The sequence below is a fragment of the Pseudomonas sp. YuFO8 genome (assembly GCF_035065025.1).
Classification (GTDB): Bacteria; Pseudomonadota; Gammaproteobacteria; order Pseudomonadales; family Pseudomonadaceae; genus Aquipseudomonas; species Aquipseudomonas putida_AE.
Window position 1 is genome coordinate 1 of record NZ_JAXDEQ010000033.1, and the last position, 57,671, is coordinate 57,671.

51 protein-coding genes and 1 pseudogene (1 of these 52 running past the window's edge) are annotated in these 57,671 nt (G+C 59.9%); 28 read left to right on the top strand and 24 right to left on the bottom strand.

Annotated elements, in window-relative coordinates; all coding sequences use genetic code 11:
- Nucleotides 1-216: pseudogene (locus SOP95_RS23640) on the top strand (hypothetical protein); the annotation flags it as partial.
- Between the two features lie 121 nt (nt 217-337).
- Here SOP95_RS23640 and tyrS read toward each other — a convergent pair.
- The gene (gene tyrS / locus SOP95_RS23645) at nt 338-1,537 is read right to left on the bottom strand and encodes a tyrosine--tRNA ligase (RefSeq protein ID WP_323608520.1); all 1,200 of its coding nucleotides are present in this window, start codon (nt 1,535-1,537) and stop codon (nt 338-340) included.
- 213 nt (nt 1,538-1,750) lie between these two features.
- Here tyrS and SOP95_RS23650 point away from each other — a divergent pair, with 213 nt between their 5' ends.
- Nucleotides 1,751-3,196, top strand: coding sequence for a peptidoglycan DD-metalloendopeptidase family protein (locus SOP95_RS23650; protein WP_323608521.1), 1,446 nt, complete (start codon nt 1,751-1,753; stop codon nt 3,194-3,196).
- Between the two features lie 3 nt (nt 3,197-3,199).
- Nucleotides 3,200-4,291: an anhydro-N-acetylmuramic acid kinase gene (locus tag SOP95_RS23655; protein WP_323608522.1), complete on the top strand. Its 1,092-nt coding sequence runs from the start codon at nt 3,200-3,202 to the stop codon at nt 4,289-4,291.
- A gap of 67 nt (nt 4,292-4,358) precedes the next feature.
- Here SOP95_RS23655 and erpA read toward each other — a convergent pair whose 3' ends face one another.
- Both erpA and argC read right to left on the bottom strand, forming a co-directional pair.
- On the bottom strand, nt 4,359-4,709 hold the full coding sequence (erpA, locus tag SOP95_RS23660; RefSeq protein WP_007906865.1) for an iron-sulfur cluster insertion protein ErpA: 351 nt from the start codon (nt 4,707-4,709) through the stop codon (nt 4,359-4,361).
- Nucleotides 4,710-4,876: 167 nt separating this feature from the next.
- Entirely contained in the window at nt 4,877-5,911 is a 1,035-nt protein-coding gene (gene argC, locus SOP95_RS23665; protein ID WP_323608523.1) for an N-acetyl-gamma-glutamyl-phosphate reductase, read from the bottom strand.
- A gap of 134 nt (nt 5,912-6,045) precedes the next feature.
- Here argC and hemJ point away from each other — a divergent pair, with 134 nt between their 5' ends.
- The 6 genes from hemJ (at nt 6,046) to coq7 (ending at nt 10,556) form a co-directional block, all read left to right on the top strand.
- Complete coding sequence (gene hemJ / locus SOP95_RS23670) at nt 6,046-6,474, top strand: protoporphyrinogen oxidase HemJ (RefSeq protein ID WP_323608524.1); 429 nt, start codon at nt 6,046-6,048, stop codon at nt 6,472-6,474.
- Nucleotides 6,475-6,506: 32 nt separating this feature from the next.
- A complete protein-coding gene (locus SOP95_RS23675; RefSeq protein ID WP_274078000.1) occupies nt 6,507-7,475 on the top strand; it encodes an NAD(P)H-dependent flavin oxidoreductase in 969 nt (322 codons plus the stop codon).
- Between the two features lie 62 nt (nt 7,476-7,537).
- Nucleotides 7,538-8,485, top strand: coding sequence for a DUF805 domain-containing protein (locus SOP95_RS23680; RefSeq protein WP_323608525.1), 948 nt, complete (start codon nt 7,538-7,540; stop codon nt 8,483-8,485).
- Nucleotides 8,486-8,546: 61 nt separating this feature from the next.
- Nucleotides 8,547-9,335, top strand: a complete 789-nt coding sequence (locus SOP95_RS23685) for an SDR family NAD(P)-dependent oxidoreductase (RefSeq protein ID WP_323608526.1) — start codon at nt 8,547-8,549, stop codon at nt 9,333-9,335.
- Nucleotides 9,336-9,415: 80 nt separating this feature from the next.
- A complete protein-coding gene (locus SOP95_RS23690; protein WP_274077997.1) occupies nt 9,416-9,754 on the top strand; it encodes a histidine triad nucleotide-binding protein in 339 nt (112 codons plus the stop codon).
- A gap of 154 nt (nt 9,755-9,908) precedes the next feature.
- Nucleotides 9,909-10,556 (top strand): 2-polyprenyl-3-methyl-6-methoxy-1,4-benzoquinone monooxygenase, encoded by a 648-nt coding sequence (coq7, locus tag SOP95_RS23695; protein ID WP_274077996.1) that lies wholly within the window; start codon nt 9,909-9,911, stop codon nt 10,554-10,556.
- A 64-nt stretch (nt 10,557-10,620) separates the two neighbouring features.
- Here coq7 and SOP95_RS23700 read toward each other — a convergent pair whose 3' ends face one another.
- The gene (locus SOP95_RS23700; RefSeq protein WP_274077995.1) at nt 10,621-11,043 is read right to left on the bottom strand and encodes an OsmC family protein; all 423 of its coding nucleotides are present in this window, start codon (nt 11,041-11,043) and stop codon (nt 10,621-10,623) included.
- 230 nt (nt 11,044-11,273) lie between these two features.
- Between SOP95_RS23700 and crp the strand changes: the two genes are divergently transcribed.
- Nucleotides 11,274-11,918, top strand: coding sequence for a cAMP-activated global transcriptional regulator CRP (crp, locus tag SOP95_RS23705; RefSeq protein ID WP_274077994.1), 645 nt, complete (start codon nt 11,274-11,276; stop codon nt 11,916-11,918).
- A gap of 10 nt (nt 11,919-11,928) precedes the next feature.
- On the opposite strand, the gene SOP95_RS23710 is transcribed toward crp, so the two are convergent.
- The 4 genes from SOP95_RS23710 to SOP95_RS23725 all read right to left on the bottom strand — a co-directional run bounded on the left by SOP95_RS23710 (nt 11,929) and on the right by SOP95_RS23725 (nt 15,212).
- Complete coding sequence (locus SOP95_RS23710; RefSeq protein ID WP_323608527.1) at nt 11,929-12,630, bottom strand: lipoate--protein ligase family protein; 702 nt, start codon at nt 12,628-12,630, stop codon at nt 11,929-11,931.
- A 96-nt stretch (nt 12,631-12,726) separates the two neighbouring features.
- Nucleotides 12,727-13,563, bottom strand: coding sequence for an indole-3-glycerol phosphate synthase TrpC (trpC, locus tag SOP95_RS23715; protein WP_274077992.1), 837 nt, complete (start codon nt 13,561-13,563; stop codon nt 12,727-12,729).
- Nucleotides 13,560-14,609 carry an anthranilate phosphoribosyltransferase gene (trpD, locus tag SOP95_RS23720; RefSeq protein WP_274077991.1) on the bottom strand — a complete coding sequence of 350 codons (1,050 nt, stop codon included), beginning with the start codon at nt 14,607-14,609 and terminating at the stop codon, nt 13,560-13,562. Before trpD ends, trpC begins: the two co-directional genes overlap by 4 nt.
- 9 nt (nt 14,610-14,618) lie before the next feature.
- Nucleotides 14,619-15,212: an aminodeoxychorismate/anthranilate synthase component II gene (locus tag SOP95_RS23725; protein ID WP_274077990.1), complete on the bottom strand. Its 594-nt coding sequence runs from the start codon at nt 15,210-15,212 to the stop codon at nt 14,619-14,621.
- Nucleotides 15,213-15,616: 404 nt separating this feature from the next.
- Between SOP95_RS23725 and estP the strand changes: the two genes are divergently transcribed.
- A complete protein-coding gene (gene estP, locus SOP95_RS23730) occupies nt 15,617-17,524 on the top strand; it encodes an esterase EstP (RefSeq protein WP_323608528.1) in 1,908 nt (635 codons plus the stop codon).
- A gap of 177 nt (nt 17,525-17,701) precedes the next feature.
- On the opposite strand, the gene trpE is transcribed toward estP, so the two are convergent.
- From trpE to SOP95_RS23780, 10 genes are all read right to left on the bottom strand, one after another.
- Nucleotides 17,702-19,183 (bottom strand): anthranilate synthase component I, encoded by a 1,482-nt coding sequence (trpE, locus tag SOP95_RS23735; RefSeq protein ID WP_323608529.1) that lies wholly within the window; start codon nt 19,181-19,183, stop codon nt 17,702-17,704.
- A 70-nt stretch (nt 19,184-19,253) separates the two neighbouring features.
- Nucleotides 19,254-20,072, bottom strand: a complete 819-nt coding sequence (locus tag SOP95_RS23740; RefSeq protein WP_274077987.1) for a phosphoglycolate phosphatase — start codon at nt 20,070-20,072, stop codon at nt 19,254-19,256.
- Complete coding sequence (gene rpe, locus SOP95_RS23745; RefSeq protein WP_033044299.1) at nt 20,069-20,743, bottom strand: ribulose-phosphate 3-epimerase; 675 nt, start codon at nt 20,741-20,743, stop codon at nt 20,069-20,071. The genes SOP95_RS23740 and rpe overlap by 4 nt, the downstream gene beginning before the upstream one ends.
- An 80-nt stretch (nt 20,744-20,823) precedes the next feature.
- The gene (locus SOP95_RS23750) at nt 20,824-21,972 is read right to left on the bottom strand and encodes an iron-containing alcohol dehydrogenase (RefSeq protein WP_274077986.1); all 1,149 of its coding nucleotides are present in this window, start codon (nt 21,970-21,972) and stop codon (nt 20,824-20,826) included.
- Nucleotides 21,973-22,156: 184 nt separating this feature from the next.
- Nucleotides 22,157-22,981, bottom strand: a complete 825-nt coding sequence (locus SOP95_RS23755; protein WP_008061581.1) for an ABC transporter permease — start codon at nt 22,979-22,981, stop codon at nt 22,157-22,159.
- 12 nt (nt 22,982-22,993) lie between these two features.
- Entirely contained in the window at nt 22,994-24,241 is a 1,248-nt protein-coding gene (locus SOP95_RS23760; protein WP_274077985.1) for an ABC transporter permease, read from the bottom strand.
- A 189-nt stretch (nt 24,242-24,430) separates the two neighbouring features.
- Nucleotides 24,431-25,474, bottom strand: coding sequence for a polyamine ABC transporter substrate-binding protein (locus SOP95_RS23765; protein WP_046818176.1), 1,044 nt, complete (start codon nt 25,472-25,474; stop codon nt 24,431-24,433).
- A 48-nt stretch (nt 25,475-25,522) separates the two neighbouring features.
- Complete coding sequence (locus SOP95_RS23770) at nt 25,523-26,647, bottom strand: ABC transporter ATP-binding protein (RefSeq protein WP_274077983.1); 1,125 nt, start codon at nt 26,645-26,647, stop codon at nt 25,523-25,525.
- A 315-nt stretch (nt 26,648-26,962) separates the two neighbouring features.
- Nucleotides 26,963-27,592 carry a response regulator gene (locus SOP95_RS23775; RefSeq protein WP_274077714.1) on the bottom strand — a complete coding sequence of 210 codons (630 nt, stop codon included), beginning with the start codon at nt 27,590-27,592 and terminating at the stop codon, nt 26,963-26,965.
- Nucleotides 27,593-29,992: a PAS domain-containing sensor histidine kinase gene (locus SOP95_RS23780; RefSeq protein WP_323608530.1), complete on the bottom strand. Its 2,400-nt coding sequence runs from the start codon at nt 29,990-29,992 to the stop codon at nt 27,593-27,595.
- A 73-nt stretch (nt 29,993-30,065) separates the two neighbouring features.
- Here SOP95_RS23780 and SOP95_RS23785 point away from each other — a divergent pair, with 73 nt between their 5' ends.
- The gene (locus SOP95_RS23785; protein ID WP_323608531.1) at nt 30,066-31,043 is read left to right on the top strand and encodes an alpha/beta hydrolase family protein; all 978 of its coding nucleotides are present in this window, start codon (nt 30,066-30,068) and stop codon (nt 31,041-31,043) included.
- Nucleotides 31,044-31,058: 15 nt separating this feature from the next.
- On the opposite strand, the gene SOP95_RS23790 is transcribed toward SOP95_RS23785, so the two are convergent.
- From SOP95_RS23790 to SOP95_RS23800, 3 genes are read right to left on the bottom strand one after another with little or no spacing between them, the layout of a single operon-like run.
- Complete coding sequence (locus SOP95_RS23790; protein WP_274077717.1) at nt 31,059-31,829, bottom strand: DnaJ domain-containing protein; 771 nt, start codon at nt 31,827-31,829, stop codon at nt 31,059-31,061.
- Between the two features lies 1 nt (nt 31,830).
- A complete protein-coding gene (murU, locus tag SOP95_RS23795; RefSeq protein ID WP_323608532.1) occupies nt 31,831-32,502 on the bottom strand; it encodes an N-acetylmuramate alpha-1-phosphate uridylyltransferase MurU in 672 nt (223 codons plus the stop codon).
- Nucleotides 32,499-33,518, bottom strand: coding sequence for an aminoglycoside phosphotransferase family protein (locus SOP95_RS23800; RefSeq protein WP_323608533.1), 1,020 nt, complete (start codon nt 33,516-33,518; stop codon nt 32,499-32,501). Before SOP95_RS23800 ends, murU begins: the two co-directional genes overlap by 4 nt.
- A 130-nt stretch (nt 33,519-33,648) precedes the next feature.
- Here SOP95_RS23800 and SOP95_RS23805 point away from each other — a divergent pair, with 130 nt between their 5' ends.
- The 11 genes from SOP95_RS23805 (at nt 33,649) to SOP95_RS23855 (ending at nt 47,771) form a co-directional block, all read left to right on the top strand.
- Entirely contained in the window at nt 33,649-36,447 is a 2,799-nt protein-coding gene (locus tag SOP95_RS23805; RefSeq protein WP_323608534.1) for an LPS-assembly protein LptD, read from the top strand.
- A complete protein-coding gene (gene surA / locus SOP95_RS23810) occupies nt 36,422-37,744 on the top strand; it encodes a peptidylprolyl isomerase SurA (protein WP_274077721.1) in 1,323 nt (440 codons plus the stop codon). Before SOP95_RS23805 ends, surA begins: the two co-directional genes overlap by 26 nt.
- Nucleotides 37,741-38,730 (top strand): 4-hydroxythreonine-4-phosphate dehydrogenase PdxA, encoded by a 990-nt coding sequence (gene pdxA / locus SOP95_RS23815; protein ID WP_323608535.1) that lies wholly within the window; start codon nt 37,741-37,743, stop codon nt 38,728-38,730. Before surA ends, pdxA begins: the two co-directional genes overlap by 4 nt.
- Nucleotides 38,727-39,545 carry a 16S rRNA (adenine(1518)-N(6)/adenine(1519)-N(6))-dimethyltransferase RsmA gene (rsmA, locus tag SOP95_RS23820; RefSeq protein ID WP_274077723.1) on the top strand — a complete coding sequence of 273 codons (819 nt, stop codon included), beginning with the start codon at nt 38,727-38,729 and terminating at the stop codon, nt 39,543-39,545. Before pdxA ends, rsmA begins: the two co-directional genes overlap by 4 nt.
- A gap of 120 nt (nt 39,546-39,665) precedes the next feature.
- A complete protein-coding gene (gene apaG / locus SOP95_RS23825; RefSeq protein WP_274077724.1) occupies nt 39,666-40,046 on the top strand; it encodes a Co2+/Mg2+ efflux protein ApaG in 381 nt (126 codons plus the stop codon).
- The gene (locus tag SOP95_RS23830; protein WP_274077725.1) at nt 40,046-40,930 is read left to right on the top strand and encodes a symmetrical bis(5'-nucleosyl)-tetraphosphatase; all 885 of its coding nucleotides are present in this window, start codon (nt 40,046-40,048) and stop codon (nt 40,928-40,930) included. The genes apaG and SOP95_RS23830 overlap by 1 nt, the downstream gene beginning before the upstream one ends.
- 33 nt (nt 40,931-40,963) lie before the next feature.
- A complete protein-coding gene (glpE, locus tag SOP95_RS23835; RefSeq protein WP_274077726.1) occupies nt 40,964-41,293 on the top strand; it encodes a thiosulfate sulfurtransferase GlpE in 330 nt (109 codons plus the stop codon).
- A gap of 296 nt (nt 41,294-41,589) precedes the next feature.
- Nucleotides 41,590-43,512, top strand: a complete 1,923-nt coding sequence (locus SOP95_RS23840) for a PrkA family serine protein kinase (protein ID WP_008061555.1) — start codon at nt 41,590-41,592, stop codon at nt 43,510-43,512.
- 141 nt (nt 43,513-43,653) lie between these two features.
- Nucleotides 43,654-44,925 carry a YeaH/YhbH family protein gene (locus SOP95_RS23845; protein ID WP_008061553.1) on the top strand — a complete coding sequence of 424 codons (1,272 nt, stop codon included), beginning with the start codon at nt 43,654-43,656 and terminating at the stop codon, nt 44,923-44,925.
- Nucleotides 44,922-46,484: a SpoVR family protein gene (locus SOP95_RS23850; RefSeq protein ID WP_274077727.1), complete on the top strand. Its 1,563-nt coding sequence runs from the start codon at nt 44,922-44,924 to the stop codon at nt 46,482-46,484. The genes SOP95_RS23845 and SOP95_RS23850 overlap by 4 nt, the downstream gene beginning before the upstream one ends.
- A gap of 63 nt (nt 46,485-46,547) precedes the next feature.
- Nucleotides 46,548-47,771, top strand: a complete 1,224-nt coding sequence (locus SOP95_RS23855) for a multifunctional CCA addition/repair protein (RefSeq protein ID WP_323608536.1) — start codon at nt 46,548-46,550, stop codon at nt 47,769-47,771.
- 89 nt (nt 47,772-47,860) lie between these two features.
- Here SOP95_RS23855 and folK read toward each other — a convergent pair whose 3' ends face one another.
- Together folK and folB are read right to left on the bottom strand one after the other, a co-directional pair.
- Nucleotides 47,861-48,379 carry a 2-amino-4-hydroxy-6-hydroxymethyldihydropteridine diphosphokinase gene (gene folK / locus SOP95_RS23860; protein ID WP_323608538.1) on the bottom strand — a complete coding sequence of 173 codons (519 nt, stop codon included), beginning with the start codon at nt 48,377-48,379 and terminating at the stop codon, nt 47,861-47,863.
- Complete coding sequence (folB, locus tag SOP95_RS23865) at nt 48,370-48,726, bottom strand: dihydroneopterin aldolase (RefSeq protein WP_008051601.1); 357 nt, start codon at nt 48,724-48,726, stop codon at nt 48,370-48,372. The genes folK and folB overlap by 10 nt, the downstream gene beginning before the upstream one ends.
- Before the next feature lie 74 nt (nt 48,727-48,800).
- Here folB and plsY point away from each other — a divergent pair, with 74 nt between their 5' ends.
- The gene (gene plsY / locus SOP95_RS23870; protein WP_323608539.1) at nt 48,801-49,370 is read left to right on the top strand and encodes a glycerol-3-phosphate 1-O-acyltransferase PlsY; all 570 of its coding nucleotides are present in this window, start codon (nt 48,801-48,803) and stop codon (nt 49,368-49,370) included.
- A gap of 23 nt (nt 49,371-49,393) precedes the next feature.
- Here plsY and tsaD read toward each other — a convergent pair whose 3' ends face one another.
- A complete protein-coding gene (gene tsaD, locus SOP95_RS23875) occupies nt 49,394-50,419 on the bottom strand; it encodes a tRNA (adenosine(37)-N6)-threonylcarbamoyltransferase complex transferase subunit TsaD (protein WP_274077731.1) in 1,026 nt (341 codons plus the stop codon).
- Between the two features lie 199 nt (nt 50,420-50,618).
- On the opposite strand from tsaD, the gene rpsU reads away from it, so the two are divergent.
- The 4 genes from rpsU to SOP95_RS23895 form a co-directional block, all read left to right on the top strand.
- A complete protein-coding gene (gene rpsU / locus SOP95_RS23880) occupies nt 50,619-50,834 on the top strand; it encodes a 30S ribosomal protein S21 (protein WP_002551877.1) in 216 nt (71 codons plus the stop codon).
- Nucleotides 50,835-51,314: 480 nt separating this feature from the next.
- Nucleotides 51,315-53,282 carry a DNA primase gene (dnaG, locus tag SOP95_RS23885; protein WP_323608540.1) on the top strand — a complete coding sequence of 656 codons (1,968 nt, stop codon included), beginning with the start codon at nt 51,315-51,317 and terminating at the stop codon, nt 53,280-53,282.
- Between the two features lie 67 nt (nt 53,283-53,349).
- The gene (rpoD, locus tag SOP95_RS23890; protein ID WP_274077733.1) at nt 53,350-55,197 is read left to right on the top strand and encodes an RNA polymerase sigma factor RpoD; all 1,848 of its coding nucleotides are present in this window, start codon (nt 53,350-53,352) and stop codon (nt 55,195-55,197) included.
- Nucleotides 55,198-55,319: 122 nt separating this feature from the next.
- Nucleotides 55,320-57,671 carry the 5' portion of a bifunctional diguanylate cyclase/phosphodiesterase gene (locus SOP95_RS23895; protein ID WP_323608541.1) on the top strand. The gene runs 1,395 nt beyond the window's last position, so the window shows 2,352 of its 3,747 coding nt (coding positions 1-2,352); the start codon lies at nt 55,320-55,322; its stop codon lies off the right edge, out of view.

The window sequence follows — 57,671 nt, forward strand, 5'->3', positions numbered from 1 at the left end:
GAGCGGTTGGTTAAGATCTTTCGTCTCAACCGAGGCGCGCATTCTACAGCAGCCTCATTTGCTGTCAAGTGGTATTTTTCAGAAGTTTTCAAGGAATCCTTAACAACTTCAACCACTTGCGCTTCAGATCTCTCGTCAGCGGGAGGCGAATTCTACAGCGTTACGCGCTGCTGTCAACACCTCTTTTTCAACTTCCTGCTGGCTTCGATGAACTGAAGCAACCTGCTGTCAAAACTGCGTAACTCATTGTTTATCAAGGAGTTTTCCGTTTCGACTGCGCCGGAAGTGGGGCGAATTATAGGCTTCTGGAATTCGCCGTCAACCTTTTGTTTCAGGTTTATTCGGACTTGAGCGTAATACGCGCAAATGCCTTCTTGCCGGCCTGGCAAACGTGGGTCGCACCCAGTACGTATATAAAGGAGCGATCAACCACCTCGCCATCGATACGCACACCACCAGAACCGAGCAGATCACGGGCCACAGCCGAGTTCTTCACCAAGCCTGCCTTATTAAGGACAGCCGCGATCGGCATGTCTTCGGCAGCCGTCAATTCGATCTCAGGCAGATCGTCCGGCAGCTCGCCATCCTTCATGCGGTTGCCTGCCGCGCGATGAGCATTGGCCGCAGCCTCCTCACCATGGAAACGGGCAACGATCTCTTCAGCCAGCTTGATCTTGATGTCACGCGGATTGGCACCCGCCTCGACATCGGCACGGAAAGCATTGATCTCATCCATGGAGCGGAAGCTGAGCAGTTCGAAGTAACGCCACATCAGTGCATCCGGGATGGAGACCAGCTTGCTGTACATCACACCTGGTGCTTCCTGGATACCAACGTAGTTGCCCAGGGACTTGGACATCTTCTTCACGCCGTCCAGGCCTTCGAGCAATGGCATGGTCAGAATGCACTGGGCTTCCTGGCCGTAACCACGCTGCAGCTCACGCCCCATCAACAGGTTGAACTTCTGGTCGGTACCGCCGAGCTCGACGTCCGCACGCAAGGCCACCGAGTCGTAGCCTTGTACCAACGGATACAGGAACTCGTGAATGGCGATCGGCTGGTTGGTCGTGTAGCGCTTATCGAAGTCATCGCGCTCGAGCATGCGAGCCACGGTGTATTGCGAAGTCAGGCGAATGAAGTCGGCCGGGCCCATCTGATCCATCCAGGTGGAGTTGAACGCCACCTCGGTCTTGGCCGGGTCGAGAATCTTGAAAACCTGGGTCTTGTAGGTCTCGGCATTTTCGAGCACCTGCTCGCGGGTCAGCGGAGGACGCGTTGCGCTCTTGCCGCTTGGATCACCGATCATCCCGGTGAAGTCGCCAATCAGGAAGATCACTTGGTGACCAAGCTCCTGGAACTGGCGCAGCTTGTTGATCAGCACGGTATGCCCCAGGTGCAAATCAGGGGCAGTCGGGTCGAAGCCTGCCTTGATCCGCAGCGGCTGGCCACGCTTGAGCTTTTCGATCAGCTCGGACTCGACCAACAGTTCTTCCGCACCACGTTTAATCAGCGCTAGCTGCTCTTCAACCGACTTCATAACAGACCCGCAAGGCTCGAATTCAAAGGGGATCAACCATACAAGATCGCGCGGCAAATACAAAGTTTGGCCGGCGCAATGACGCCAATCCGCTGACAGAGCGTCTGCGGACTTGCTTAAGGGATGATTTGGTTATATTTTATACAGTTATTTCATCTTTATCATGTCATTCATCTTTTCCAATTCATCTTTTTCAAAGTCAAAACACTACTTATGACCAAAGAATCGTCTAAAGCGCCACCGCTTTACCCGAAGACCCACCTGCTCGCAGCGAGTGGCATTGCCGCCCTTCTGAGCCTGGCGCTTCTGGTATTTCCTTCCAGTGATGTCGAAGCCAAAAAGACAACCCTGAGTCTTGAACTGGAAAGCCCTGCTGAACAACTGACACAGGAACAAGACGCTGCAGAAGCCGTCCAGGCCACAAATGAGGCGGTCGAGTTTCCATTTGCGCAGATCGAAGACAGTGTGCAGGAACCCCAGGAAACCGCTCAAGCCGCACCTGCACCAGTAGTCCCTGCACCCACCCCCGCACCGGTTGCCGAAGAAAAGAAGGCGCCCACTCACAGGGAAGTGATCGTCACCAAAGGCGATACGCTCTCCACGCTGTTCGAGAAAGTCGGCCTTCCAGCCCCTTCGGTACATGACCTGCTGGCCAGCAGCAAACAGGCCAAGCAATTCAGCCAGCTCAAGCATGGGCAGAAACTCGAATTCGAACTGGGTCCTGATGGGCAACTGGCCAGCCTGCACAGCCAGGTCAGCGACCTCGAGACCATCACCCTGACCAAGAACGACAAGGGCTACAGCTTCAACCGCGTGACCGCCAAGCCCACCGTGCGCTCAGCGTACGTGCATGGCGTGATCAACAGCTCGCTGTCCCAGTCCGCTGCCCGTGCTGGCCTGTCGCACAGCCTGACCATGGACATGGCCAGCGTGTTTGGCTATGACGTCGACTTTGCCCAGGATATTCGCCAGGGTGACCAGTTCGATGTGATCTATGAACAGAAAGTGGTCAACGGCAAAGCGGTCGGTAACGGCCCGATCCTGTCCGCCCGCTTCACCAACCGCGGCAAGACCTACACCGCCGTGCGCTACACCAACAAGCAAGGCAACACCAGCTATTACACGGCTGACGGCAACAGCATGCGCAAGGCATTCATCCGTACCCCGGTGGACTTCGCCCGCATCAGCTCGAAATTTTCCATGGGCCGCAAGCACCCGATCCTGAACAAGATCCGCGCCCACAAAGGCGTCGACTACGCAGCACCGCGCGGCACGCCAATCAAGGCGGCCGGTGACGGCAAAGTATTGCTGGCGGGCCGCCGCGGCGGTTACGGCAACACCGTGATCATCCAACACGGCAATACCTACCGCACGCTGTACGGCCACATGCAAGGCTTCGCCAAGGGCGTCAAGACTGGCGGCACCGTCAAACAAGGCCAGGTCATCGGCTACATCGGCACTACCGGCCTGTCCACCGGCCCGCATTTGCACTACGAGTTCCAGGTGAATGGCGTACACGTCGATCCGCTGGGCCAGAAAGTAGCGATGGCCGACCCTATTTCCAAAGCCGAACGTGCACGTTTCCTGGCGCAGAGCCAGCCATTGATGGCGCGCATGGACCAGGAAAAATCCACCCAGCTGGCTTCGGCCAAGCGCTAGGCCATGGCGCTCTATATAGGTGTGATGTCCGGGACCAGCCTTGATGGCCTGGACATAGCGCTGATCGAGCAGGCCCCGGCGATCAGGCTGATTGCAACACATTACATCCCGATGCCCGACTCCCTGCGCGCCGAGCTGCTTGGCTTGTGCGCCAGCGGTCCGGATGAGATAGCCCGCTCCGCCATTGCCCAACAGAACTGGGTGAAACTGGCGGCGCAGGGCGTTCATGCCCTCCTTGCCCAACAGCAGATCAAGCCTGAAGACATTCGCGCGATTGGCAGTCACGGCCAGACCATTCGCCATGAGCCCGCTCGCGGCTTCACGGTGCAAATCGGCAACCCTGCCCTACTGACCGAGCTGACCGGCATCACCGTGGTCAGTGACTTCCGCAGCCGCGACGTCGCCGCCGGCGGGCAAGGCGCACCACTGGTTCCAGCCTTTCACGAAGCGCTTTTTGAAGAACGCACCGGCAACCGCGCGGTGCTCAACGTGGGCGGTTTCAGCAACCTCAGCCTGATTGAACCCGGCAAACCCGTTGCAGGTTTCGACTGCGGCCCGGGCAATGTGTTGCTGGACGCCTGGATTCACCAACAGCGCGGAGACAACTTTGACCGTGATGGCCAATGGGCAGCCAGCGGCAAGATTGAACCAGCACTGTTGAAGGCACTGCTCAGCGACCCCTTCTTCGTGACAAAGGGCCCAAAGAGCACTGGCCGTGAAGTCTTCAACCTGCCATGGCTGACCCGCCATCTGGCAGCGCTGCCGACCTTCGCTGCCGAGGATGTCCAGGCAACGCTGCTGGAACTGACGGCATTGACCATCATCGAATCGCTGCACAGCGCCCAGGCAGATACTCAAGAGCTGCTGGTCTGCGGCGGTGGTGCGCACAACGCCACACTGATGAAGCGCCTGGCCAACCTGCTACCGAATGCGACTGTCAGCAGCACCGCCACTCACGGTGTAGACCCGGACTGGGTCGAAGCCATGGCCTTCGCCTGGCTGGCCCACTGCTGCCTGGAAGGCATCGCGGCCAATCGCCCAAGCGTCACTGGCGCTCGCGGGCTGCGTGTACTCGGCGCCATCTACCCCGCATAAGTGACGCACAGCAAAACGCCGCAGGGCCTCAGGGCCATGCGGCGTTTTGATGATACCGACGCGCTGATCAGATCGAGAACGAAGAGCCACAGCCACAGGTGGTGGTCGCGTTCGGGTTCTTGATGACGAAGCGCGAGCCTTCCAGACCTTCCTGATAATCCACCTCGGCTCCTGCCAGGTACTGGAAGCTCATCGGATCGACAACCAGACTCACACCTTCGCGCTCAACGATGGTGTCGTCATCGGCCACTTCTTCATCGAAAGTGAAGCCGTACTGAAAACCTGAACAACCGCCGCCCGTAACGAATACGCGCAGCTTCAAGCGATCATTCCCCTCTTCATCGACCAGGCTCTTCACCTTGTGCGCGGCACCGTGGGTGAATTGCAAAGCCGTGGGGGTGAAGGATTCGACGCTCATGCTGACTATCTCCCGGCGTTACGCCGTCATATTGCGTGATGACGCGCATTATCCGCTTCTCCTAGAAAAGCGGTCAACTATTGTTATGGTATATCAACCAACCCAGTCGCCCGCCCTGAATGCAAAAAGGCCCGTTCAACGGGCCTTTTGCTGGGTGCGATACAGCGTTACGGCAACATGCCCGCGTGGGACAGGCCCAGACGCTCATCCAGGCCAAACAGGATGTTCATGTTCTGCACCGCCTGACCCGACGCACCTTTGACCAGGTTGTCGATCACCGACAACACGACCACCAGGTCACCGTCCTGTGGACGGTGCACGGCAATACGGCAGACGTTGGCGCCGCGCACACTGCGGGTTTCCGGGTGGCTGCCGGCAGGCATGACGTCGACGAACGGTTCGTCGGCATAACGTTTTTCAAACAGCGCCTGCAGATCCACCGAGCGATCCACGACGGTTGCGTAGAGCGTGGAGTGAATGCCACGGATCATTGGCGTCAGGTGCGGAACGAAGGTCAGGCCAACGTCCTTGCCGGCGGCACGACGCAGACCCTGGCGAATTTCCGGCAGGTGGCGATGCCCTTTGACGGCGTAAGCCTTCATGCTTTCCGACGTCTCGGAGTACAGCGAGCCTACGGCAGCGCCACGACCGGCACCGCTGACGCCGGACTTGCAGTCGGCGATCAGGCGCGAAGCATCGGCCAGGCCCGCTTCAAGCAATGGCAGGAAACCCAATTGAGTGGCGGTTGGATAGCAACCGGGCACGGCGATCAGGCGTGCTTTCCTGATCTGTTCACGATTGACTTCCGGCAAACCGTAGACCGCCTCGTCCAGCAACTCCGGTGCACCGTGCGGCTGGCCGTACCATTTTGCCCACTCATCAGCGTCTTGCAGACGGAAGTCCGCGGACAGGTCGATGACCTTGGTCCCGGCCGCCAGCAGCTCGCCCGCCAGGGCATGCGCAACACCGTGCGGCGTGGCGAAGAACACCACATCGCAGGCGCCCAAGGTCTTGATGTCCGGAACGCTGAACGCCAGGCCGTCGTAATGGCCTCGCAGGTTCGGATACATGTCGGCCACGGCCAGGCCAGCCTCGGATCGGGAAGTGATCACCACCACTTCAGCTTGCGGATGCTGTGCCAACAGACGCAACAGTTCGACACCGGTGTAACCCGTGCCGCCGACGATACCGACCTTGACCATAAACCTGCCCTCAACGAACCCACTGGAAAGCCGTCGATAATAGGGCCCGTATCGTCCTGCGACAACCGGCAAGGTGACGTGTGGAGCCTCAACCCTCTACTATCCGGGCTACCGTGAACCTGGGAATAACCAAAATGCTTTATCTGTGGCTCAAAGCTTTCCACATCATCAGCGTCGTCTGCTGGTTTGCCGGCCTGTTCTACCTGCCGCGTCTGTTCGTCTACCATGCTCAAAGCGAAGACGCGGTCAGCAAGGAGCGCTTCAGCATCATGGAACGCAAGCTGTACCGGGGCATCATGGGACCTTCGATGATCGCCACGCTGATCTTCGGTGGCTGGCTCATCTACCTTAATCCAGACATCTTCAGCCAGGGTGGCTGGATACACGCCAAACTGACCCTGGTCGTATTGTTGATCGGCTACCACCACATGTGCGGCGCGCAGGTGAAGCGCTTTGCCCGTGGCGAGAACACCCGTAGCCATGTCTTTTATCGCTGGTTCAACGAAGTGCCAGTCCTGATATTGCTGGCTATCGTAATTCTGGTCGTCGTCCGGCCGTTTTAAATCAACAGGCACCCATTACCGGGGTATTTCCAATGTCGCTGCCCGCTCTGCTCGAACAACGTTTGCGTCTGCCCGTGGTGGCGGCGCCAATGTTCCTGATTTCCAACCCGCAACTGGTGCTCGCCTGCTGCCGCAATGGCGTGGTCGGCAGCTTCCCGGCGCTGAACCAGCGCGAGAGCAGCGGTTTCAAGGCCTGGCTGGAAGAAATCGAAGCCGGGCTGGCGAAACTGGAGAATCCCGCGCCCTACGCGGTGAACCTGATCGTTCACAACAGCAACCCGCGATTACAGGCGGATCTGCAAATCTGTATCGAACACAAAGTGCCGATCGTGATCACCAGTCTCGGCGCCGTGAAGGAAGTGGTCGATGCGGTCCACAGCTACGGCGGCCTGGTATTCCATGATGTGACGACTCGCCGCCATGCGGAGAAAGCCGCTGAGGCGGGGGTGGACGGGCTGATCGCCGTCGCTGCGGGTGCCGGCGGACATGCCGGGACCTGGAGCCCGTTCTCGCTGATCGCCGAAATCCGCCAGTTTTTCGACAAGACCCTACTGCTGGCCGGGTGCCTGAATCACGGCCACGAAATTCTCGCCGCGCAATTGCTCGGCGCCGACCTGGCCTACTTCGGCACGCGATTTATCGGCACCACCGAAAGTCATGCACCGGATGCCTACAAAGAGATGCTGCTGACATCCAGAGCGGCAGACATCATCCATACTCCAGCGGTGTCGGGTGTACCGGCAAGTTTCATGCGCCAGAGCCTGGAGGCCGCCGGTTTCGACATGGCAGCCCTGCAAAACAAGGGCGAGGTCAATTTCGGCTCCAAGCTCAAACCCATCAGCGATGAAGCCAAAGCCTGGAAAACCGTGTGGTCCGCGGGCCAGGGCGTGGGTGAAATCGATGACTTGCCGAGCGTCGAGCAACTGGTCGCGCGCCTCGACGCCGAGTACCGCACGGCGCAGGAACAAGCAGCGCAGCTGCGCCAACACTGGCCGCGCTGAACATTCGGGCCAGCCGAGGCTGGCTATTCGTACCAATGACTGGCGACAAGGATGCCTGGGCAATGAGCGAAAACCGTTACAAGATCGTGTTCGACGGAGCACTGTTGCCGGGTGTTGATCTCAACAGCGCCAAACTCAATCTCGCTACGCTGTTCAAGAGCGACGTCAGCGCCATCGAGCGCCTGTTCAATGGTCGACCGGTAGCACTCAAGCGCGACCTGTCCCAGGCGGATGCGCAGACCTACCTCCAGGCCCTGAAAAACACTGGCATCGATGCCCGGATCGAGACGGAACCTTCGATCGAGCTTGACCTGGCCGATGTTCACGACCATCCCGCTGCGGCTGAGCCCCACTCCCCTTATGCGCCTCCACAGGCCCGCGTCGGCGAAAAACTGCCGGAGTTCGCCGCACTCAAGCCCTTCAGCATTGAAGGTCGAATCGGACGCCTGCGGTTTCTGGCATGGACCTTGGTGCTGAGCCTGGTCACCCTGCCCGTTGTCGGCGTGTTTGCGCTCATCGGCCTGGGCCTGGTCAGTGGCAATTCCACCACCGGACTGATCCTCGGCGGCATCCTGGCCTTCTTCCTGTTCCTGGCGTTCATAGTTGTCGGCGTTCTGTTCAGCGTTCAGCGTTTGCATGATATCGGCTGGTCGGGCTGGCTCTGGCTCCTTCACCTGGTTCCGTTCATAGGCAGTTTTTTCCCGCTGGTGATCATGCTCGTGCCAGGCAATACCGGCGCCAATCGTTATGGCCCACCCCCGCCGCCTAACAGCACGGCGGTCAAGGTTCTGTGCGCATTGTGGATTGTGTTTATCGGCTTGTTTGGCGTCGCCGCTATGCTGGGTGGTATCTCGGCAATCCAGCAAGAGTATGAAGACAGCCTCGAAAGCAGCTACCAAAGCGGCTCGGTGAGCACCGAGGAAATCGATATCGACGTCGAACCTGAAGCAAATTCCCCAGCCGAGGCAGCCGAAGAAGCCCTGCCCCCTGTAGACTCTGCGAAAGAATGAACAGCGCTCCCCGCCCGTGACACCTGCGTCGCGGCGCGGAGCTGTTGCGATGGAGAATGGCATGACCCGTTACGCTCTGATCACTGGCGCTTCCAGCGGCATCGGCCTGGCGATGGCCGAAGCGCTGGCCCGGCGCGGCCGCAGCCTGATACTGGTGGCCCGACAGCGTGATCAGCTGGAAAGCATTGCGATTGAACTGACCCAACGTTTTGGCGTGGAGGTGTTGTTCCGTGCCTGTGACCTGGGCGAGCCGCTACGCCTGTCCGGCTTTTTGCTGGAGCTGGAAGAAGGTGACCGGCAGATCGACCTGCTGGTCAACTGCGCCGGCATCGGCACCTGCGGCCCGTTCCTGGCGCAGGACTGGATGACCGAGCAGGACCTGATCGAAGTGAACATTCTGGCGCTCACCCGCCTGTGCCATGCCGTCGGCAACAGCATGGCGCTGCAGGGTGGCGGACAGATCCTCAACGTCGCGTCGGTCGCGGCGTTCCAGCCCGGCCCGTGGATGAGCACTTACTACGCCAGCAAGGCCTATGTGCTGCACTTTTCCGAAGGCCTGCGCGTCGAGTTGAAAAAATGCGCGGTCAAGGTCTCGGTGCTATGCCCCGGCCCGACTCGCACGGCGTTCTTCCGCACAGCGCAACTGAACAACGACAAACTGGCCAACAGTAAAATGCTGATGAGCCCGGAGGAAGTCGCGCTCTATACCGTGCGGGCCCTGGAGAAAAATCGCGCAATCATTATTCCCGGGCGGCGCAACCGCTGGTTCGCCACCCTGCCCCGGTTCGGCTCGCGCTGGCTGATCCGCACAATCTCCGGCATGGTCATCAAGGCCCACTGCCCGCGCTGAATGGCCCTGCGGTAAAACACTGGGCTGGCGCATCCGCCATGGGTACACTCAGGCCAGCTCAAACAACGGAGAAAACAGCTGTGGATACTCTGTTCACCAAGATCATCAACCGGGAAATCCCGGCGAATATCATTTACGAGGACGACCAGGTACTGGCCTTCCACGACATCGCGCCACAGGCACCGGTGCACTTCCTGGTGATCCCGAAAAAGCCGGTACGCACCTTGAACGACCTGACCGAGGACGACAAGGCGCTGGCTGGACACATCCTGTTTACCGCCCAACGCCTGGCCAAGGAACTGGGTTGCGAAAAAGGTTTCCGCGTTGTCATGAACTGCAATGAAGAAGGTGGGCAGACTGTCTACCACATTCATATGCATGTGCTGGGTCAGCGGCAGATGCACTGGCCGCCGGGCTGATTTGTATTTTCCCTTGCCGGCGATGGCGTGATTGAGATCGCCTTCGCCGGCAAGCCGGGTTCCTACAGATATTGCCTGCGTCGCAATGTCCCAGCGCAAACCTTCCCCGGCCGATTGGGTTAAACTGGCCACCGAGATTCCTCCGGAGGTCAGCATGACTACCCAACGTCACTACTCGCCGATTGATCGCCTTCTGCTGCAAGCCGATGCCGCGATGCGCACCCTGCTGCCCTTCAGCGGCCAGCCTTACCGTCCGTCGCCCGCCATCGTGCAACCTGATGCGAAAATGAGTGACGAAGACACCCGCCACGTGGCCGGGCTGATGCGCATCAATCACACCGGAGAGGTCTGCGCCCAAGCGCTGTATCAAGGCCAGGCCCTGACTGCCAGGCTGCCACAAGTGCGCGTCGCCATGGAGCACGCCGCCGAAGAAGAAGTCGACCATCTGGCGTGGTGCGAGCAACGCATTCATCAGTTGGGTAGCCACACCAGTATTCTCAATCCACTGTTCTATGGCATGTCATTCGGGATTGGTGCTGTTGCAGGCCTGATCAGCGACAAAGTCAGCCTGGGTTTTGTCGCCGCGACGGAAGATCAGGTGTGCAAGCACTTGAACGAACACCTTGAGCAACTGCCGGCCGAGGATGAAAAATCCCGGGCGATCCTGGAGCAGATGCGCATCGATGAAGAGCAACATGCCGAAAGCGCACTGGAGGCTGGCGGTTTCCGCTTTCCGGCGCCGGTGAAGTTCGGGATGAGTTTGATGGCCAAGGTCATGACCAAGAGTACTTATCGGATCTGACCGGCTGCGTCAGAGACAAAAAAGGCGACTGCCGTGAGGTAGTCGCCTTTTTTATGATCTCGATTCAACCCAGCTCGATGATCTCGTAATCGTGGGTAATCTCGACACCTGCTGCCCCGAGCATGATCGACGCCGAGCAATACTTCTCCGCGGACAGTTCGATGGCGCGCTTGACCTGCGCTTCCTTCAGGCCACGGCCCTTGACCACAAAATGCATGTGGATCCTGGTGAAAACCTTTGGATCTTCGGTCGCACGCTCGGCTTCGAGGAAGGCTTCACAACTCTCGACGGCCTGGCGTGATTTCTTGAGGATGCTGACCACATCGAAATTGCTGCATCCGCCTACACCCAGCAGGAGCATTTCCATCGGCCGGACACCCAGGTTACGACCGCCGGCCTCGGGCGGGCCGTCCATAACCACGACATGACCGCTGCCGGATTCGCCGAGGAACATGGCTTCGCCAGCCCATTGGATGCGTGCCTTCATCGCCAAGACTCCACTGTCTAAAAAAAGGGTCGCCAGCTTAGCACAGGCCCCTTGATTGACAGTGATCGCCGTCCTAGGACATAACCTGCGACGCTGTAGGTAAAATCTCGAATATTGCAGGAAGTGTCTGGTAAGCTGGCGCCAATTCACTGGCGCATGGCCAGCTATGCCCCAACGTGCGCAATTCACAAAAAACCCAACACACCGTGCAGTCTTTTCGGGATACAACCATGGTTGCTATTGCCCCCAACCCCAAGATGAAAAACCTCGACAAGCTGTTGATGCATTGCCAGCGCCGTCGCTATCAGGCCAAGAGCAACATCATTTGCGCCGGCGACCGCTCGGAAACGCTGTTCTTCATCATCAAGGGTTCGGTCACCATCCTGATCGAAGACGACGACGGTCGGGAAATGATCATCGCCTACCTGAACGCCGGGGATTTTTTCGGTGAATTGGGTCTGTTCGAGCAGGCAGGTCTGGAACAGGAGCGCAGCGCCTGGGTGCGGGCCAAGGTCGAATGCGAAGTGGCGGAAATCAGCTACGCGAAATTCCGCGAATTGTCCCAGCAGGACCCGGACATTCTTTACGTATTAAGCGGACAAATCGCACAACGCCTGCGCAACACCACGCGCAAGGTGGGTGACCTGGCGTTTTTCGACGTCACCGGTCGCGTCGCCCGTTGCCTGCTTGAACTGTGCAAGCAGCCAGACGCCATGACCCACCCCGACGGCATGCAGATCAAGGTGACCCGTCAGGAAATCGGACGGATCGTCGGTTGTTCGCGGGAGATGGTCGGACGCGTGCTCAAGGATCTGGAAGAGCGCAACCTGGTGGACGTCAAAGGCAAGACCATGGTGGTCTTCGGTACGCGCTAGGCTCGTAGACTTAGCCGCTGAAGATCTGCGCCAGCATTCGCCGGTAGAGTTCATCGAGGCGTTCCAGCGCATCCTTTGCTGCGAACTTCTCATGCAAGGCGATGTGGCTTTCGGCGCGCACCCGTTGCTCAAGGCCGCAGGCCTCATTGAAGCGGTTGACCGCCGCGACCATCGATTCGCGCTCGTTATCCAGCAACATCGCACCATGAACCAGCCCGACTGGACGCTGACCACCCTGACTCTGGCGCCAGCGCTGGGCGGTGCCGACCATCTTGCGCCCATCCAGGTTGACGTTGAACCGGCCATCACAGAACGCACCGTCAATTTCGCCCAGCGACGAAGTGCCGCCCAGCTCATCCAGTAACTGGCAGATCGGATCGCACAGACGCCGGTAGCCGGTCTCGATGCGGTTCAGATCCCCTTCGCTGCGCGGCGGCGCGTAAACCAGGGCAATGTTGATCGTTGTGGCCGATTGCGGAACAGGTTCGCCACCGGTATCGCGCAATAGCACCGGCCAGCCAGCAGCGGCGGAGACTTCGCAGGCATGTTCGAAACCTGGTAAGCGATTCAAGCGGCGCGGCATCACTAATGCCTGATCGCTTGGCTGCCAGAACAGCAGGCCAAACTCCGCATCGCCGGCACAGACAGAGGCCAGCAAATCCTGTTCGGCTTGCAGGCCGGATGCGATGGTCAGAGAAACAGGTGAGGTCACAAGGTACTCCGTAAGACAAAAAGTCTGTGGTGTTTCTTATGCCGCTATCGCGAGCAGGCTCGCTCTTGTAGGAGCAAGCTTGCTCGCGGTGCTTTTTCAGTCGAGGGTAGAACCGCTGACAGGAATACCGCGCTCCGGGAAGAACAGACGCTGCAGTTCAGTGCCCGGATTCTCGGCACGCATGAACGCCTCGCCAACCAGGAACGCGTAGACGTCGCTGATTTCCATCAGCTCGACATCGGCGCGATTGAGGATGCCGCTTTCGGTGATCACCAGACGATCGCGCGGGATACGCGGCAACAGATCGAGGGTGGTTTCCAGGTTGACCTCGAAGGTGTGCAGGTTGCGGTTGTTGATGCCCACCAGCGGAGTGTCGAGGGTTTTCAAGGCCCGCTCCAGCTCATCGCCATCGTGGACTTCCACCAGCACATCAAGGCCGACACCTTTGGCCACGGCGGCCAGTTCGGCCATTTTCACGTCGTCCAGGGCGGCGACGATCAACAGCACGCAGTCGGCCCCCAGCGCACGGGCTTCGACGATCTGGTACGGATCGATCATGAAGTCCTTGCGGATCACCGGCAGTTTGCACGCCGCGCGGGCTTGTTGCAGGTACAGATCGGCGCCCTGGAAGTAATCGATATCGGTGAGCACCGACAGGCAGGTCGCGCCGCCCTTCTCGTAGCTCCTGGCAATGTCGGCGGGAACGAAGTTCTCGCGGATCACGCCCTTGCTCGGCGAAGCTTTCTTGATTTCAGCAATCACTGCCGGCTCTTTGAGCTTGGCCTGAGCCAGCAAAGCCTTGGCAAAACCACGGGGTGCATCGGCCGCCTTGGCCAGACTTTCCAGCTCGGCGAGGCTGACACGAGCGCTACGCTCGGCGACTTCCTCGACTTTGCGCGCCAGAATGTTTTCCAGAACCGTCGGTACACTCATCCCTCATTCTCCACTTTGAATACCGCGGTAAATGCACCCAGCTCCTCGAGTTTCTCCCGAGCAAGGCCGGTGTGCAGCGCATCGTGCGCCAGGGCAACACCCTCTTTCAAACTGCTCGCATGGTCGGCGGCGTATAACGCGGCACCGGCATTGAGCATGATCATTTCAGCCGCTTTTTGACCGTTTTCGGTCTTGCGCTTGCCCAGGGCATCGCGGATCAGCTCCAGGGACGCCGCCGGACTATCCACCGCCAGACCATGCAGACTCTGGCTTTTCATGCCCAGGTCTTCCGGCTCGACCCAATACTCGGTGATCTGGTCGTTTTTCAGTTCCGCGACAAAGGTTGGTGCCGCCAGGCTGAATTCGTCCAGGCCGTCCTTCGAATGGACCACCAGCACATGCTTGCTGCCCAGACGCTGCAGGACTTCGGCCAATGGCCGGCACAGCGCTTGAGTGAATACACCCACCACCTGATGTTTCACACCGGCCGGATTCGTAAGCGGGCCGAGCATGTTGAACAAGGTGCGCAACCCGAGTTCCTTGCGCGGGCCGGCGGCGTGCTTCATGGCACTGTGATGGGTCTGGGCAAACATGAAGCCGATGCCGACATTATCGATGCAGCGCGCCACCTGGACCGGGGTCAGGTTCAGGTAGATACCGGCCGCCTCCAGCAAATCGGCACTGCCGCTTTTACCCGAGACCGCGCGGTTGCCGTGCTTGGCCACCGTGCAACCGGCCGCCGCGACCACGAAGGACGAAGCGGTCGACACGTTGAAGATGTTGGCACCGTCACCACCAGTACCCACCACATCGACTACACCGTCGAGGGTCTTGAGTTCGACCTGGTCCGCCAGCTCACGCATGACCGACACGGCACCGACGATTTCGTCGATGCTTTCGCTCTTCATGCGCATGGCCATCATGAACGCGCCGATCTGCGCGTCCGTGCATTGGCCGGTCATGATTTCGCGCATCACGTCGCGCATCTCATCGGTGCTGAGGTCGAGGTGATCGACGATACGGCCCAGGGCTGTCTTGATATTCATGAATAGTCCTTAGCGCGTGCCGCCGGTTTGTTTGAGGAAGTTGGCGAACAACTCGTGGCCCTGTTCGGTGAGGATCGACTCAGGGTGGAACTGCACGCCTTCGATGTTCAGGGTCTTGTGACGCAGGCCCATGATCTCGTCGACCGAGCCGTCTTCCAGTTGGGTCCAGGCGGTCAGCTCGAGGCAATCGGGCAGGGTTTCGCGCTTGACGATCAATGAATGATAGCGGGTGACCGTCAGCGGCCTGTTCAGGCCGGCAAAGACACCTTTGTCTTCATGGAACACCGGGCTGGTCTTGCCGTGCATGACCTGGCGCGCGCGAACCACATCGCCACCAAAAGCCTGGCCGATGGACTGATGCCCCAGGCAGACACCGAGAATCGGCAGTTTGCCGGCGAAGTGCTTGATGACGTCAATCGAGACGCCGGCTTCGGTCGGGGTGCAAGGACCGGGAGAGACGACGATGCGCTCAGGATTGAGGGCTTCGATCTGTGCAACCGTGAGTTCATCGTTGCGCACGACTTTGACCTGGGAGCCCAGCTCACCAAGGTACTGCACAACGTTGTAGGTAAAAGAGTCGTAGTTATCGATCATCAGCAACATGGCGTTAAGAACCTCAAAAATTCACTGACTTAATACAGCCTTCGAATGATTTACCCGCAGCGTCCTGCACTTTGGCGGTCGCTGGAATCGCGAAGCAAAGCGCAATGGCACGAATAAAGAAGGCAAAGCGGTAAAGATCCGGCCGGGCCGGCAGAAGGATTCAGGCGCGCCAACGCCAGCGGGCGTGTGCCTTGATGACTTGATCCAGAAGTTTGCTGACGATCAACACGGGGAAGGTCTCATTTATACGTCTTGGCACAGTAACTTAGCTGGGCAGAGCGTGCAATATGGGGCGGTCGAAGCAAGTGAAACATTCGCCAGGTTCGCGCCGAATGGCATCAGGCTCTATAGTTTTTTGGCACTGTCGTTTCACTCACTAAAACAATAAACAAACGGACTTGCTCATGATCAGACAGACGCTGTTTGCACCGCTTGCCGGTTGCCTGCTCGCCATGGCCTGCGCCCAGGCGATCGCGGCGCCCAATCCTTATTCGAACTTCATCGTCTTCGGCGACAGCCTCAACGATGCGGGGCAGTTTACCGACACGGGCGGCCCTCCCGGTTCGACCCTGCGCTTCACCAACCGGACCGGGCCGACTTATCAGGACGGCAGCGGCGAAGCCTACTCCGCCAACTCGACCCAATTGCTTGGAGGCAGGCTTGGATTCTCAGCGGACCAGACCGCCGCTTCGACGTCAGCCGCCCGCGCCGCCCAGGGCCTTGCGGATGGTAACAATTGGGCTGTCGGTGGTTACCGCACCGATCAGATCCTCGATTCCATCACCACCGTATCCGCCACGGGTGAACGTGCGCGACTGGGTTACTTACCGACGAATAATTTGCGTGCAGATCCGAACGCACTCTATTACCTCTCCGGCGGCGGTAACGACTTCCTGCAAGGGCGCGTGCAAAGCGGCGCCCAGGCGAATGCCGCTGCGGACCGCCTGGCAAACAGCGTTCAGGTACTGCAAACGGCCGGTGCCCGGTACATCATGGTCTGGCTGTTGCCCGACCTGGGATTGACCCCTGCCATCAATGGCAGCCCTCTGCAGGGGCCTACTTCGCAACTGAGCGCGGCCTTCAACCGACAACTGGTCACTCGACTGGCGGGGATCGATGCCGAAATCATTCCGCTGAACATTCCCCTGTTGCTGCAGGAAACCGTTGCCGATCCGGCGCGATTCGGTTTTGCTACCGGGCAGAATTTGACGGCGACTTGCTTCAGCGGTGACGGCTGCACCGAAAACGCTACCTTTGGCATCAACAGCGCCAACCCGGACCCCAGCCAACTGATTTACAACGATGGGGTGCATCCGACCGAGGCCGGGCAAAAGCTGGTGTCCGATTACGCCTATTCCTTGCTCGCTGCGCCTTGGGAACTGACGCTGCTGCCGGAAATGGCCCACGCCACGTTACGTGCGCATCAGGATGAACTGCGCAGCCAATGGCAATCCGACTGGGAGGACTGGCAGGCCGTTGGCCAATGGCGCGCTATTGTCGCCGGCGGCGGTCAGCATCTGGACGTCGACAGTCAGGACAGCGGCGCCAGTGCCGATGGCAGCGGCTACAACCTGAACATCGGCGGCAGCTATCGCCTCAATGAAGCCTGGCGCGTGGGTGTGGCGGCGGGCTTCTATCATCAGGATCTGGAGGCAGGCGATAACGACTCGGACTACAAACTCAACAGCTACCTGGCCACGGTATTCGCCCAGTTCCAGCAGAACCGTTGGTGGGCCGATGCAGCGTTGACCGGTGGCAAGCTGGATTATGACAACCTCAAACGCAAGTTCGATCTGGGCGGTGGCGAAGGTGCGGAGAAAGGCGACACCGACGGCTACCTTTGGGCCTTTAGCACACGCCTGGGTTATGACATTGCTCAGCCGGGCAGTGACTGGCACCTGTCGCCGTTCATCAGCGCCGATTACGCGAAAGTGGACGTCGACGGTTACTCGGAAAACTCCACTCGTTCCACGGCCCTGACCTTTGATGACCAGAAACGCGATTCAAAACGACTCGGCGCCGGGCTGCAGGGTAAATACCGGATCACCCCGCAGACCCAAGTGTTTGGCGAATATGCCTACGAGCGCGAATATGACGATGACGTGCAGAAGGTGAACATTGCCCTCAATAGCCTGCCTTCCCTCGACTTCAGGCTTGAGGGTTATACGCCGCAGAGCCATTTGAATCGCCTGAGCCTTGGCGTCAGCCACAAGTTGACGGCCGATCTGGCGCTACGTGGCGGGTATACGTTGCGCAAGGATGATGACTTTACCCAGCAAGGCATAAACATAGGCGTTGCGCTGGACTTCTGATGCACCAAACAGCAGGCATAAAAAACGCGGCACCTTCACAGGCGCCGCGTTTTTTTTATGCTGATGAGATCCCTGTGGGAGCGGGCTTGCCCGCGATGGCGACCTGTCAGTCAACATGAATATTGAATGTTCCGCCCTCTTCGCGGGCAAGCCCGCTCCCACAGGTTTTGCGTGAAGTCAGTTTTCTGGGGTTTGTTCGGCCAGGGCCACCGCACGGAACATCGCGCGGCGTTTGTTCAGGGTTTCTTCCCATTCCAGCGCCGGCACCGAGTCGGCGACGATGCCGCCACCGGCCTGCACGTGCAGCTCGCCGTTCTTGATCACCGCCGTACGGATCGCAATGGCGGTGTCCATGTTGCCGTTCCAGGCGAAGTAGCCGACGGCGCCGCCGTAGACACCACGCTTGACCGGTTCCAGTTCGTCGATGATTTCCATCGCGCGGATCTTCGGTGCGCCGGACAAGGTGCCCGCCGGCAGAATCGCCCGCAGTGCATCCATCGCCGTCAGGCCTGCCTTCAATTGGCCGGTGACGTTGGACACGATGTGCATCACGTTGGAGTAACGCTCGATGACCATCTTCTCGGTGAGTTTCACCGAACCGATTTCCGATACCCGACCGGTGTCATTACGACCCAGGTCGATCAGCATCAGGTGCTCGGCGATTTCCTTGTCATCCGACAGCAGGTCTTTCTCCAGTGCCAGATCGGCCTCTTCGTTCGCACCCCGCGGGCGTGTGCCGGCGATCGGGCGCACGGTGATCAGGTTGTCCTCTACCCGCACCAACACTTCCGGCGAACTGCCGACGACGTGGAAGTCACCGAAGTTGAAGAAGTACATGTACGGCGTCGGGTTGAAGCAGCGCAACGCCCGGTACAGATCGATGGGTGCGGCCTTGAAGTCGATCGACATGCGCTGGGACGGCACGACCTGCATGCAGTCACCGGCCAGGATGTATTCCTTGATGGTGTCGACCGCTTTTTCATAGTCGTCCTGGGTGAAGCTGGAGCGGAACACCGGATCAGCCGCTTGCTGCTTGCTGAAATCCAGGCCAGGGCGCGGGGTGATGGGTTGACGGAGTCTTTCCAGCAACTCCTCCAGTCGCGCGCGCCCTTGCTCGAAGGCGTCTTCCTGCGCCGGATCGGCCAGGACGATTGCGTGCATCTTGCCGGCGAGGTTGTCGAACACCACCACTGCGTCGGACACCATCAGCAGGATGTCCGGTACGCCCAGCGGATCCGGGTTCGGGCACTTGCCCAGGCGCTTTTCCACATAACGTACGCAGTCATAACCGAAATAGCCCACCAGGCCACCGTTGAAGCGCGGTAGGCCGGCGATAGTCGGCACGTTGTAGCGAGCCTTGAAAGCTTCGACGAAAGCCAGTGGGTCTTCTACATCGTGGCTTTCCGTCTCAACACCGTCGATGGTCACGCTGACGTGATGGTCATGCACCCGCAGCACGGTGCGGCACGGCAGGCCGATGATCGAGTAACGGCCCCACTTCTCGCCGCCCTGCACGGACTCCAGCAAATAGGAGTTGGGCTCGTCGGCCAGTTTCAGGTAGATCGACAACGGCGTGTCGAAGTCGGCCAGGGTTTCGCAGGCAAGCGGGATGCGGTTGTAGCCGGCAGCGGCCAAACGCAGGAATTCTTCGCGGATCATGAGGTGCCTCGTGGCTTGAGGTTCTAACAGTCAGGTATGCAAACGCGCCGGATGACCGGCCAGGATCAAGTCAGGCGCGCCAACGCCAGCGGGCCAGGGCCTTGATGACTTTCATCCAGAGTTTGCGAGTGACCACCACGATGGCGTTTCCAGAAGGGGGTTGAACAGCGTCGGCCAACGTTATCTCAGCGGCCGGGTCCAGGCAACCGCGAATTAGCTTGCGCAGATCGTCGATCACCAGCGCAGGCGATTCTTCGGCGATCGGACGCCCGTGGTTATAGCCATAGCTCAAGGCCACGCACTTGACCCCCGCCGCTTTCGCCGCCAGCACATCGCTGCGCGAATCGCCGACGAACAAGGATTGCGAGGCCGGGATGTTGGCCATTTTCATCACGAAAAACAGCGCGGCCGGGTCGGGCTTTTTCTGTGGCAGGGTGTCGCCGCCGATGATCCATTTGAAATATCGGCCGATCTTCATCTGATCCAGCAGCGGCGCGACGAAGCGCTCCGGCTTGTTGGTGATCAGCGCCATCTCGACGCCCTGCTTTTGCAGCCATTTCAGGGTATCGCGCACACCGGGGTAGACCACGGTCAAGCCATGGCTGTCGGCATAGGCCTGCATGAAAATCTCCAGCGCACTGTCGGCCTCGGCGTCATCGACCATCGAATGGTCGATACCGCCGGCCAACGCACGGCGCACCAGCACCGGCGCGCCATTACCCACCCATTCACGCACCGCATCGAGACCGGCCGGTGCGCGACCGAGTTTGAGCAGCATCTTGTCCACAGCCACCGCCAGGTCCGGGACCGAGTCGACCAACGTGCCATCCAGATCGAACATCACCAGCCTGGGCAGGCATCCCGGGAACAGCTGCTCAAAGCCACTCATGGGCGAGCCAGCGCCAGTTCGGAACGCATTTTTTCAATCACTTCCTGATAGTTCGGTGCATTGAAGATCGCCGAACCGGCCACGAAGGTGTCAGCGCCGGCCGCCGCGATTTCACGAATGTTGTTGACGTTGACGCCACCGTCGATTTCCAGGCGAATATCACGACCCGAAGCGTCGATAAGCGCCCGCGCCTCACGCAGCTTATCGAGGGTGCCAGGGATGAACTTCTGCCCGCCGAAACCCGGGTTGACGCTCATCAGCAGGATCATGTCGACCTTGTCCATCACGTACTTGAGGACGTCCAGCGGCGTCGCCGGGTTGAACACCAGGCCCGACTTGCAGCCGCCTTCGCGGATCAGTTGCAAGGAGCGGTCGATGTGCTGGGTGGCTTCCGGGTGGAAGGTGATGTAGGTCGCGCCCGCTTCGATGAAGTCACCGACGATGCGGTCCACCGGGCTGACCATCAGGTGCGCGTCGATCGGCGCGGTCACGCCGTACTTGCGCAGCGCCGAGCAGACCATCGGGCCAATGGTCAGGTTCGGCACGTAGTGGTTGTCCATGACATCGAAGTGCACGAAGTCGGCACCGGCGGCCAGGACGTTGTCCACTTCTTCACCCAGGCGGGCGAAGTCGGCGGAAAGAATCGACGGAGCAATTACGAAGGGCTGCATGACGCACCTTTTCTGAGCAGAATCACGATGGCGCGCATTGTATACCTCATGCTTTGGCCGGCGCACCGAAAGCGCGATGATCAGTAGGCCGCCCGGTAGATTTTCTCGATATCGACAGCACTCAACCGGCGCGGATTGTTGCGCATCAGGCGCTCGATCCCCGCCGCCTCCACGGCCATCGCCGCAATGGCATCCTCGGGAACCCCGAAACTGCGCAGTCCTTGGGGGATTTCCACGGCCGCGCACAGCTCGGTCATGGCCTCAACGGCTTTGTCGGCCGCTTCATTGGCGCTCAGATGAGCAGTCTTTACGCCCATGGCTTCGGCGATATCCTGCATGCGTTCAACGCAGGCCATCTTGTTCCAGGTCATGACATGGGGCAGCAGCAAGGCATTGCTGACGCCATGGGCAATGTTGAAGCGCCCACCCAGCGGATACGCCAGAGCATGCACCGCGCCGACACCGGCATTACCAAATGCCATGCCCGCCATCAGGCTGGCGGTGGCCATGTCTTCGCGGGCCTGCAGGTTGGACGGGTTGGCGTAGGCCTTGGGCAATGCCTTGGCGATCAGTTTGATTGCACCGATGGCCAGGGCGTCGGTAATCGGCGAGGCATTGACCGACAGATAGGATTCGATGGCATGCACCAGCGCATCGACACCACTGGCCGCCGTGACACTGCGCGGACAGGTCAGGGTCATCTGCGGGCTGACCAATGCCACGTCCGGCAACAGATAGTCGCTGACGATGCCTTTCTTCAACTGCGCGACCTTGTCGGAAAGGATCGCCACGTTGGTGACCTCGGAACCCGTGCCGGCCGTGGTCGGGATGGCAATCAGTGGCGGGCCCTTGCGCGGCACCTGGTCGACACCGAACAGATCTTCGAGCGCGCCGTGGTAACCGGCGTAGGCCGCCACGCTCTTGGCGATGTCGATGGCACTGCCGCCGCCGAGGCCGATCAGCCCGTCATGCCCTCCGTCGCGATAGACCCGCATGCAGTCTTCGACGATGGCGATTTCCGGGTCCGGCAGCACCCGGTCGAAGATTTCGTAGCTGCGCCCACCCAGCTGCGCCAGCGCCAGCTCTACCGTGCCGGATTTGACCAGCGCGGCGTCGGTGACGATCAGCGGGTTATCGATATCCAGACGCGTCAGCTCGGCGGACAGTTGCTCGATGGCCTCTGCGCCAGTGATCAGTTTGTGAGCGATTTTGAAAGAGGAAAGACCCATGTGCGCAGCCTCTTATAGGAGTGGGAGCTGGGCACAATAGTAGCTGGGGATTTGGGGTTGGCTGGTATTCAGGTCATGAATGACCGAAGTGCTTTTGTAGGAGCTGCCGCAGGCTGCGATCTTTTGATCTTGAAAATCAAAGTCAAAAGATCGCAGCCTTCGGCAGCTCCTACAGGGGACCGGGTTAAACCTGCGCGGTACGAAGTTTCTCGCTGCGGCCACGCAGCCATTCCAGGGTCAGCAGCAGGATCACCGAGAACGCAATCAGCAGCGTCGCGGCGGCGGCGATGGTCGGGCTGAGGTTTTCGCGGATGCCGCTGAACATCTGCCGTGGCAAGGTCGCTTGCTCGGGGCCGGCGAGGAACAGCGTCACCACTACCTCATCGAACGAAGTGGCGAAGGCGAACAACGCACCGGAAATCACCCCGGGTGCGATCAACGGCAGGGTCACCCGGCGGAACGCGGTCAGCGGCGAAGCACCGAGGCTGGCAGCGGCGCGCACCAGGTTCTGGTTGAAACCCTGCAAGGTCGCCGACACCGTGATGATCACGAACGGCACACCCAATACCGCATGCACCACGATCAGCGAGAAGAAGCTGTTGCCCAGACCCAACGGCGCAAAGAACAGATAGCTGGCCACACCGATGATCACCACTGGCACCACCATCGGCGAAATCACCAGCGCCATCACCAGCGGTTTGCCGGGGAAGTCGCCACGGGTCAGGCCAATGGCCGCCAGCGTACCAAACACCATCGCCAGCACCGTGGCCGCCGGGGCGACGATGATGCTGTTCTTCAGGGCGCGCATCCATTCCGCCGAGGCGAAAAAGTCGTGGTACCACTGCAGCGAGAAGCCTTGCAGCGGGTACACCAGGAAACTGCCGGAGTTGAACGACAGCGGGATGATCACCAGCACCGGCAGGATCAGGAACAACAGGATCAAGCCGCAGAGTATCCGCAAGCTGTAGAACCACACCCGCTCAATGGGGGACATATAAGGACTCAGCATTTCATTCTCCCCTTAGCTCAGGCGCAGGCGACTGGCGCCCACCAGCCAGCTGTAAATCAGATAAAGCACGACCGTCGCGAGCAACAGCAGCCCGCCGAGTGCGGTCGCCATGCCCCAATTGATGCTGGTGTTGGTGTAGAAGGCGACGAAGTAGCTGACCATCTGATCGTTCGGGCTGCCCAGCAACGCCGGGGTGATGTAGTAGCCGATGGCGAGGATGAACACCAACAGGCACCCGGCGCCGACACCGGCATAGGTTTGCGGGAAGTACACCCGCCAGAAACTGGCGAACGGATGGCAGCCGAGGGAAATCGCGGCGCGCATGTAGGTCGGCGAAATGCCTTTCATCACGCTGTAGATCGGCAGGATCATGAACGGCAGCAGGATGTGCACCATGGAGATGTAGACACCGACCCGGTTGAACACCAGCTCGATCGGCTTATCGATGATGCCCATGGCCATCAGGCCGCTGTTGATCAGGCCACCCGATTGCAGCAACACGATCCACGCCGCGACACGCACCAGGATCGAGGTCCAGAACGGCAGCAACACCAGAATCATCAGCAGGTTGCTCTGGCGCGACGGCAAGTTCGCCAGCAGGTAAGCCAGTGGATAGGCAAGGACCAGGCAGATCACGGTGATGACCAGGCCCATCCAGAAGGTGCGGGCGAAGATGTCGAGGTAGATCGCCTGGTCCGGAGTGGCCGGGGCGATTTCGCCGAGGTCGTCGATGCGGTGGTCGACGGCGGCCAGCAAATAGTACGGGGTGATGCTGCTGGTGTTGCGGCGTACGGCTTGCCAGTAGGCCGGGTCGCCCCAGCGCTCGTCGAGTCCTTCCAGCGCTTCTTTATAAGAGGCCGGTTCAGTGGCGAACGGCAAGGCGCGGGCGGTCTTGGTCAGCAGGCTGCGGTAGCCGGCCAACTCCATGTTCAAGCGTTTGGACAAATCGCCCAGGGTCTGATTCTTGCGCGCTTCGGCGAGGTCTTCGCTGGCCGCCTTGTACACGGGTTCCGCAGGCAGGCCGCGGCCGTCCCAGCTGGCAATGGCTGCCACGGTGCGCGGCATGCCGCCGACCACTTCCGGGTTACCCACGCTTTTGTAGAGCAGCGCCACGATTGGCACCAGGAACACCAGCAACAGGAACAGCACCAGCGGCGCGATCAACGCCTGGGCCTTCCAGCGGTTGACCCGCTCGGCATGCTTGAGCCGCTGCTTCAAGGTGGGGTCAGTGCCCGCGTTCACGGGAACGGCGATAGCCATGGCGTACTCCGGAAATCTTTGATCGTTACAGAGGTGGCACTCTTTGAATGTGAGTCCACCTCTGTTCTTGATAACAACTGATCACCTGTAGGAGCCTGGCTTGCCAGCGATGAACGATAACGGGGTCTGGCTGATACACCGTGCCGCCCGGATCGCTGGCAAGCCAGCTCCTACAGGTTTAATCGCACGTTATTTGGCAGCCCAGGAATTGAAGCGCTGTTCCAGTTGCTCACCGTTGTCAGCCCAGAAGCTGACGTCGATCTGCACCTGGTTGGCGATGTTTTCCGGGGTGGTCGGCATGTCCTTCAGGACATCCTTGGCCAGCAACGGAACAGCCTGGGTGTTGGCCGGGCCGTATGCGATGTTTTCCGAGTAGGTCTTTTGCTGCTGCGGCTGCACCGAGAAGGCGATGAATTTCTTCGCAGCTTCGGCACGCTTGGCGTCCAGGCCTTTTGGAATGGCCCATGCGTCGAAGTCGTAGATGCCGCCGTTCCACACCACTTTCAGGTTGCTTTCTTTCTGCACGGCAGCGATGCGACCGTTGTAGGCCGAGCTCATGACCACGTCACCGGAAGCGAGGTACTGCGGTGGTTGTGCACCGGCTTCCCACCACTGGATGCTTGGCTTGAGTTCATCAAGCTTTTTGAACGCGCGGTCCTGACCATCCTTGCTGGCCAATACCTTGTAGACGTCTTTCGGCGCAACGCCGTCGGCCATCAGCGCGAATTCCAGGGTGTACTTCGCGCCTTTACGCAGGCCACGCTTGCCCGGGAACTGCTTGGTGTCCCAGAAATCCACCCAACTGGTTGGTGCGGTTTTCAGCTTGTCGGCGTTGTAGGCCAACACGGTCGACCACACGAAGAAACCCACGCCACACGGCTGGATAGCGCCTTTGACATAGTCTTCGCTCTTGCCGAACAGTGCCGGGTCGAGCTGTTCGAACATGTCTTCGTCGCAACCGCGGGACAGTTCCGGCGACTCCACTTCCACCAGGTCCCAGGACACGCTCTTGGTGTCGACCATGGCTTTTACCTTGGCCATTTCGCCGTTGTACTCGCCCGCCACGATCTTGCCGTTGCCTGCCGCTTCCCACGGTGCGTAGAAGGCTTTGACCTGCGCGGCCTTGTTCGCCCCGCCAAAGGACACCACGGTCAGGTCCGGGCCAGCCGCCATCGCGCTGGCTGCCCCCATCATGCCCAGTGCCAGAGCGGTGAATTTCAGGGATCTCAACATTTATTGTTCTCTCCACGTGCAGGGTTGGTGTTGTTGAAGCCGGGGCGATCAATGCGCCTCTAGAAGTGGATCGAGCGCGCGAACGTGTTCGACCTGCCAGCCAAGCGGTACCACATCGCCGACCGCGAGCGCAGGATCCAGCTCGGCAATCGGTTGTTTCACGAAGAAGTCGGTCTTGCCACAGACTTCCAGGCGAACCCGGACGTGGTCGCCCAGATAGATGAATTCCGCCACCCTTCCCGAGAAGCGGTTGACGCACGACTCACTGGAGCCATTGAGGCTCACGCGTTCCGGGCGAATGGACAAGGTGACGGGTTCGCCGGTCTGGCCGACATTGACAGCCAGGGCTTCGACCTTTTCACCGCGACTCAACTCGACGATGCAACGATCGCCGGTCTGGCTGTGCAGGCGGCCATTGAGGCGGTTGTTTTCGCCGATGAAGTTGGCGACGAAGGTGTTTTTCGGCTCTTCATAAAGGGTGCGCGGCGGAGCGATCTGCTGGATTTCGCCTTGATGGAACACCGCCACCCGGTCGGACATGGTCAGCGCTTCGCCCTGGTCGTGGGTCACGTAGACCACGGTCACGCCCAGACGCTGGTGCAGGTGCTTGATTTCCATCTGCATGTGTTCGCGCAGTTGCTTATCGAGGGCGCCGAGGGGTTCGTCCATCAGCACCAGCTGCGGTTCGAACACCAGAGCGCGGGCCAGTGCCACGCGCTGCTGCTGACCACCGGACAATTGCGCCGGGTAACGCTGGGCGAACGTATCGAGCTGCACCATGCTCAGGACTTTTTTGACTTTGTCGCTGACGTCGCTTTTATTCAGCCCGCGCACGGTCAGCGGGAACGCCAGGTTCTCGGCCACCGTCATGTGCGGGAACAACGCGTAGTTCTGGAACACCATGCCGATGTCACGCTTGTGCGGTGGCACGTTGTTGATGGCGCGACCAGCCAGCAGGATTTCGCCCGCGGTCGGTGTTTCGAAACCGGCGAGCATCATCAGGCTGGTGGTCTTGCCGGAGCCGGAGGGCCCGAGCAAGGTCAGGAATTCGCCTTTGCGAATGTCCAGGTTGAGGTCCTTGACGATCAGGTTCTCGCCATCGTAGCTCTTCTGCACTCCACGAAAGCTGACCAGAACATCATTGGCCCCTGCGCTTGAATCGACCTGGCTCATACCCACACCCTTGTTGTTGATGACTGCTGTGGACTAAGCCTAGTGGACCCTGGGGACCACGCAAATCGGGGGGCAAGAGAGAATCGCCTCAGCCATATGGAAGACTGGGGGTAGGGATTGCCCTACAAGGATGGCGCGTTTTGGCAAATGCAGCGGCAAGCTGTCAGCTGGAAGCAGCAAGTAAAGGCAAAAGCGGGTGGGCGAGATGTCGTAAATGGATACGGGTATGAAATCGACCGTAGGAGCCGGCTTGCCGGCGAAGGCGATTTCGAGGACGCCTTCGCCGGCAAGCCGGCTCCTACAGAGATAGGTGTCTTAGAGAAGTTTGTGTTCCATCGCGTATTTCACCAGCTCCGCCAGTGAGGTGATGTTGAGTTTCTGCATCAACCGCGCCTTGTGGGTGCTGATGGTTTTGCTGCTCAATGCCAGTTGCTGGGCGATGTCGTTGACGTTGGCGCCCTGGGCCAGGCGTTCGAACACGGAAAACTCACGTTCCGAGAGCAATGAGTGCAACGGCCGCGAGTCGGTCAGGCCGACTTCGAAGACCATCCGGTCGGCCAGGTCCGGGTCGATGTAGCGCCCTCCCGCGGCTACCCGGCGGATGGCTGTCAGCAACAGGGCCGGATCACTGTCCTTGGTGGCATAGCCCGCCGCACCAACCTTCAAGGCCCGCGCGGCCATCTGCGCCTCGTCGTGCATCGACAACACCAGGATCACCGGCGGATTGTTCAAGGCACGAATCCGCGGAATTGCCTCGAGGCCGTTGATCCCCGGCATGGAGATATCCAGCAGCACCACTTCGCAGGGCACGTGCCGCAAGGTCTCGAGCAACTGTTCGCCATTGCTCGCCTCCCCCACTACAAGCAAGTCCTTGGCCAGGCCGATCAATTGCTTGATGCCCTCACGCACGATGGTGTGGTCTTCGGCTACCAGTACACGGATCACTTACCTCTCCTCATCCAGGGGTACTCGCACGATCAGGGTCGTGCCCTCACCCGGCTCACTCTCAAGGGACAGCTGCCCGCCCATGATCAACACCCGCTCGCGCATGCCCACCACCCCAAAGGATGTCGGCCTGCCGCTCGAGGCGACAAATCCTACGCCATCATCGCTGACGGTCAGGCACAGGTCGTCACCCTCAATCGCCAAAGTCAGTTCGACAGTATGCGCCTGGGCGTGACGCATGACATTGGTCAAGGCCTCCTGAAGGATACGAAACAGGCCGATGGCCTTGGCATCACTGAGCACCGGCAAGTTTTCCGGCACCTGTACCAGACACGGAATCTGCGTGCGCGCCTCGAAGCGACGTGCCTGCCACTCGATGGCCGAAGCAATCCCGGCGTCCAGAATCGGCGGTCGCAAAGCCGTCGCTACATCGCGTACCAGCTGGAAAAGTTGGCCGATCAAACGCTTCATGCTGTTCAACCGCTCGTTCAACCCGGGATCGAGTTGTGCATAAGCCAGCTCGCACATGGACGTTTCCAGCTTGAGCACCGTCAACATCTGGCCCAGTTCGTCGTGGACTTCCCGGGCAATACGGGCCTTTTCCTCTTCGCGCACGCTCTCCAGGTGCGCGGACAATTCCCGCAATTGCCCACGGGAGCTGGCCAGTTCCAGCTCGATGCGCTTGCTCTCGCTGATGTCCCAGACAATTCCATCCCAGACGTAGGCGCCATCCTCGAGTTGCCGGGTGATCGCCTTGATTTCAGCCCAACGCTGCTCGCCCTGTCGCGTCAGGATTCGCCCTTGCCAGGACCAGTCGCTGTCGGTGTCCAGCGCATGATCCTGGGTCTGGTGATAGCTCGCCTTGTCGTCCGGATGCACCAGGCTGCGCAGGCCTTTGTCACGATGGGCCAGGGTGGCCGGCGAGTAACCCACCAGGCTCTCGCTGCCTTCACTGATGTAGGCAAAGTCGATCTGGCCCGTCACCGGCGCCCGCTCCAGGCGAAAGACCAGGCCAGGCACATTCGCCGCGATCCCTTGCAAGCGCGCTTCACTTTCCTGCAGCGCCGCCAAGGCGCGACGCCTTTCGGTGACATCGGTCAGGTAGACCACCAGGTACTCGCCATCGCGAAAGCGCAGGAAGCTCAACGAGACATCGGCCGGCAGCACGCTGCCATCGGCCCTCAGGCAATGGGTTTCGAAACTTTGCGGCGCGTCGTCGCTGGCCCTGGCGCGCTTCCACAGGTTCAACCAGCGATCCATGTGCAGGCCGGGTTCGAACTCGATCAATGGCCGCTCGATGATCCCACCAGGCGGATAGCCCAGCATGGTTTCGGCGGCGCGGTTGGCGTAGCGCACGTGACTGTCCCAGTTCACCCACAGAATGCCGACGGTACTCTGGTCGATGGAAAACTGCGTGAGTCGCAGGGCTTCTTCGCTGGCGGCGCGCAGGGCAATGTCAGCCTGCGCCGCCGCCAGGCGTTGCTCCAGGCTGTGCTGCTGGCGCCGTTGCCAGAACACGATGGCCATGGCGCTGAGCGCCACTACCAGCATCAGCAGGCAGAGGTTTTGCCAGAACCCCGGGGATTCGCTGAGCCGAGGATACTTGGGTTGCAGCCATTGGTTGTGCAGCGCCTCCAGATCCTTGGCCGGGATCGCCCGCAGCGCGCTTTCGACAATACCGGCCAACTCTGGCAGGTCACGCCGCGTGGCCACCCGCAGCAGCTGTGGCAAGCCGATATCCCCGACCACCACCAACCCGGCGAACTCCGGCTCGACGGACAGGCGCCCCAATTGCGCCTCGTCGACCACCGCGTAGGCCGCTTGCTGGCTCAGCAACAGCTGCAACGCCTGGCGTTCGACCGGCACCCCCTGCAGGTTCAAATGCGGGTAGTTGCCGCGCAGGTAATCGGCGGTGGCACTGGGCATGCGTACGGCGACGCGGGTTTGGCTGTCGAGTTTCTCCAGTTCCACCGCACCGGTGCTTTTCTGGTCGCTGACCACCAGTTGCGGCACCCGCATGTACGGATCGGAAAACTGCCAGAGGCGCAGACCGCCCGGGGTCTGGGTCAACCCCGGGGCGATGTCGATTTCGCCTGCGCGGGCGGCCGCTTCCAGTTGCTCCAGGTCAGGAAAGTTGCGCCAGCTCAGTTCCACCTTGAGCGACTTGGCGAGCCACTTCATCAGCTCGACATTGACCCCGGACAAGCGCTGCAAGCGGCGGTCGTACTGGGCGTAGGGCGCTTGCAACACCAACCCCACCCGCAGATCGCCCTGCTGCGCCAGCCATTGCTGCTGGCCTGCCGACAACGGCGCGACATGCGCCGGTGGCGCGGCGGCCGCCCAGCCCATCAAGGGCAACCACAAACAGCCGATAACCCACAGGCAGCGAAAAAGCATCATCGATCTCTCACACACTGACAAATACTGACCAACCCATTAGGCTGCCGGGATAACTTCTGGCCTGGAATATCCGATGCTCCCTGTCTACCGCCTGGCACTGCCAGCATTGTGCCTGTCGCTGATCCTGCCATGGGCTTTTTCCGCGGCAGCTGCCGCAGAGGCAAAACCCGCCGAAGAAAAACCACTCGAACGCCAACCATTGCCTGAGCGTAGTCAGGAAGAAGCCGCTGCACTCGAGCGAAAAATTCCGCTTCAAGAACAGCAACAACTGCAAGCGGGCAGCGATACATTCCTGGCCCTGTGGAAGCCGGCCAACTCCGCTGACCCCAAAGGCGCGGTGATTATCATCCCTGGCGCAGGCGAAACCGTTGACTGGCCGCAAGCAATCGGTCCGCTGCGTCGCCAATTGCCGGATGCGCAATGGAGCAGCCTGAGTATCACCCTGCCAGATTTGCAAAGTGATGCCATTGCGCCACGCGTGATGGAAGCCGCTCCAGCCCCCAAGGCCCCGGACGTCGGCAGCAAAGACTCGACCACCGCGGCCCCCATTGAACAGGCGGCGGGCGGCGAAGCCGAGGTGTTGGACAAGGCCGTCGCCGAAACCGCCGACGAGCAAAGCAAGGCTGACGCCGAGCGAATCTTCGCCCGAATCGACGCGGCCATCGCTTTTGCCGAACAGCAAAGCGCCCGCAGCATCGTCTTGCTGGGGCATGGCACGGGAGCCTATTGGGCCGCGCGGTATCTGAGCGAGAAGCAGACGGCGCAAGTCGAGCGCTTCGCCATGGTCGCCGCGCAGACGCCGGTCAAAGTGACACCTGAACTGGACGAACTCGCGCCAACCCTAAAGCTGCCCACCGTCGACCTCTTCTATATGGACAAGCCGCTGGATCGCAACGCGGCGCTGGCTCGCTTGCAGGCCACCAAGCGCGTGAAGACTTCGGCCTTCAGCCAGGTCTCGCTCAAGGCTTTGCCGGGCAATAACAAGGCACAACAGGAGCAATTGGTGCGCCGGGTGCGGGGCTGGTTGAATCCGCAAAGTGCGGCGGACTGATTGACCGGATCGCTGCTAGCGAAAATCCCGCCGCTGACGAATCAACGTATAGGCATTGTGCAGCTCGCGCGTCTTGTCGGTGGCCTCGCGAACCTGCGATGCCGTTGCACCACTGCCGGCAATCTTGTCCGGGTGATGGCGACTGAGCAGGCGTCGATAGGCACGCTTGATCTGGGCGGGCTCACTGGTCGCGGACACCCCCAACAACCGCAAGGCGTCCTGATAGCTTGTAATGACACTGCTGACCGGCGGTCGATGCTGCGGCTCGTAATCGGTTGCCAGCCCCTTGACCTGTGGCGCGCTCCACCCCAGCCAACTGCCCCACTGGAAGAGCAGTTCACGCTCGCGGGTACCGGCATGACCATCGGCCCAAACCATCCGCCAGCAAGCGCGCAAGACCCCTTCTGCGGCAAAAGGCTGAGACCTCAGCCGGAGCAGATGACCCCGCAACCGGTCACTGCCCGCCTTGCCCCTATTGAACGCGGCAATCGCCCGTCGCTGTGCCGATTCGGACATTTCCAGGGCTCGCATCTCCGCACGGGCCTGCTGGATATGCCCCTCCACTACCCTTCCATCACACTTGGCCAGGCGCCCCAGTAATACAAACAGCAACTCGTCGTTGCGCAGGACCGGTCGCCCCCCGAGCTTTTCGCGCAGATGCGCCCAACTTTGCAGGGCCAGGTGCCTGTCCAGCACCTGCCCCATCAAGGCCCCAAGCATGGCCCCGGGAATACTGGCGATGGCAAAGCCCGCTCCGGCTCCGATCAGAGTCCCTGGCCACAGCATGTCAGCGGCTCGCTTCGATCAGGGATTCAGCTTCCGCCAGGCGCTCGTGGGTGCCGACATCGACCCAAAGACCTTTCAGACGTTCGCCGGTCACTTGCCCTTCAGCCATGGCCTTGCGCAACAATGGCGCAAGCTTGAACGCCCCTGCCGAGCAGCCATCGAACAGCTGTGGATGCAGCACGGCGATACCGCTGTAGGTCAGGGTGGCGGCGTCCGGCTGACCGTCCCGGACCTGGTCACCGGTCAGGCTGAAGTCGCCGGCGAGGTGATGGGGTGGGTTGTCGGCCAGCACCAGGTGCGCCAGCCCGGCGATGGGTTGATGCAGCACGCTGAAGTCATAGTCGGTCCAGATATCCCCGTTGACGACAAGGAAAGCCTCGCCACCCAACAACGGCAACGCGCGGAAGATTCCGCCACCGGTTTCCAAGGGTTCGCCTTCGGCGGAGTAGCGAATGCTGACACCGTAGCGCGATCCATCGCCGAGATAGTCTTCGATCTGCTGGCCGAGCCAGGCATGATTGATCACAATCTCGGTAAACCCGGCAGCGGCCAACGCTCGCAGGTGGTACTCGATCAGCGGCACGCCACCTGCGCGGACCAGCGGCTTGGGCGTGGTCAGGGTCAAGGGACGCATGCGCTCGCCCTTGCCCGCCGCCAGAATCATTGCCTTCATGCCGGCACTCCAGCACGCAGGCTGGCCAGCAGAACATCCAGTTCAGCCAGCTCAGGACGCCGCGCGATCACTGCATCTATATAAGCAAAGAAGCGTGGCACATCAGCCAGGTAACGCGGCTTGCCATCCCGGTGGCAAATGCGCGCGAAGATACCGATCACTTTCAGGTGACGCTGCACCCCCATCAGGTCGCTGGCGCGCAAAAAGTCTTCAAAGTCAGGCTGCACCGGAATATCCAGCGCAGCCGCTTGCTGCCAGTAATTTTCCAGCCAGCCGCGCACGCGCTCCTCGGGCCAACTGAGGAAGGCATCCTTGAACAGGCAGGTCACGTCGTAGGTGACAGGACCGTAGACGGCGTCCTGAAAGTCCAGCACACCGGGATTGGGTTCGCTGAGCATCAGGTTGCGCGGCATGTAGTCGCGGTGCACCAGGACTTTCGGCTGGGCCAATGCACTGTCGATCAACAGATCGCTGACCTGCTGCCAGAGCACTTGCTGCGCCGCATCGAACTCGATGCCCAACTCATGCTTGACGTACCACTCGGGGAACAACTCCAGCTCGCGGCGCAACAACGCCACGTCGTAACTCGGCAATGGCGCAACCATCGGCAACTGCTGGAACGCCAGGAGCGCTTGCAGGGCATCCTTGAACAAATCGTCGGCGTTATCGCTGTCGATCAAATCAAGGTACGTCTTCGTGCCCAGGTCATTGAGCAAAAGAAATCCGCGTTCAAGGTCTTCGGCGTAGATTTTCGGCACATTTATTCCGGATTTCGCCAGCAGAAAAGCGATATCCACGAAAGGCTTGCAGTTTTCCTGGGGCGGTGGCGCATCCATCACGATCAGGCTTCTGCCTGCGCCTTCCCAACGGAAATAGCGCCGAAAACTCGCGTCGCTGCTGGCCGCAGTCAACGTGGCCGGGGGGACGGCACCCCATCCCTGTTGCGCAAAAAGGATTGCCAGCTGTTCATCGAGCCAAACTTTCAGGTGTTGCAAACGTAGATCTTGGTCAGGCATTGCAAGGGTCTCCGACGGCGCTAGCCGTCAAGCGGGTCATGCTTTATTATCCAGCATCTTTTTCAGACCATCGAGAGGCGTGCGGCCCACACCGCGGGCAGATGGCACGCAGGAAGCCCGGACTATTAAGATGGCATTGAAATCCCCCGCGTTTCGTAAAAAATTTCCGTTGTTGATGACCGGCAGTTTGCTGGCTCTGCAACCCTTGGCCACCCCTTTCGTGGTCGCCGCGGAACAGTATGACTGCTCGGCCTCCGCTTCGGGAGCCTGGAGTTGTGCGCCAAAATCGCCGGCGGCTGCATTGCCACCTCGTCCGGTTCATGACGGCAGCGCAGTCAGCGCCACCGGCGAGACACCCGCCGAAACGGGTACCAGCGAAGACACGGGGGCCAAACCCGCACTGGTCACCGAATCCAAAGGCCGTGGCCTGAAGTCGCGTAGCGCAGACTACAGCCACCTCGACTGGGTTCCGCGCGAGCAGCTCACTGCAGCACAATTGGCCGAAACCGGTCCTTATTGCTCTGGTTCCTATATCGAACCGACTCGTCCTGGCATGAATGACAAGACGAATAAAAGTGACGCCCCAACCTTTATCGGCGCCAAAGCCTCCCGCTACAAGCAGGATGAGCAAGTCGCCACCCTGGCCGGTGACGTGGTCATGCGCCAGGGCAGCATGCAGGTCGAGGCCGACGAAGCCAACCTTTACCAGGCCGAGAGCCGTGGTGAGCTAAGCGGCAACGTGCGCATTCGCGACAACGGTGCACTGATCGTGGGCGACCACGCGGATGTGCAACTCGATACCGGTGAAGCCAAGGTCGACAACGCCGAATACGTGATGCACAAATCGCGTATCCGCGGTAACGCGCTGTACGCCAAGCGTGCCGAGAACGCGATCATCCGGCTCAAGGATGGTACGTACACCACGTGCGAGCCGAACAGCAACGCCTGGCAGCTCAAGGGCAACAACATCACCCTGAACCCGGCCACCGGCTTCGGTACCGCGACCAACGTGACACTGCGGGTCAAGGACATTCCGGTCCTGTACACGCCGTATATCTACTTCCCGATCGACGACCGTCGTCAATCCGGCTTCCTGCCGCCGACCATCGGCACAGGCACCGATACCGGCTTCCTGCTGGTCACGCCGTATTACTTCAACCTGGCACCGAACTACGATGCCACGCTGTACCCGCGCTACATGAGCGATCGCGGCCTGTTGATGGAAGGCGAATTCCGCTACCTGACCAAGTCCAGCGAAGGTCAGTTCGGCGCCGCGTACCTCAACGACGAGAACGACGATCGCAAGCTGCAGACCGATTACGAAAAAACCCGCTACATGTACAACTGGCAGCACAAGGGTGGTCTTGATTCGCGCGTCCTGACAGAAGTCGACTACACCAAGATCAGCGATCCTTATTACTTCCAGGATCTGCAGACTGACCAGATCGGTGTGAAAAGCGCCGACTACGTTAACCAGCAAGGTGTCGTCAGCTACCGTGGCGACAGCTACACCGCTCGCGTGAATGCCCAGGCTTATCAACTGGCGACCGTGTCGAACATCACGCCGTACGACCGCTTGCCGCAGATCACCTTCAACGGTGCGCTGCCGGATCGTCCAGGCGGCCTGAATTTCACCTATGACACCGAGCTCGTACGGTTTGACCGGGACTTGAAGAACGGCAACTTCACCGATGAAGATGGCAACGTAGAGCCGCGCCTCGACACCAACGTTCAAGGCCTGGCCCGCGCCAATGGCGATCGCCTCAACCTTGCGCCAGCGGTCAGCTATCCGATGGAGGCGAGCTATGGCTTCCTGACGCCTAAGCTCAAATATCAGTACACGCAGTACCAACTGGACCTGGACAGCATCGGCAAAAGCCAGGTTGCCGCGCAGACTGCAGAACAGGACCGCCTCAACGGCACGTTCGACAGCAACCAGAACCGTGGCGTGCCAATCGCAAGCATCGACAGCGGCCTGTATTTCGATCGCAAGACCAACTGGTTTGGCAAAGACTATAACCAGACCCTTGAGCCACGCCTGTTCTACCTCTACGTACCCGAGAAGGACCAGGAAGACATTCCTGTCTTCGATACCGGCGAAATGACCTTCAACTATTCATCGCTGTTCCGCGACAATCGCTTCTACGGTTCTGACCGTGTCGGCGATGAGAACAAGCTGTCCCTTGGTCTAACCAGCCGCTGGATAGAAGAAAATGGCTTCGAGCGTCAACGCATCAGCGTCGGCCAGGCCCTGTACTTCAAGGATCGCGAAGTCCAATTGCCGGGGATCGATGCCAAAACCCGCGAAGACGCGCACTCCGATGTTTCGCCTTATGCACTTGAGTACGAGTATCGCTGGAACCGCGATTGGCGCACCACTGCCGATTACAACTGGGACCCGGACAGCCGCAGCCCTCGTTCGGGCAGCGCGATGTTCCACTACCAACCTGAAGACAACCCGAACAAGGTTATCAACGCCGGCTATCGCTATCGTAATGACCAGGTTCGTTACGACCAAAACACCGGTCAGTGGCAAGTAGGTGGTGGTGACTACGGCGTCCCGGGCCAGCCTGACTACGTGAAGGATTACTACAAGATCGTACAGCACGACTTCTCGGTGATCTGGCCGGTCGTGCCACAATGGAACGTCATCAGCCGTTGGCAGTATGACTACAACCGCAACCGCACTCTGGAAGCCTTCGGTGGTTTCGAATATGACAACTGCTGCTGGAAACTGCGTCTGATCAACCGTTACTGGGTCGACTATGAAGAGTTCAGCCAGGAAGCACCGCAAAACGAAAAAGGCGACCATGGCGTCTTCCTCCAAATTGTTCTGAAGGGACTCGGTGGCCTCACCGGCTCGAAAGTAGAGAGTTTCCTAGACAGAGGCATTCAAGGTTATCGTGAACGTGAAGACCAAGCTTTCTGATTGTCTGCGCCCGCTGCTGCTGGGCGCGCTGTTCCTGGGTACCGCGGCCAACGCCGCGGTACAGTCCATCGATAAAGTGGTGGCCATTGTCGACAACGACGTGGTCATGCAGAGCCAACTGGACCAACGGGTCCACGAAGTCCAGCAAACCATCGCCAAGCGCGGCTCCGCCGTGCCACCGGCCAGCGTACTGGAGCAACAGGTGCTTGAGCGCCTGATCGTCGAGAACCTGCAACTGCAGATCGGCGAACGTTCCGGCATCCGTATTACCGATGAAGAACTGAACCAGGCTGTCGGCACCATTGCCCAGCGCAATAACATGTCGATCGAGCAATTCCGCGCTGCCCTGACTCATGACGGTCTGTCCTACGATGACGCGCGTGACCAGATCCGCCGTGAAATGGTCATCAGCCGTGTGCGCCAGCGCCGGGTGGCCGAGCGAATCCAGGTGTCCGAGCAGGAAGTGAAGAACTTCCTCGCTTCAGACCTGGGCAAAATGCAGCTGTCCCAAGAGTTCCGCCTGTCCAACATCATGATTGCCACGCCGGAAAGCGCCAATTCCGAGGCCATTCAGGCTGCAGCCAAACAGGCTGACGCGGTGTACCAGCAGCTCAAGCAAGGCGCTGACTTCGCTCAATTGGCGCTCGCCAAATCCGCCAGCGAAACCGCACTGGAAGGCGGCGACATGGGCTGGCGTAAAGCCGCACAGTTGCCACCTCCGTTCGATCAGCTGCTGAGCACCATGGCGGTTGGCGACATCACTCAGCCAATGCGCACGCCAGGTGGCTTCATCATCCTGAAGATCACCGGCAAGCGTGGTGGTGAAGCCCAGGTACGCGACGAAGTGCATGTCCGCCACATCCTGGTCAAACCAAGTCCTATCCGTGACGAAGCTAAAACCAAGGCCTTGGCCGAGTCGCTATACAGCCGCATCGAATCGGGTGAAGACTTCGGCGAACTGGCGAAAAGCTACTCGGAAGATCCGGGTTCCGCGCTCAATGGCGGCGACTTGAACTGGATCGACCCGAGCGTATTGGTTCCAGAGTTCCGCGAAGTGATGGCCAAGACCCCGCAAGGTCAGCTGTCCAAGCCGTTCCAGACTCAATACGGCTGGCACGTCCTGGAAGTCCTTGGCCGTCGCGCCACAGACAGCACCAACCAGGCTCGCGAGCAACAAGCGATGACCGTACTGCGTAACCGCAAATACGATGAAGAGCTGCAAACCTGGCTGCGTCAGATCCGTGACGAAGCGTACGTGGAAATCAAACTCCCTGGCGCCGACCAGGCAGCGCAGTGAAACCCCAACGTTTCGCGCTGACACCCGGCGAACCAGCCGGCATAGGTCCCGACCTGTGCCTGCTGCTCGCCTCGCACGCCCAGCCACACCCCCTGATTGCCATCACCAGCCGCGACCTGCTCCTTGAGCGGGCCGCGCAGCTGGGTGTGGCTGTCGATGTGCTGCCCGTCACGCCGAACAACTGGCCGGATGCTCCCGCTCCCGCCAACAGCCTGTATGTCTGGGATACACCGCTCAACGCCAAGGTCGTCGCCGGGCAACTGGACAAGGCCAACGCCGCTTTCGTCCTGGAAACCCTGACCCGAGCGGGCCAAGGCTGCCTGGATGGGCATTTTGCCGGCATGATCACCGCCCCGGTGCACAAAGGCGTGATCAATGAATCCGGTATCGCCTTTTCCGGGCACACGGAATTCCTCGCTGACCTGACCCATACCGCGCAAGTGGTGATGATGCTCGCCACTCGCGGGCTGCGCGTGGCGCTGGTCACTACTCACCTGCCTCTGCGCGAGATTGCCGATGCGATCACACCTGAGCGGCTGGAGCGGGTCACGCGAATCCTGCACACCGACCTGCAACAAAAATTCGGCATTGCCCAGCCACGCATCCTGGTGTGCGGGCTCAACCCCCATGCCGGTGAAGGCGGACATCTGGGCCATGAAGAAATCGATATCATCGAACCCACGTTAGAGCGCTTGCGCGGCGAAGGCATGGACCTGCGCGGCCCCTTGCCCGCCGACACTCTGTTTACCCCCAAATATCTGGAGCACTGCGATGCAGTGCTGGCGATGTACCACGACCAGGGCCTGCCTGTGCTGAAATACAAAGGCTTCGGCGCAGCAGTCAATGTGACCCTCGGCTTGCCGATCATCCGCACATCGGTCGACCACGGCACCGCCCTGGACCTGGCCGGCAGCGGCAAGATCGACACCGGCAGCCTGCAAGTCGCCCTGGAAACCGCCTACCAGATGGCCGAGACCCGTTTATGACCGAGCAATACCAACACAAGGCGCGCAAGCGCTTTGGCCAGAACTTCCTGCACGATGCTGGCGTTATCGACCGCATCCTGCGCTCCATTCATGCCAAGGCCGAAGACCGTCTCCTGGAAATCGGCCCTGGCCAGGGCGCATTGACCCAAGGCCTGCTCAGCAGCGGCGCCCAGCTCGACGTGGTGGAACTGGACAAGGACCTGATCCCGATCCTCAACCAGCAATTCGCCGGCAAGAGCAACTTCAACCTGCATCAGGGTGATGCGTTGAAGTTCGATTTCACCAGCCTGAATGCCGCACCTGGCAGCCTGCGCGTGGTCGGTAACCTGCCCTACAACATCTCCACGCCGCTGATTTTCCACCTGCTGCACAACGCGCACCTGATTCGCGACATGCACTTCATGCTGCAAAAGGAAGTGGTCGAGCGCCTGGCGGCAGGGCCTGGTGGCGGTGACTGGGGCCGGCTGTCGATCATGGTCCAGTACCACTGCCGGGTCGAACACCTGTTCAACGTAGGGCCTGGTGCGTTCAATCCGCCACCCAAAGTCGACTCGGCCATCGTGCGCCTGGTGCCCCACGCGGTGCTGCCGCACCCGGCCAAGGACCACCGTTTGCTGGAGCGTGTCGTGCGCGAGGCATTCAACCAGCGCCGCAAAACCCTGCGCAACACACTCAAGCTGTTGCTGAGCAACGCCGAAATCGAAGCCGCTGGCGTCGATGGCAGCTTGCGGCCCGAACAGCTCGATCTGGCGGCCTTCGTACGCCTTGCCGATAAGCTAAGCGAACAAGTCCTACAGAAAGCCGCGGACGTCTGACAGAACTGAAGCGTTATCGGGTAGGACACCAGCGTTTATGTCTGGTTTACTATCCGATACCTGGCCTAGACTGATCATCAGTCATGCCCCGCGTTCCGCTTCGTTTTTAAGGCCCTTTGCATGTCCGATCCTCGTTATCAGGTCGACGTCAGCGTCGTCACCCGCTATCTGGCAGAACAGTCGCAACCCGAGCAAGAGCGTTTTGCCTTCGCGTATACCATCACCGTGCAAAATAACGGCTCGCTAGCGGCCAAACTGTTGTCTCGGCATTGGGTCATCACCGATGGCGACGGGCATGTCGAGGAAGTTCGCGGTGCGGGCGTGGTTGGCCAGCAACCGCTGATCGAGCCGGGCGAAAGCCATACCTACAGCAGCGGCACCGTCATGACATCCAAGGTCGGTACCATGCAGGGTACCTACGAGATGCGCGCCGATGACGGCAAACATTTCGATGCCATCATCGCCCCGTTCCGCCTGGCGGTGCCCGGAGCCTTGCACTAATGGCAACCTATGCCGTTGGCGACCTGCAAGGCTGCCTCGACGCATTGCAATGCCTGCTCAAGAAGGTCGCCTTCGACCCGGCAAGCGATCGCCTGTGGCTGGTGGGCGACCTGGTCAACCGCGGTCCGCAGTCGCTGGAAACCTTGCGCTTCCTCTATAGCATCCGCGAATCGCTGGTGTGCGTGCTCGGCAACCATGACCTGCACTTGCTGGCGGCCGGGAAGAACATCGAGCGCCTGAAGAAAGCCGACACCCTTCGCGAGATTATCGAAGCCCCGGACAGCGCCGAGTTGATGGAATGGCTGCGCCAGCAAAAACTCATGCACTACGACGAACAGCGCAACGTTGCGATGGTGCATGCCGGCATTCCACCGCAATGGTCGCTGCGCAAAGCGCTGAAATACGCTGCCGAAGTCGAGACCGCCCTGCGCGACGACAACCTGCTGCCACCCTACCTCGATGGCATGTACGGGAACGATCCGGCGAAATGGGACAGCGACCTCAAGGGCGTGACGCGCCTACGGGTGATTACCAACTATTTCACGCGCATGCGCTTTTGTACGGCCGAGGGCAAGCTTGACCTCAAGAGCAAGGAAGGCCTCGACACGGCACCGGCAGGCTACAAACCGTGGTTCCAGCACAAGGAGCGCAAGACCAGGGACCTGAAGATCATCTTCGGCCACTGGGCAGCGCTGGAAGGCAAGGTCCAGGAGCCGAACATCTCGGCCCTCGATACCGGCTGCGTCTGGGGCGGTGCCCTGACCCTGATGAATGTCGACACGGGCGAACGCCTGTCCTGCAAATGCGACGAACATGGCCATGCCGCCGCGCCGCCAGTCGCCCCACAGATTTCCGAACCATCGTCAGCCAGCGCCCCGCGCTAGACTGCGCTTTCAGCCGAGCCAAAGGAGCCCGCCATGAGCGAATTCAAACGTATCCCCCCGGAACAGGCCCAGGCCCTGCGCGAACAAGGCGCAGTGGTGGTCGACGTCCGCGATCCCGCGACCTTTGCCGCCCTGCACATCAGCGGCTCCAGGCATCTGGACAACCACTCCCTGCACGCCTTCATCCAGGGCGCCGACCTGGACGCGCCAACCGTGGTGGTCTGCTATCACGGCAACTCCAGCCAGGGCGCCGCCGCCTACCTGATCAGCCAGGGTTTCTCCGACGTCTACAGCATGGATGGCGGTTTTGAGCTGTGGCGTACGACTTACCCTACGGAAACGGCGCAAGGCACCAGCGAATAATTTTTTTGTCATGTGCAAGCCCCAGCCACCGCGGGCTTGCGCGGTGGCAGACGAACGGTCAGCCACAACTAATTACGTATCTCGCCTTTACCTCCCGAATTCCCAACTATCCTTAAGCGCAGGCCATCCAAAACAGGGGAGAGCCGGTACACCGGCGCACGGGTCATCGGGAGTAGCTTTCGGGGTAGTCAGCTCCGAAAGAGTTCTGGGGGGTAAACAGCGACTGCCTGTTCGGTTGCTGCCAGCATCGACTGAGTGATCCGGCGTCGGCTCCACGTATCGAGCGAGGTGACGTCATGAGTATCTTTAGCCACTTCCAACAACGTTTCGAGTCCACACGCCAGGAAGAACTCTCGCTGCAAGAGTATCTGGAGTTGTGCAAAAAGGACCGTAGCGCCTACGTTTCCGCCGCCGAGCGTCTGTTGCTGGCCATCGGCGAACCGGAACTCCTCGACACCTCGACCAACTCGAGGCTGTCGCGAATCTTCTCCAACAAGGTGATCCGCCGCTATCCGGCCTTTGAAGACTTCCACGGGATGGAAGAATGCATCGACCAGATCGTGTCGTATTTCCGCCATGCCGCCCAAGGCCTGGAAGAGAAGAAACAGATCCTTTATCTGCTCGGCCCCGTTGGCGGTGGTAAATCGTCCCTGGCCGAAAAACTCAAGCAACTGATGGAAAGAGTGCCCTTCTACGCGATCAAGGGCTCGCCGGTATTCGAATCGCCCCTGGGTCTGTTCAACGCCACTGAAGATGGCGCGATCCTCGAGGAAGATTTCGGCATCCCGCGGCGCTACCTCAACACCATCATGTCGCCATGGGCCACCAAACGCCTGGCCGAATTCGGCGGCGACATCAGCCAGTTCCGCGTGGTCAAACTCTACCCGTCGATCCTCAACCAGATCGCCGTGGCCAAAACCGAGCCGGGCGATGAAAACAACCAGGACATCTCGGCACTGGTGGGCAAGGTCGATATCCGCAAACTGGAAGAATTCCCACAGAACGACGCCGATGCCTACAGCTATTCGGGCGCACTGTGCCGGGCCAACCAGGGCCTGATGGAATTCGTCGAAATGTTCAAGGCGCCGATCAAGGTGCTGCACCCATTGCTGACCGCGACCCAGGAAGGCAACTACAACAGTACAGAAGGTCTCGGTGCGATTCCGTTCACCGGGATCCTGCTGGCCCACTCCAACGAATCGGAATGGCACACCTTCCGCAACAACAAGAACAACGAGGCGTTCATCGACCGGATCTACATCGTCAAAGTGCCGTACTGCCTGCGGGTCAGTGACGAGGTGAAGATCTACGACAAGTTGCTGTTCAACAGCTCGCTGGCCAAAGCCCATTGCGCGCCCGACACTTTGAAAATGCTCGCCCAGTTCACTGTGCTTTCACGTCTGAAGGAACCGGAAAACTCCAACATCTACTCCAAGATGCGGGTGTACGACGGCGAAAACCTCAAGGACACCGATCCGAAGGCCAAGTCGATCCAGGAGTATCGCGACAACGCCGGTGTCGACGAAGGCATGAACGGCCTGTCGACCCGCTTCGCGTTCAAGATCCTGTCCAAGGTCTTCAACTTCGATCCTCACGAAATCGCCGCCAACCCGGTGCACCTGCTGTACGTGCTCGAGCAACAGATCGAGCAGGAACAGTTCCAGGCCGAAACCCGTGAACGCTACCTGCGCTTCCTCAAGGAGTACCTGGCACCGCGTTACATCGAATTCATCGGCAAGGAGATCCAGACCGCCTACCTCGAGTCCTACAGCGAGTACGGACAGAACATCTTCGATCGCTACGTGCTGTACGCAGACTTCTGGATCCAGGATCAGGAGTATCGCGACCCGGAAACCGGCGAAATCCTCAACCGTGTTGCGCTGAACGAAGAACTGGAGAAAATCGAAAAACCGGCCGGCATCAGCAATCCGAAGGATTTCCGCAACGAAATCGTCAACTTTGTGCTGCGCGCCCGTGCCAACAACAACGGCAAGAATCCGACCTGGCTCAGCTACGAAAAACTGCGGGTGGTCATCGAGAAGAAAATGTTCTCCAACACCGAGGACCTCCTGCCAGTCATCAGCTTCAACGCCAAGGCCAGCAAAGAGGACCAGCAGAAACACAACGACTTCGTCACTCGAATGGTCGAGCGCGGTTACACAGACAAACAGGTACGGCTGCTGTCCGAGTGGTACCTGAGGGTCAGAAAGTCCCAGTAAGGGAGCTGCAAGCGGCACGCGACACCGCCCCACCGAAAACGCGTTGTTGGCGTAAATGTGGCCATATGTCGCGCGCCGCTTGTTTCTGAAGCTTCTGTCTTGCAGCTTGAAGCTTATGACTCGAAGCTCCCCGGAGGGCCTATGAGCTATGTGATCGACCGACGTCTCAATGGCAAGAACAAGAGCACGGTGAACCGCCAGCGGTTTCTGCGGCGTTACCGTGATCACATCAAAAAGGCTGTCGAAGAGGCGGTCAGCCGGCGTTCCATTACCGATATGGAACACGGCGAGCAAATCAGCATCCCGGGGCGCGACATCGACGAACCGGTGCTTCACCACGGACGCGGCGGCAAACAGACCGTCGTGCACCCGGGCAACAAGGAATTCACCAGCGGCGAACACATTGCCCGGCCACCTGGGGGTGGCGGCGGCAGAGGACCTGGCAAGGCCGGCAACTCGGGCGAAGGGATGGACGAGTTCGTCTTCCAGATCACCCAGGAAGAATTCCTCGAGTTCATGTTCGAAGACCTTGAACTGCCAAACCTGGTCAAGCGCAACCTGACCGGCACCGACACCTTCAAGACCGTGCGCGCGGGGATCAGCAACGAGGGCAACCCCTCCCGGATCAACATCATCCGCACCCTGCGCTCAGCCCACGCACGGCGAATCGCCCTGTCCGGCAGCAGCCGGGCGAAACTGCGCGAAGCCAAAGAGGAACTGCTGCGACTCAAGCAGGAAGAACCGGACAACTTCGGCGATATCCAGGAACTTGAGGCAGAAATCGAAAAACTCAGCGCGCGTATTCACCGCGTACCCTTTCTCGACACCTTCGACCTCAAGTACAACCTGCTGATCAAACAACCCAACCCCAGCTCGAAGGCGGTGATGTTCTGCCTCATGGACGTTTCCGGTTCGATGACCCAGGCGACCAAGGACATCGCCAAGCGCTTCTTCATCCTGCTGTACCTGTTTCTCAAGCGTAACTACGACAAGATCGACGTGGTGTTCATCCGCCACCACACCAGTGCCCGCGAAGTGGACGAGGAGGAGTTCTTCTACTCCCGAGAAACCGGCGGCACCATCGTGTCCAGCGCCTTGAAGTTGATGCAGGAAATCATGGCCGAGCGCTATCCGGCCAACGAGTGGAACATCTACGCTGCCCAGGCCTCCGACGGCGACAACTGGAACGACGATTCGCCTATTTGTCGCGACATCCTGATCAACCAGATCATGCCATTCGTGCAGTACTACACTTACGTTGAGATTACCCCACGGGAACATCAGGCACTGTGGTTCGAGTACGAGCGCATCGCTGAAGCCTTTTCCGACACTTTTGCCCAGCAACAACTGGTCTCGGCCGGGGATATCTATCCGGTCTTCCGTGAACTCTTCCAGCGCAGGTTAGTGACATGACCGCCAAAGAGCAGAAGCGCCAACCCATATCCACCGGATCGGAATGGACGTTCGAGCTGATCCAGGCCTACGACCGTGAAATCAGTCGTATTGCAGCTCGCTACGCGCTCGATACGTACCCTAACCAGATCGAAGTGATCACCGCTGAACAGATGATGGACGCCTACGCCTCCGTCGGTATGCCGCTGGGGTATCACCACTGGTCCTACGGCAAACATTTTCTCAGCACCGAAAAGTCCTACACACGCGGCCAGATGGGGCTGGCCTACGAAATCGTGATCAACTCCGACCCGTGCATCGCCTACCTCATGGAGGAAAACACCATCTGCATGCAGGCGCTGGTGGTGGCGCATGCGTGCTACGGGCACAACAGCTTCTTCAAGGGCAATTACCTGTTCCGCACCTGGACCGATGCCAGCTCGATCATCGATTACCTGGTGTTCGCCAAGCAGTACATCATGCAGTGCGAAGAGCGCCATGGCATCGATGCGGTCGAAGACTTGCTCGACTCCTGCCACGCATTGATGAACTACGGTGTTGATCGCTACAAACGTCCCTACCCTATTTCCGCCGAGGAAGAACGACGCCGGCAAAAGGACCGGGAAGAACACCTGCAGAAGCAGATCAACGATCTGTGGCGCACCATTCCCAAAGGCGCAGACAAGTACAGCGACAAGGACAACGCGCGCTTCCCCGCCGAACCGCAGGAGAACATCCTGTACTTCATCGAAAAACATGCGCCGCTGCTGGAGCCCTGGCAGCGGGAAATCGTGCGGATCGTACGCAAGATCGCCCAGTATTTTTATCCTCAACGCCAGACCCAGGTCATGAACGAAGGCTGGGCCACATTCTGGCACTACACCCTGATGAACGACCTGTACGACGAAGGCCTGGTGACCGACGGCTTCATGATGGAGTTCCTGACGTCCCACACCAGCGTGGTCTTCCAGCCTGGCTTCGACAGCCCCTATTACAGCGGTATCAACCCCTACGCCCTGGGCTTTGCCATGTACCGCGACATACGGCGCATGTGCGAAGAACCTACTGAAGAGGATTACCGCTGGTTCCCGGACATTGCCGGCACCGACTGGCTGGCAGCCATCAAGTTCGCCATGAGCAGCTTCAAGGATGAGAGTTTCATCCTGCAGTACCTTTCACCCAAAGTGATCCGCGACCTCAAGCTGTTCAGCATTCTCGATGACGACCAGAAAGACGATCTACTGGTACCGGCCATTCATGACGAAGGCGGTTATCGCATCATCCGTGAAACCCTGGCCGCCCAATACAACCTGGGCAATCGCGAACCCAACGTGCAGATCTACAGCATCGACAGACGCGGCGACCGCTCTCTGACCCTGCGCCACCAGCAGCACGACCGTAAACCGCTGGGAGAGTCCACCGAGGAAGTGCTCAAGCACCTGCATCGCCTCTGGGGCTTTGATATTCACCTGGAAACCCTGCAGGGTGACCAGATCATGAAAACCCACCATGTGCCACCGAGGGGCGAACACGCCGAAGGCGATTACGGCCGGCTGGACCTGGCTGTCATCCATTTGTGATGCCGTTTATGCCTCCGAACGCTCGAAGCAAGGGTTATCCTGTCGAGCTAACGGAGGTTTTTCATGCAGATTTATAAAGTTGGCGGCGCGGTACGCGATCGCCTGCTCGGCATAGCTGTCACCGATATCGACCGGGTCGTGGTCGGCGCGACCACTGAAGAGATGCTCGCCAAGGGTTATCGGCCTGTAGGCGCTGACTTTCCGGTGTTTCTTCATCCGAAAACCGGCGAGGAATATGCCCTCGCCCGCACCGAACGCAAAAGCGGACGCGGTTATGGCGGGTTCACGTTCCACGCCAGCCCCGACGTGACCCTCGAAGAAGACCTGATACGCCGCGACCTGACGATCAACGCGATGGCCGAAGACGATCAGCAGAACCTGACCGACCCCTACCACGGCCAGCGCGATCTCGAGGCCCGTGTACTGCGCCACGTTTCCCCCGCGTTTGCCGAAGATCCGCTCAGGGTCTTGCGCGTTGCTCGCTTCGCCGCGCGCTACGCCGAACTCGGCTTCACCGTTGCCCCTGAAACCCTCGATCTGATGCGCCAGCTCAGTGAGTCAGGCGAACTCCAGGCGCTGACGGCGGAGCGTAGCTGGAAAGAAATCTCCCGCGCCCTGATGGAAAATCAGCCACAGGTGTTTATCGAGGTATTGCGCGCATGTGGCGCGCTCGAAGTACTGATGCCGGAAGTCGACGCACTTTTCGGCGTCCCGCAACCGGCAGCCCACCACCCGGAAATCGACACCGGCGCCCACACCCTGAGCGTGCTGCAGCAAGCGGCACTACACAAACAACCGCTCACCGTACGCTGGGCCTGCCTGCTGCATGACCTGGGTAAGGGGCTGACGCCAGAGGAGCAGTGGCCGCGTCACATTGCCCATGAGTCCAAGGGAGTGAAGTTGATCAAAGCGGTCAACGAACGCTTCAAGGCACCGAGGGATTGCCAGGAGCTGGCGTTGCTGGTCGGCGAGTACCACACCCACGGTCATCGCGCACTGGAACTGAAACCATCGACCTTGCTGGAGCTACTGCAGAGCTTCGACGTTTACCGTCGGCCGCAGCGGTTCGAGGAATTCATCGCGGCTTGTGAGATGGATGCGCGAGGGCGGAAGGGGCTGGAGCAGAGAAGGTATCCACAGGCCGATTACCTGCGCGGGGCGGCGACGGCGGCGCGTAGCGTGGCGGTTCAGCCGTTGCTGGAGCAGGGATTCAAAGGGCCTGAGCTGGGCGAGGCAATCAAGCGTGAACGGCTCAAGGCGTTGAAAGCTTACAAGGAACAAGCCTAAGCAAGATCACAAGATCGCAGCCTGCGGCAGCTCCTACACAGGAATATGCGTTTCCATGTAGGAGCTGCCGCAGGCTGCGATCTTTTGCTTTAAAGCAAATCGGACGGGGTTAATGGCTGCCCACGCCACTCAAATGCCACCGGCGCAAGCACTTGATCAATCTGCGCTTCGGCCCACAACGCGGCGAAACTTTTACCTACACCCGGGTGCACGCGATCCGGCGCAATCAGCGACAACGGCCACAATACAAAGGCATTTTTAAGAATTTCCGCCCTCGGCAGCACCAGGCCATCGAAGTTGCCCACCAAGTCACCGTACAGCAACACGTCGATATCCAGAGGCAAACCTCGGCGATCAGGCGCGTAACGCCCATTATCGGCCTCAATGAACTTTAATCGGCGATCCAGCTCCATCAGCGGCAAGTCGGTACAGGCCGACACCACGAAATTGAAGAACGGTCCGCTCTTGATCCCCACTGGCTGGCTTTCGAAGACCGCCGAGCAACGCATATCCACCAAAAAACCCGCCAGTGCTTCCAGGCCGGCCTGCAAATGGGTTTCGCGCTCGATATTGCTGCCGAGCCCGAGATATACCTGAGTCAGCGACATCCGCGCTCGATCTCCACGCCCACGCCACCGGTAGCGGCAGGAACCGCACCTGGCTTGGTCAGTTTGAGGCGCATCCAGGTGATCTTGAATTCGCTCATCAGCACTTCAACCAGCCGCTCGGCAAAGGTCTCGACCAGCTGGAACTGCGCCTGCTCGGCAAAGGCCTGGATGCGCGACGAAACGCTCGCGTAATCCAGCGCCAGGGTCAGGTCATCGCCAGCGGCGGCCGGACGATTATCCCAGGCGAAACTCAGGTCAAGCCGCAAGCACTGTCGGATGCCTCGCTCCCAGTCATAAGCACCGATCACGGTGTCGACTTCCAGGCCCTCGATAAACACTCTGTCCAAGCACTTTTCTCCGCTACACGACAAGGGCGCAATGCGCCGTTAGAATCAGGGCGTCCTCGCCCGGAATAGTTAGCATGTTTTGGTTACTGGCGACCCTCGCCTACCTGCTCGGCTCTCTGTCCTTCGCCATTTTGCTCAGCCGCCTGACCGGTACCCCCGATCCGCGAATGAGTGGCTCGGGCAATGCCGGCGCCACCAACATGTTGCGCCTGGCCGGCAAGAAACTCGCCATTCTGACCCTGCTCGGCGACCTCTGCAAAGGCCTGTTGCCCGTACTGATCGCCAGCCTCGCAGGCCTGTCACTGCAGGATCAGGCCTGGATCGGCGTTTGCGCCGTTATCGGTCACCTGTTCCCGCTGTACTTCCGCTTTCGCGGTGGCAAGGGTGTCGCCACCGCTGCCGGCATGCTGCTGGGGCTGTACCCGCCAGCAGCCTTGATGGCGGTCTGCGCCTGGCTGCTGACGTTCTACCTGACCCGTACCAGCTCGCTGGCCGCCTTGATCGCCACGCCCCTGACCCTGCCACTGCTGGCCTGGCAAGAGCCGGCAGCGCTGCTGCCCATGTGCGCCCTGACCGCAATGATCGTCTGGCGCCACCGGGGCAATCTACGCGACCTGTTTGCCGGGCGCGAACGGCATTTTTAGCAGCCAGCCATGAGCGCCGCTCATCACAGGGGCGACAACTGCTCCATCGGCCACCGCGCCTGCACACTGATCGCCAGGCTTTCCTGCTGGCCAGCCTGCAGGCGCTGGCAACCGGCAAACGCAATCATGGCGCCGTTATCGGTGCAGAACTGCGGACGGGCGTAAAAAACATCGCCCTTCAGGTCGCCGAGCATTTTTTCCAGGGAGGAGCGAAGCGCCTTGTTGGCACTGACGCCTCCAGCGATCACCAGGCGCTTCATGCCAGCCGCTTTCAGGGCGCGCTTGCACTTGATGGTCAAAGTCTCCACCACGGCCTGCTGGAACGCCAGCGAGATGTCGCAACGGGCTTGCTCACCGTCGTCTCCGGCACTCACACACTGCTGCCAGGTGTTCAGGGCGAAGGTTTTCAAGCCGCTGAAGCTGAAGTCCAGCCCAGGGCGGTCGCACATCGGACGCGGGAAAACGAAACGTCCTGCAACGCCCTGCTCGGCCAGCCGAGCGATTTCCGGGCCACCCGGATAATTGAGCCCCATCATCTTCGCGGTCTTGTCGAAGGCCTCGCCTGCGGCGTCATCCAAGGTTTCGCCCAGCAGCGTGTACTGACCGATTCCGTCGACCTGAACCAACTGTGTATGACCACCCGACACCAACAAAGCGACGAACGGAAATTCCGGTGGTTGCGACTCCAGCATCGGCGCCAGCAGGTGGCCTTCCATATGGTGCACGCCCAGCGCCGGAATGCCCCAGGCAAAGGCCAGCGCCTGGGCACAGGAAGCGCCCACCAGCAACGCACCGACCAGGCCAGGGCCCGCGGTATAAGCGATGGCGTCGATCTCGGTCGGCACGCAGTCGGCTTCGGCCAACACCTGACGAATCAAGGGCAGCATGCGCTTGACGTGGTCACGCGAGGCCAGCTCCGGCACTACGCCACCATAGGCGCGGTGCAGGTCGATCTGGCTGAACAGCGCGTCGGCCAACAGACCGCGTTCACTGTCGTAAAGCGCGACACCGGTTTCGTCGCAAGAGGTTTCTAATCCCAGTACTAGCATGGGTTTGCGCCTTGTTTAGGCTGAATTCGAAGGCGCGCATAATAGTCGCCGCGTGATGCCCCGACCAGCGGTTTTCGATCAGAGGCTTTGCATTCCGTGCGATGAGGGGTTAACATCCGCAACCCTTAAAAACCGACGTCTTCAAGTGCTCTTTTGCCGCGAGGATGTTGACCCCGGTAATGAATGAAGGTAGCTCTGGATGCCAGCCGTCAAAGTAAAAGAGAACGAACCCTTCGACGTAGCTCTGCGTCGTTTCAAGCGCTCCTGCGAAAAAGCCGGTGTACTGGCTGAAGTTCGTAGCCGCGAATTTTACGAGAAGCCAACTTCTGAGCGTAAGCGCAAAGCAGCAGCCGCTGTTAAGCGTCACGCCAAGAAAGTTCAGCGCGAACAGCGCCGCGCCGTTCGTCTGTACTAATACACAGACGATCGTAGCAAGCTTCTGCCAAGCCCGGCTTCACGCCGGGCTAATGGCATTTGCGTAAAACGCTTGATGCTTCACCGTCGAAGCCGCAGACGCGACCGAGACAAATCTGCTTCACTGCGTCAGACCTGGCTCTTTTGCCAGCGGTGCACGTCTTTTCTGACGAGCCTTTCAAGGCTACTGACGAGCACACCCACTGATTCCTCTCACGACGATCAGCCCAAGGCACCTGTTTGCGTGCCGAAAAAGAGCTATCCGAGACCCTTGACGGGCGCAGCCGGATTCAGCGCAACACTTTCAAACAGTCGAATACTGATGAGTAGTTACGTCAGTGGATTTTCGGCAGATACACTTCCCGACAGCGATTATGCAGGCGATACCGGTCGAGCAGCACATTTTGCGTGCCTCAAGCAATGACCCGCGCTCAGCTACCCTTCGCTTCGGTTCCTTTTCAGCGCAGACGACGAGAACGCCATGGCCGGGCTGATTCCCCAGAGCTTCATTGACGACCTTCTGAACCGCACCGACATCGTCGACGTGGTCAGCTCGCGCCTGCAACTGAAAAAGGCCGGCAAGAACCATACGGCCTGTTGCCCGTTCCACAAAGAGAAAACACCCTCTTTCAGCGTGAGCCCCGACAAGCAGTTCTATTACTGCTTCGGCTGCGGCGCTGGCGGTAACGCCCTGGGTTTCATCATGGACCACGACAACCTGGACTTCCCCCAGGCTGTCGAAGAACTGGCCAAGGCCGCCGGGATGGAAATCCCCCGGGAAGAAAGCGGGCGCTCGCACAAGCCGCGCCAGCCCACCGATTCGCCGCTGTACCCGTTGCTTACGGCCGCCGCCGACTTCTATCGCCAGGCCCTGAAAAGCCATCCGGCGCGCAAAGCCGCAGTGGACTACCTGAAAGGTCGCGGGCTGACCGGTGAAATCGCCCGGGACTTCGGCCTCGGTTTTGCGCCACCTGGCTGGGACAACCTGTTCAAGCACTTGAGCAGCGACACCCTGCAACAAAAAGCCATGATCGATGCCGGCCTGCTGATCGAAAACGCCGAAACCGGCAAACGCTACGACCGCTTTCGTGATCGCGTGATGTTCCCGATCCGCGACAGTCGCGGGCGCATCATCGCGTTTGGCGGCCGGGTGCTGGGCGACGACAAGCCCAAGTATCTCAACTCGCCGGAAACCCCGGTCTTCCATAAAGGCCAGGAACTCTACGGCCTGTACGAAGCGCGCAAGAACAACCGCAACCTCGACGAAATCATCGTCGTCGAGGGCTACATGGACGTCATCGCCCTCGCCCAGCAAGGCTTGCGCAATGCCGTCGCGACCCTGGGCACCGCCACCAGCGAAGAGCACATGAAACGGCTGTTTCGCGTCGTGCCCAGCGTGCTGTTCTGCTTCGACGGCGACCAGGCCGGCCGCAACGCCGCCAGGCGAGCCCTCGAAGCCACGCTGTCGAGCCTGCAGGATGGCCGTCGCGCGCGATTCCTGTTCCTGCCCGAAGGCGAAGACCCGGACACCCTGGTCCGCTCCGAAGGCACCGACGCCTTCCGCGCACGCATCAACCAGCACGCGCAGCCATTGGCCGATTATTTTTTCCAGCAACTGACGGAAGAAGCCGACCCGCGCTCACTCGAAGGCAAGGCCCACATGGCCACCCTGGCAGCACCGCTGATCGACAAAGTGCCAGGGGCCAACCTGCGAATCCTGATGCGCCAGCGCCTCAGCGAAATCACCGGCCTGAGCGGGGAAGCCGTCAGTCAGCTGGTGCAAAGCGCTCCGCAAGAAGCGCCACCGGCCTACGATCCGGGCATCGATTACGACGCGATGCCCGACTACAGCGACTATCATCAGCCGCAATCGCAGGAAATGTACGTACCGCAGCAGGAATGGACGCCGAAGAAACCCGGCGCAGGCGGCAAGAAATGGGACAAGAAGCCGTGGGACAAGAACGGCAAGCGGGGTGGTGATCGCGATCAACCCCGCGCGCCCAGGGTGCCGGCGGCCGTAGAGCCTCCGACGCTCGCCGCGTTGCGCACGCTGCTCCACCACCCGCAACTGGCCGAAAAAGTCGAGGATGCCGGGCATTTTGCCGCCGAGGACCACACCAACACGCAACTGCTGGTGGCGCTGCTCGAAGCCGTACAGAAGAATCCCAAGCTAAACTCATTTCAGTTGATTGCGCGCTGGCACGGCACGGAGCAAGGACGTTTGCTCAAGGCGCTGGCGGAAAAGGAATGGCTGATTGACGGAGATAACCTTGAACAACAGTTTTTCGACACCATTACTAGCTTGTCAGCCCGCCAACGCGAGCGAAATCTGGAACAACTGCTCAGGAAAGCCCGACAAAGCGAGCTGAGCACAGAAGAGAAAAACCAACTGCGCGACCTATTAAGTCGCAATGTTTCCGCATCAAGCCCGACCTCAACTGGCGCGTGAGGTCATAGCTCAGGTATAATCCTCGGCTTGTTTTTTGCCCGCCAAGACCTTCAGTGGATAGGGTGTTATGTCCGGAAAAGCGCAACAGCAGTCTCGTATCAAAGAGTTGATCACACTTGGTCGTGAGCAGGGCTACCTGACTTACGCGGAGGTCAACGACCACCTGCCGGAGGATATTTCAGATCCGGAACAGGTGGAAGACATCATCCGCATGATCAACGACATGGGGATCAACGTATTCGAGGTTGCGCCAGATAAGGATTCCCTTATGCTGGCCGACGCCGATACCGACGAAGCCGCGGCCGAAGAGGCAGCTGCTGCGTTGGCAGCGGTCGAGACCGACATTGGTCGCACTACCGACCCGGTGCGCATGTACATGCGCGAAATGGGTACGGTCGAGCTCCTCACTCGTGAAGGCGAAATCGAAATCGCCAAACGTATTGAAGAGGGCATCCGTGAAGTGATGAGCGCAATCGCGCACTTCCCTGGCACGGTTGATCATATTCTCTCCGAATACACTCGCGTCACCACCGAAGGTGGCCGCTTGTCCGACGTCCTGAGCGGTTATATCGACCCGGACGATGGTATTGCGCCGCCTGCGGCGGAAGTACCGCCGCCGATCGACGCCAAGGCCGCGAAAGCGGATGACGATGCCGAAGACGATGACGCCGAAGCTTCCGATGACGAAGAAGAAGCCGAAAGCGGTCCGGATCCGATCATCGCCGCCCAGCGTTTTGGCGCTGTCGCCGATCAGATGGAAATCACCCGCAAGGCGCTGAAAAAGCACGGTCGCCACAACAAGCTGGCAATTGCCGAGCTGTTGGCACTGGCCGAACTGTTCATGCCGATCAAACTGGTTCCGAAGCAATTCGAAGGCCTGGTCGAGCGTGTGCGCAGTGCCCTGGATCGTCTGCGTCAGCAAGAGCGTGCAATCATGCAGCTCTGCGTTCGTGATGCGCGCATGCCGCGTGCCGACTTCCTGCGCCAGTTCCCGGGCAACGAAGTCGACGAAAGCTGGTCTGACGCACTGGCCAAAGGCAAGAGCAAATACGCCGAAGCCATTGGTCGCCTGCAGCCGGACATCATTCGTTGCCAGCAGAAGCTGACCGCGCTGGAAACCGAAACCGGTTTGACGATCGCCGAGATCAAGGACATCAACCGTCGCATGTCGATCGGTGAGGCCAAGGCCCGCCGCGCGAAGAAAGAGATGGTCGAAGCGAACTTGCGTCTGGTGATCTCCATCGCCAAGAAGTACACCAACCGTGGCCTGCAATTCCTCGATCTGATCCAGGAAGGCAACATCGGCCTGATGAAAGCGGTAGACAAGTTCGAATACCGTCGCGGCTACAAGTTCTCGACTTATGCCACCTGGTGGATCCGTCAGGCGATCACTCGCTCGATCGCCGACCAGGCCCGCACCATCCGTATTCCGGTGCACATGATCGAGACGATCAACAAGCTCAACCGCATTTCCCGCCAGATGCTGCAGGAAATGGGTCGCGAACCGACCCCGGAAGAGCTGGGCGAACGCATGGAAATGCCTGAGGACAAGATCCGCAAGGTATTGAAGATCGCTAAAGAGCCGATCTCCATGGAAACCCCGATCGGTGATGACGAAGACTCCCATCTGGGTGACTTCATCGAAGACTCGACGATGCAGTCGCCAATCGATGTCGCGACCGTTGAGAGCCTCAAGGAAGCGACTCGCGAAGTGTTGTCCGGCCTCACTGCCCGTGAAGCCAAGGTACTGCGCATGCGCTTCGGAATCGACATGAATACCGACCACACCCTCGAGGAGGTTGGTAAGCAGTTCGACGTGACCCGTGAACGGATTCGTCAGATCGAAGCCAAGGCGCTGCGCAAGCTGCGCCACCCGACGAGAAGCGAGCACTTGCGCTCCTTCCTCGACGAGTGACACCAGAACCCCCGGCCCAGGCCGGGGGTTTTGTTTTGTGCAGATTAAATCCCCCGCACCACCCCACCCGCCGTTTTGCCCGTCTACACTCGAAACATTCCCCGAGCCATAACGAGACCGTTATGCCCAGACTGCCGACCGTGTTTTTTTTGCTGTCGCTGATTTCCTGGACCGCAACGGCTGGCGCGCTGACTCTAACCGACGAAGAACGTAGCTGGCTTGCGGCCCACCCGGACCTGCGCCTGGGTGTCGATGCGTCCTGGCCCCCCTTTGAGTTTCGCGACGACCAGGGGCGTTACCAGGGCCTTGCGGCAGATTATATCGACCTGATTCGCGAGCGACTGGCCATCAAGCTCACACCCATCGAGCCCGTGAGCTGGACGGTCGTGCTGGACCAGGCCAAACAAGGCAAGCTGGACCTTTTGCCGGGCATCATGTCGACCCCGGAACGCCAGGCCTACCTGTCATTCACCCGCCCCTACCTGGATTTCCCGATCGTCATCCTGGCGCATGTCGGAGGCGCCCAGCCGCGTAAACTCAAAGACCTGTACGGGCTGAAAATCGCCGTGGTGGAAAACTACGCGCCCCACGAACTGTTGCGTACCCACAATCCCGATCTGAACCTGGTGGCGATGCCCAACGTCAGTTCAGCCTTGCAGGCGCTGGCCACCGATGAAGTGGACGCCGTGGTAGGCGATCTCGCCTCCAGCATCTGGAGTTTGCGCCAGCTCAAGCTCGACGGGCTGTATGTCAGCGGCGAAACCCCCTACCGCTATCAGTTGGCCATGGGCGTACCACGGGACAACAAGATGTTGGTCGGCATCCTGGATAAAGTCCTGGCCGACATGTCGCCTGCTGAAATCAGCTCGATCCAGGAGCAATGGGTGGGCAACGTTCTCGATCACCGAACATTCTGGTCCGATCTGCTGATCTACGGCCTGCCTGGGCTACTGCTGCTGATCCTCGTGCTGGCTGGAGTGATCCGCGTCAACCGTCGCTTGAGTTCGGAAATCGCCCGCAGGGTCGATCTGGAGCAGGAACTGCGCAGCAGCGAATACCATTACCGCGGGCTGGTGGAGAGTCTGTCGGCCATCGCCTGGGAAGCGCGGATGAGCGACTTCACCTACAGCTATGTGTCGCCCCACGCCGAAGACCTGCTCGGTTACCCTCTGTCCCACTGGTTGATCCCCGGCTTCTGGCGCAACATCATCCACCCCGCCGACCTCACCCGCGCGCAGAGCTTCTGCGACCACGAAGTGCTGGCCGGGCGAGACCACAGCCTCGATTACCGGGTCATCACCGCTGACGGGCGTTGCTTGTGGGTCCGCGACATCGTCAGCCTGATCGAACACGGTCATGAGCCGGTGATGCGCGGCCTGATGATCGACATCAGCGAAACCAAGCGCACCGAAGAAGCACTGCGCCAGTCTGAACAGAAGTTCGCTTCGGTATTCCAGCAATGCCCGGACATCCTCGTGATCGCACGCCTCAGCGACGGCTGCCTGCTGGAGGTCAACGAGGCGTTCGAAGATCAGATCGGCCTCAGGGCCGAGGACGTTATCGGCCAGACCGCCACCAACCTCAACATCTGGGGCATCCCGGGCGTCGGGCCCGGGCTGCTGCAGCGCTTACAGGCCGGCAGCATCCGCAACCTGGAGATGCCCTTTCGCCGCAGCAATGGCCAAGTGTTCACCGGCCTGATCTCTGCCGAACCGTTCGACCTCGACACGACCCCGGCGCTGGTGGTCGTGGTGCGCGACATCACCCAGCTCAAGGAAACCCAGCAACAACTGCAAACCTCCGAAGAGAAATTCGCCAAGGCGTTCCACGCCTCGCCGGACGGCCTGTTGCTGTCCCGGCAAAGCGATGGCCTGCTGATCGAGGTCAACGAGGGCTTCAGCCGCATTACCGGTTTCAACAGCGCAATGTCCGTGGATCGCTCGGCTCTGGACCTGGGGATCTGGGTCAACCTCAACGAACGTAAACAAATGCTCGACCTGTTGCACCGGGACGGTTTCGTCCGAGACTTCAGCTGCCATATCCGCCGCAGCGACGGGCAGATCCGCCTCTGCGAGGTCTCCAGTCGTCCGCTGCCAATCGGTGACGACGACTGCATGCTGACCATTGCCCGGGACATCACCGAGCGCCACCTGATGCAGGAAAAACTGCAACAGGCCGCCACGGTATTCGAGAGCACCGCAGAAGGCGTGCTGATCACCGATACCCAGCAGCACATCAGCGCAGTCAACCGTGCCTTTAGCGAAATCACCGGCTACAGCGAAAGCGAAGCACTGGGCCACACTCCGCGCCTGCTTGCCTCGGGCCTGCATGACAGCGCGTTCTACGCCGCCATGTGGCATCAACTGACCGCCGAAGGTCATTGGCAAGGCGAGATTTCCAACCGACGCAAGAATGGCGAACTCTATCCGAGCTGGCTGACCATCAGCGCCGTGCGCAATCGCGAAAATTTCATC

Excerpts from the sequence above, each read along its gene's own strand:
- tyrS (WP_323608520.1), bottom strand. The coding sequence starts at position 1,537 with ATGAAGTCGGTTGAAGAGCAGCTAGCGCTGATTAAACGTGGTGCGGAA.
- SOP95_RS23650 (WP_323608521.1), top strand. The coding sequence starts at position 1,751 with ATGACCAAAGAATCGTCTAAAGCGCCACCGCTTTACCCGAAGACCCAC.
- SOP95_RS23655 (WP_323608522.1), top strand. The coding sequence starts at position 3,200 with ATGGCGCTCTATATAGGTGTGATGTCCGGGACCAGCCTTGATGGCCTG.
- erpA (WP_007906865.1), bottom strand. The coding sequence starts at position 4,709 with ATGAGCGTCGAATCCTTCACCCCCACGGCTTTGCAATTCACCCACGGT.
- argC (WP_323608523.1), bottom strand. The coding sequence starts at position 5,911 with ATGGTCAAGGTCGGTATCGTCGGCGGCACGGGTTACACCGGTGTCGAA.
- hemJ (WP_323608524.1), top strand. The coding sequence starts at position 6,046 with ATGCTTTATCTGTGGCTCAAAGCTTTCCACATCATCAGCGTCGTCTGC.
- SOP95_RS23675 (WP_274078000.1), top strand. The coding sequence starts at position 6,507 with ATGTCGCTGCCCGCTCTGCTCGAACAACGTTTGCGTCTGCCCGTGGTG.
- SOP95_RS23680 (WP_323608525.1), top strand. The coding sequence starts at position 7,538 with ATGAGCGAAAACCGTTACAAGATCGTGTTCGACGGAGCACTGTTGCCG.
- SOP95_RS23685 (WP_323608526.1), top strand. The coding sequence starts at position 8,547 with ATGACCCGTTACGCTCTGATCACTGGCGCTTCCAGCGGCATCGGCCTG.
- coq7 (WP_274077996.1), top strand. The coding sequence starts at position 9,909 with ATGACTACCCAACGTCACTACTCGCCGATTGATCGCCTTCTGCTGCAA.
- SOP95_RS23700 (WP_274077995.1), bottom strand. The coding sequence starts at position 11,043 with ATGAAGGCACGCATCCAATGGGCTGGCGAAGCCATGTTCCTCGGCGAA.
- crp (WP_274077994.1), top strand. The coding sequence starts at position 11,274 with ATGGTTGCTATTGCCCCCAACCCCAAGATGAAAAACCTCGACAAGCTG.
- trpC (WP_274077992.1), bottom strand. The coding sequence starts at position 13,563 with ATGAGTGTACCGACGGTTCTGGAAAACATTCTGGCGCGCAAAGTCGAG.
- trpD (WP_274077991.1), bottom strand. The coding sequence starts at position 14,609 with ATGAATATCAAGACAGCCCTGGGCCGTATCGTCGATCACCTCGACCTC.
- SOP95_RS23725 (WP_274077990.1), bottom strand. The coding sequence starts at position 15,212 with ATGTTGCTGATGATCGATAACTACGACTCTTTTACCTACAACGTTGTG.
- estP (WP_323608528.1), top strand. The coding sequence starts at position 15,617 with ATGATCAGACAGACGCTGTTTGCACCGCTTGCCGGTTGCCTGCTCGCC.
- trpE (WP_323608529.1), bottom strand. The coding sequence starts at position 19,183 with ATGATCCGCGAAGAATTCCTGCGTTTGGCCGCTGCCGGCTACAACCGC.
- SOP95_RS23740 (WP_274077987.1), bottom strand. The coding sequence starts at position 20,072 with ATGAGTGGCTTTGAGCAGCTGTTCCCGGGATGCCTGCCCAGGCTGGTG.
- rpe (WP_033044299.1), bottom strand. The coding sequence starts at position 20,743 with ATGCAGCCCTTCGTAATTGCTCCGTCGATTCTTTCCGCCGACTTCGCC.
- SOP95_RS23750 (WP_274077986.1), bottom strand. The coding sequence starts at position 21,972 with ATGGGTCTTTCCTCTTTCAAAATCGCTCACAAACTGATCACTGGCGCA.
- SOP95_RS23755 (WP_008061581.1), bottom strand. The coding sequence starts at position 22,981 with ATGCTGAGTCCTTATATGTCCCCCATTGAGCGGGTGTGGTTCTACAGC.
- SOP95_RS23760 (WP_274077985.1), bottom strand. The coding sequence starts at position 24,241 with ATGGCTATCGCCGTTCCCGTGAACGCGGGCACTGACCCCACCTTGAAG.
- SOP95_RS23765 (WP_046818176.1), bottom strand. The coding sequence starts at position 25,474 with ATGTTGAGATCCCTGAAATTCACCGCTCTGGCACTGGGCATGATGGGG.
- SOP95_RS23770 (WP_274077983.1), bottom strand. The coding sequence starts at position 26,647 with ATGAGCCAGGTCGATTCAAGCGCAGGGGCCAATGATGTTCTGGTCAGC.
- SOP95_RS23780 (WP_323608530.1), bottom strand. The coding sequence starts at position 29,992 with ATGATGCTTTTTCGCTGCCTGTGGGTTATCGGCTGTTTGTGGTTGCCC.
- SOP95_RS23785 (WP_323608531.1), top strand. The coding sequence starts at position 30,066 with ATGCTCCCTGTCTACCGCCTGGCACTGCCAGCATTGTGCCTGTCGCTG.
- SOP95_RS23790 (WP_274077717.1), bottom strand. The coding sequence starts at position 31,829 with ATGCTGTGGCCAGGGACTCTGATCGGAGCCGGAGCGGGCTTTGCCATC.
- murU (WP_323608532.1), bottom strand. The coding sequence starts at position 32,502 with ATGAAGGCAATGATTCTGGCGGCGGGCAAGGGCGAGCGCATGCGTCCC.
- SOP95_RS23800 (WP_323608533.1), bottom strand. The coding sequence starts at position 33,518 with ATGCCTGACCAAGATCTACGTTTGCAACACCTGAAAGTTTGGCTCGAT.
- SOP95_RS23805 (WP_323608534.1), top strand. The coding sequence starts at position 33,649 with ATGGCATTGAAATCCCCCGCGTTTCGTAAAAAATTTCCGTTGTTGATG.
- rsmA (WP_274077723.1), top strand. The coding sequence starts at position 38,727 with ATGACCGAGCAATACCAACACAAGGCGCGCAAGCGCTTTGGCCAGAAC.
- apaG (WP_274077724.1), top strand. The coding sequence starts at position 39,666 with ATGTCCGATCCTCGTTATCAGGTCGACGTCAGCGTCGTCACCCGCTAT.
- SOP95_RS23830 (WP_274077725.1), top strand. The coding sequence starts at position 40,046 with ATGGCAACCTATGCCGTTGGCGACCTGCAAGGCTGCCTCGACGCATTG.
- glpE (WP_274077726.1), top strand. The coding sequence starts at position 40,964 with ATGAGCGAATTCAAACGTATCCCCCCGGAACAGGCCCAGGCCCTGCGC.
- SOP95_RS23840 (WP_008061555.1), top strand. The coding sequence starts at position 41,590 with ATGAGTATCTTTAGCCACTTCCAACAACGTTTCGAGTCCACACGCCAG.
- SOP95_RS23845 (WP_008061553.1), top strand. The coding sequence starts at position 43,654 with ATGAGCTATGTGATCGACCGACGTCTCAATGGCAAGAACAAGAGCACG.
- SOP95_RS23850 (WP_274077727.1), top strand. The coding sequence starts at position 44,922 with ATGACCGCCAAAGAGCAGAAGCGCCAACCCATATCCACCGGATCGGAA.
- SOP95_RS23855 (WP_323608536.1), top strand. The coding sequence starts at position 46,548 with ATGCAGATTTATAAAGTTGGCGGCGCGGTACGCGATCGCCTGCTCGGC.
- folK (WP_323608538.1), bottom strand. The coding sequence starts at position 48,379 with ATGTCGCTGACTCAGGTATATCTCGGGCTCGGCAGCAATATCGAGCGC.
- plsY (WP_323608539.1), top strand. The coding sequence starts at position 48,801 with ATGTTTTGGTTACTGGCGACCCTCGCCTACCTGCTCGGCTCTCTGTCC.
- tsaD (WP_274077731.1), bottom strand. The coding sequence starts at position 50,419 with ATGCTAGTACTGGGATTAGAAACCTCTTGCGACGAAACCGGTGTCGCG.
- rpsU (WP_002551877.1), top strand. The coding sequence starts at position 50,619 with ATGCCAGCCGTCAAAGTAAAAGAGAACGAACCCTTCGACGTAGCTCTG.
- dnaG (WP_323608540.1), top strand. The coding sequence starts at position 51,315 with ATGGCCGGGCTGATTCCCCAGAGCTTCATTGACGACCTTCTGAACCGC.
- rpoD (WP_274077733.1), top strand. The coding sequence starts at position 53,350 with ATGTCCGGAAAAGCGCAACAGCAGTCTCGTATCAAAGAGTTGATCACA.